48 protein-coding genes and 1 pseudogene are annotated in these 46,230 nt (G+C 50.3%); 31 read left to right on the top strand and 18 right to left on the bottom strand.

Annotated features, from left to right (window positions below; all coding sequences use genetic code 11):
* Window positions 1–485: 485 nt before the first annotated feature.
* The 10 genes from DZK30_RS10110 to DZK30_RS10065 all read left to right on the top strand — a co-directional run bounded on the left by DZK30_RS10110 (window position 486) and on the right by DZK30_RS10065 (window position 7,343).
* Window positions 486–992 carry a DinB family protein gene (locus tag DZK30_RS10110; RefSeq protein WP_118974005.1) on the top strand — a complete coding sequence of 169 codons (507 nt, stop codon included), beginning with the start codon at window positions 486–488 and terminating at the stop codon, window positions 990–992.
* A gap of 60 nt (window positions 993–1,052) precedes the next feature.
* Window positions 1,053–1,880, top strand: a complete 828-nt coding sequence (locus tag DZK30_RS10105; protein WP_118974004.1) for a hypothetical protein — start codon at window positions 1,053–1,055, stop codon at window positions 1,878–1,880.
* A 54-nt stretch (window positions 1,881–1,934) separates the two neighbouring features.
* Entirely contained in the window at window positions 1,935–2,999 is a 1,065-nt protein-coding gene (locus tag DZK30_RS10100) for a winged helix DNA-binding domain-containing protein (RefSeq protein WP_118974003.1), read from the top strand.
* An 18-nt stretch (window positions 3,000–3,017) separates the two neighbouring features.
* Complete coding sequence (locus tag DZK30_RS10095; RefSeq protein WP_118974002.1) at window positions 3,018–3,617, top strand: macro domain-containing protein; 600 nt, start codon at window positions 3,018–3,020, stop codon at window positions 3,615–3,617.
* Between the two features lie 415 nt (window positions 3,618–4,032).
* Entirely contained in the window at window positions 4,033–4,620 is a 588-nt protein-coding gene (locus DZK30_RS10090) for a TetR/AcrR family transcriptional regulator (protein ID WP_118974001.1), read from the top strand.
* Between the two features lie 172 nt (window positions 4,621–4,792).
* Window positions 4,793–5,152, top strand: a complete 360-nt coding sequence (locus DZK30_RS10085) for a VOC family protein (protein WP_118974000.1) — start codon at window positions 4,793–4,795, stop codon at window positions 5,150–5,152.
* 5 nt (window positions 5,153–5,157) lie between these two features.
* On the top strand, window positions 5,158–5,634 hold the full coding sequence (locus DZK30_RS10080; protein WP_118973999.1) for a CYTH domain-containing protein: 477 nt from the start codon (window positions 5,158–5,160) through the stop codon (window positions 5,632–5,634).
* Between the two features lie 3 nt (window positions 5,635–5,637).
* Window positions 5,638–6,207 (top strand): Crp/Fnr family transcriptional regulator, encoded by a 570-nt coding sequence (locus tag DZK30_RS10075; protein WP_118973998.1) that lies wholly within the window; start codon window positions 5,638–5,640, stop codon window positions 6,205–6,207.
* A gap of 77 nt (window positions 6,208–6,284) precedes the next feature.
* Window positions 6,285–6,737, top strand: a complete 453-nt coding sequence (locus tag DZK30_RS10070; RefSeq protein ID WP_118973997.1) for a carboxymuconolactone decarboxylase family protein — start codon at window positions 6,285–6,287, stop codon at window positions 6,735–6,737.
* Between the two features lie 75 nt (window positions 6,738–6,812).
* A complete protein-coding gene (locus DZK30_RS10065; protein ID WP_118973996.1) occupies window positions 6,813–7,343 on the top strand; it encodes a GNAT family N-acetyltransferase in 531 nt (176 codons plus the stop codon).
* Here DZK30_RS10065 and DZK30_RS10060 read toward each other — a convergent pair.
* On the bottom strand, window positions 7,333–7,977 hold the full coding sequence (locus DZK30_RS10060; RefSeq protein ID WP_118973995.1) for a response regulator transcription factor: 645 nt from the start codon (window positions 7,975–7,977) through the stop codon (window positions 7,333–7,335). The genes DZK30_RS10065 and DZK30_RS10060 overlap by 11 nt on opposite strands.
* On the bottom strand, window positions 7,970–8,746 hold the full coding sequence (locus DZK30_RS10055) for a sensor histidine kinase (RefSeq protein WP_162903001.1): 777 nt from the start codon (window positions 8,744–8,746) through the stop codon (window positions 7,970–7,972). Before DZK30_RS10055 ends, DZK30_RS10060 begins: the two co-directional genes overlap by 8 nt.
* A 442-nt stretch (window positions 8,747–9,188) precedes the next feature.
* On the opposite strand from DZK30_RS10055, the gene DZK30_RS10050 reads away from it, so the two are divergent.
* Complete coding sequence (locus DZK30_RS10050) at window positions 9,189–9,977, top strand: HEAT repeat domain-containing protein (RefSeq protein ID WP_118973993.1); 789 nt, start codon at window positions 9,189–9,191, stop codon at window positions 9,975–9,977.
* Here the strand turns inward: DZK30_RS10050 and DZK30_RS10045 are convergent.
* Entirely contained in the window at window positions 9,953–10,588 is a 636-nt protein-coding gene (locus DZK30_RS10045) for a LuxR C-terminal-related transcriptional regulator (RefSeq protein ID WP_118973992.1), read from the bottom strand. The genes DZK30_RS10050 and DZK30_RS10045 overlap by 25 nt on opposite strands.
* A 268-nt stretch (window positions 10,589–10,856) precedes the next feature.
* Window positions 10,857–11,525, bottom strand: a complete 669-nt coding sequence (locus DZK30_RS10040) for a response regulator transcription factor (RefSeq protein WP_118973991.1) — start codon at window positions 11,523–11,525, stop codon at window positions 10,857–10,859.
* A 442-nt stretch (window positions 11,526–11,967) separates the two neighbouring features.
* Between DZK30_RS10040 and DZK30_RS10035 the strand changes: the two are divergent.
* Window positions 11,968–13,386: pseudogene (locus DZK30_RS10035) on the top strand (immunoglobulin domain-containing protein); the annotation flags it as partial.
* A 951-nt stretch (window positions 13,387–14,337) separates the two neighbouring features.
* Window positions 14,338–15,465, top strand: coding sequence for a T9SS type A sorting domain-containing protein (locus DZK30_RS10030; protein ID WP_162903000.1), 1,128 nt, complete (start codon window positions 14,338–14,340; stop codon window positions 15,463–15,465).
* 78 nt (window positions 15,466–15,543) lie between these two features.
* On the opposite strand, the gene DZK30_RS10025 is transcribed toward DZK30_RS10030, so the two are convergent.
* Window positions 15,544–16,875: a DEAD/DEAH box helicase gene (locus DZK30_RS10025; protein ID WP_118973988.1), complete on the bottom strand. Its 1,332-nt coding sequence runs from the start codon at window positions 16,873–16,875 to the stop codon at window positions 15,544–15,546.
* Window positions 16,876–16,978: 103 nt separating this feature from the next.
* Between DZK30_RS10025 and DZK30_RS10020 the strand changes: the two genes are divergently transcribed.
* The 12 genes from DZK30_RS10020 (at window position 16,979) to DZK30_RS09965 (ending at window position 28,632) form a co-directional block, all read left to right on the top strand.
* Entirely contained in the window at window positions 16,979–17,728 is a 750-nt protein-coding gene (locus DZK30_RS10020) for an NYN domain-containing protein (protein WP_118973987.1), read from the top strand.
* Between the two features lie 17 nt (window positions 17,729–17,745).
* On the top strand, window positions 17,746–18,459 hold the full coding sequence (locus DZK30_RS10015) for a helix-turn-helix transcriptional regulator (RefSeq protein ID WP_118973986.1): 714 nt from the start codon (window positions 17,746–17,748) through the stop codon (window positions 18,457–18,459).
* Between the two features lie 47 nt (window positions 18,460–18,506).
* Entirely contained in the window at window positions 18,507–18,965 is a 459-nt protein-coding gene (locus tag DZK30_RS10010; protein ID WP_118973985.1) for a GyrI-like domain-containing protein, read from the top strand.
* 14 nt (window positions 18,966–18,979) lie between these two features.
* Window positions 18,980–19,336: a DUF1801 domain-containing protein gene (locus tag DZK30_RS10005; protein WP_118973984.1), complete on the top strand. Its 357-nt coding sequence runs from the start codon at window positions 18,980–18,982 to the stop codon at window positions 19,334–19,336.
* 122 nt (window positions 19,337–19,458) lie between these two features.
* On the top strand, window positions 19,459–19,782 hold the full coding sequence (locus tag DZK30_RS10000; RefSeq protein ID WP_118973983.1) for a hypothetical protein: 324 nt from the start codon (window positions 19,459–19,461) through the stop codon (window positions 19,780–19,782).
* Window positions 19,783–19,850: 68 nt separating this feature from the next.
* Complete coding sequence (gene pheS / locus DZK30_RS09995; protein WP_205529406.1) at window positions 19,851–20,879, top strand: phenylalanine--tRNA ligase subunit alpha; 1,029 nt, start codon at window positions 19,851–19,853, stop codon at window positions 20,877–20,879.
* Between the two features lie 97 nt (window positions 20,880–20,976).
* Entirely contained in the window at window positions 20,977–21,954 is a 978-nt protein-coding gene (locus tag DZK30_RS09990) for an NAD-dependent epimerase/dehydratase family protein (RefSeq protein WP_118973982.1), read from the top strand.
* A gap of 218 nt (window positions 21,955–22,172) precedes the next feature.
* On the top strand, window positions 22,173–25,040 hold the full coding sequence (locus DZK30_RS09985; protein WP_162902999.1) for a M16 family metallopeptidase: 2,868 nt from the start codon (window positions 22,173–22,175) through the stop codon (window positions 25,038–25,040).
* Window positions 25,041–25,159: 119 nt separating this feature from the next.
* Complete coding sequence (locus DZK30_RS09980) at window positions 25,160–26,326, top strand: proline dehydrogenase family protein (protein WP_118973980.1); 1,167 nt, start codon at window positions 25,160–25,162, stop codon at window positions 26,324–26,326.
* Between the two features lie 503 nt (window positions 26,327–26,829).
* Window positions 26,830–27,342: a hypothetical protein gene (locus DZK30_RS09975; RefSeq protein WP_118973979.1), complete on the top strand. Its 513-nt coding sequence runs from the start codon at window positions 26,830–26,832 to the stop codon at window positions 27,340–27,342.
* A 21-nt stretch (window positions 27,343–27,363) separates the two neighbouring features.
* A complete protein-coding gene (locus DZK30_RS09970) occupies window positions 27,364–28,191 on the top strand; it encodes a hypothetical protein (RefSeq protein WP_118973978.1) in 828 nt (275 codons plus the stop codon).
* Between the two features lie 147 nt (window positions 28,192–28,338).
* Window positions 28,339–28,632: an HU family DNA-binding protein gene (locus DZK30_RS09965; RefSeq protein WP_118973977.1), complete on the top strand. Its 294-nt coding sequence runs from the start codon at window positions 28,339–28,341 to the stop codon at window positions 28,630–28,632.
* Between the two features lie 125 nt (window positions 28,633–28,757).
* Here DZK30_RS09965 and DZK30_RS09960 read toward each other — a convergent pair whose 3' ends face one another.
* The 4 genes from DZK30_RS09960 to xth all read right to left on the bottom strand — a co-directional run bounded on the left by DZK30_RS09960 (window position 28,758) and on the right by xth (window position 31,423).
* Window positions 28,758–29,216 carry an HAD family hydrolase gene (locus DZK30_RS09960; RefSeq protein ID WP_118973976.1) on the bottom strand — a complete coding sequence of 153 codons (459 nt, stop codon included), beginning with the start codon at window positions 29,214–29,216 and terminating at the stop codon, window positions 28,758–28,760.
* 136 nt (window positions 29,217–29,352) lie between these two features.
* Window positions 29,353–29,808 carry a hypothetical protein gene (locus DZK30_RS09955; protein WP_162902998.1) on the bottom strand — a complete coding sequence of 152 codons (456 nt, stop codon included), beginning with the start codon at window positions 29,806–29,808 and terminating at the stop codon, window positions 29,353–29,355.
* Between the two features lie 6 nt (window positions 29,809–29,814).
* A complete protein-coding gene (locus tag DZK30_RS09950) occupies window positions 29,815–30,384 on the bottom strand; it encodes a hypothetical protein (RefSeq protein ID WP_118973974.1) in 570 nt (189 codons plus the stop codon).
* A gap of 268 nt (window positions 30,385–30,652) precedes the next feature.
* The gene (xth, locus tag DZK30_RS09945; RefSeq protein WP_118973973.1) at window positions 30,653–31,423 is read right to left on the bottom strand and encodes an exodeoxyribonuclease III; all 771 of its coding nucleotides are present in this window, start codon (window positions 31,421–31,423) and stop codon (window positions 30,653–30,655) included.
* Window positions 31,424–31,606: 183 nt separating this feature from the next.
* Here xth and DZK30_RS09940 point away from each other — a divergent pair, with 183 nt between their 5' ends.
* Window positions 31,607–32,362 carry a DUF2314 domain-containing protein gene (locus DZK30_RS09940; protein ID WP_118973972.1) on the top strand — a complete coding sequence of 252 codons (756 nt, stop codon included), beginning with the start codon at window positions 31,607–31,609 and terminating at the stop codon, window positions 32,360–32,362.
* A 239-nt stretch (window positions 32,363–32,601) separates the two neighbouring features.
* Here the strand turns inward: DZK30_RS09940 and DZK30_RS09935 are convergent, their stop codons facing one another.
* A complete protein-coding gene (locus DZK30_RS09935) occupies window positions 32,602–33,651 on the bottom strand; it encodes a gliding motility-associated C-terminal domain-containing protein (RefSeq protein WP_162902997.1) in 1,050 nt (349 codons plus the stop codon).
* A gap of 119 nt (window positions 33,652–33,770) precedes the next feature.
* Entirely contained in the window at window positions 33,771–35,849 is a 2,079-nt protein-coding gene (locus DZK30_RS09930; protein ID WP_118973970.1) for a T9SS type A sorting domain-containing protein, read from the bottom strand.
* Between the two features lie 255 nt (window positions 35,850–36,104).
* On the opposite strand from DZK30_RS09930, the gene DZK30_RS09925 reads away from it, so the two are divergent.
* Window positions 36,105–38,021, top strand: coding sequence for a sensor histidine kinase (locus tag DZK30_RS09925; RefSeq protein ID WP_118973969.1), 1,917 nt, complete (start codon window positions 36,105–36,107; stop codon window positions 38,019–38,021).
* Window positions 38,022–38,054: 33 nt separating this feature from the next.
* Complete coding sequence (locus tag DZK30_RS09920; protein WP_118973968.1) at window positions 38,055–38,696, top strand: response regulator; 642 nt, start codon at window positions 38,055–38,057, stop codon at window positions 38,694–38,696.
* A gap of 144 nt (window positions 38,697–38,840) precedes the next feature.
* On the opposite strand, the gene DZK30_RS09915 is transcribed toward DZK30_RS09920, so the two are convergent.
* The 5 genes from DZK30_RS09915 to DZK30_RS09895 form a co-directional block, all read right to left on the bottom strand.
* The gene (locus DZK30_RS09915) at window positions 38,841–39,380 is read right to left on the bottom strand and encodes a KilA-N domain-containing protein (protein ID WP_205529405.1); all 540 of its coding nucleotides are present in this window, start codon (window positions 39,378–39,380) and stop codon (window positions 38,841–38,843) included.
* A 165-nt stretch (window positions 39,381–39,545) separates the two neighbouring features.
* Window positions 39,546–40,211 carry an alpha-ketoglutarate-dependent dioxygenase AlkB family protein gene (locus DZK30_RS09910; RefSeq protein ID WP_205529404.1) on the bottom strand — a complete coding sequence of 222 codons (666 nt, stop codon included), beginning with the start codon at window positions 40,209–40,211 and terminating at the stop codon, window positions 39,546–39,548.
* A gap of 11 nt (window positions 40,212–40,222) precedes the next feature.
* Window positions 40,223–41,041: an XRE family transcriptional regulator gene (locus tag DZK30_RS09905; RefSeq protein WP_118973967.1), complete on the bottom strand. Its 819-nt coding sequence runs from the start codon at window positions 41,039–41,041 to the stop codon at window positions 40,223–40,225.
* Between the two features lie 136 nt (window positions 41,042–41,177).
* The gene (locus tag DZK30_RS09900) at window positions 41,178–41,375 is read right to left on the bottom strand and encodes a hypothetical protein (protein WP_118973966.1); all 198 of its coding nucleotides are present in this window, start codon (window positions 41,373–41,375) and stop codon (window positions 41,178–41,180) included.
* 62 nt (window positions 41,376–41,437) lie between these two features.
* The gene (locus DZK30_RS09895) at window positions 41,438–41,989 is read right to left on the bottom strand and encodes a J domain-containing protein (RefSeq protein WP_118973965.1); all 552 of its coding nucleotides are present in this window, start codon (window positions 41,987–41,989) and stop codon (window positions 41,438–41,440) included.
* Between the two features lie 225 nt (window positions 41,990–42,214).
* On the opposite strand from DZK30_RS09895, the gene trxA reads away from it, so the two are divergent.
* Complete coding sequence (gene trxA / locus DZK30_RS09890) at window positions 42,215–42,535, top strand: thioredoxin (protein WP_118973964.1); 321 nt, start codon at window positions 42,215–42,217, stop codon at window positions 42,533–42,535.
* Between the two features lie 76 nt (window positions 42,536–42,611).
* Here trxA and DZK30_RS09885 read toward each other — a convergent pair whose 3' ends face one another.
* The gene (locus tag DZK30_RS09885; protein ID WP_118973963.1) at window positions 42,612–43,376 is read right to left on the bottom strand and encodes an exodeoxyribonuclease III; all 765 of its coding nucleotides are present in this window, start codon (window positions 43,374–43,376) and stop codon (window positions 42,612–42,614) included.
* Between the two features lie 24 nt (window positions 43,377–43,400).
* Window positions 43,401–44,144 (bottom strand): 2-phosphosulfolactate phosphatase, encoded by a 744-nt coding sequence (locus DZK30_RS09880; protein WP_118973962.1) that lies wholly within the window; start codon window positions 44,142–44,144, stop codon window positions 43,401–43,403.
* Window positions 44,145–44,289: 145 nt separating this feature from the next.
* Between DZK30_RS09880 and DZK30_RS09875 the strand changes: the two genes are divergently transcribed.
* A complete protein-coding gene (locus DZK30_RS09875; RefSeq protein ID WP_118973961.1) occupies window positions 44,290–44,658 on the top strand; it encodes a BlaI/MecI/CopY family transcriptional regulator in 369 nt (122 codons plus the stop codon).
* A gap of 20 nt (window positions 44,659–44,678) precedes the next feature.
* Window positions 44,679–46,148 (top strand): TonB family protein, encoded by a 1,470-nt coding sequence (locus DZK30_RS09870; RefSeq protein WP_118973960.1) that lies wholly within the window; start codon window positions 44,679–44,681, stop codon window positions 46,146–46,148.
* Window positions 46,149–46,230 lie beyond the last annotated feature (82 nt).

Raw genomic sequence — 46,230 nt, 5'->3', positions numbered from 1 at the left:
AAAATGTCTGTAGACAAAGAAACAAGCAACCCTGCCATTGCTCCGTAGGAGCAAAATGTCTGTAGACAAAGAAACAAGCAACCCTGCCATTGCTCCGTAGGAGCAAAATGTCTGTAGACAAAGAAACAAGCAACCCTAATTTTGCTCCTACGGAGCAAAATGTCTGTAGTAATAGATAGAGACATTTATAAACCAGTAGCTAGGCCGGCTGGCTTGCCGGACAGGCCGGTCTGTAACCCCTCCAGAGATAACGTAAAGGTTTGAATAAAAGTAGCCATGGGAAAAGGGCTTTTGACACAAAAATTTCAAAAGAACGAATGTTCGTTTATTACAGAATCGACTATTTGCAATCTTAGCCCATTTCTATAGATAATTTCCAGATTGAGGATTTAGGAAAAAATTTCTCCGGGCGCCCGAAAGGGACTGCCATAGGGTTGTCAGTACCACGCCCTTACTTTGTACTATCAAAATAAAAAAGACACAACATGGAAAACAACACAGCAACCGCAACTACGATGCCGACGATTATGATAACACCCGAGGAAATGCTCCAGCATTGGCAAGGCCACCGCGGCCTTACCCGCAAGACAATCGAAGCCTTCCCCGAAGACCAGCTCTTTACGTTTTCGATAGGCGGTATGCGCACTTTCGCAGCCATGCTGCATGAGCTCATCGATATCGCTGCAGGCGGTGTAAGGGGTATCGCCACCGGCGAATGGAAAACACTGATGCACGGCGATGATGATGCTTTTCCCAAAGACAAAGCCGGTATCATAAAGCTCTGGGATGAAGTAACCGAGATCATTAATACCTATTGGCCGCAGATAAAGCCAGGACGTTTTCACGAAGTGGAGAAGGCTTTTGGCCAGTATGAAAATAAGGTATATGCTTCGCTGCTTTACTTCATCGATAATGAAATCCATCACCGCGGCGAAGCCTATGTATACCTGCGCGCATTGGGTATCCAGCCACCTTTTTTCTGGGAGCGATAATAAATAGGCAATACATTGACTGTGATTTCGTTTTTATGGATACAAATAACATCACTATCCATGAAAACGAAACATGTCATTGTGCTTCTGTTGTCCGGCCTGTTTTTTGCTGGTTGTAGCAAAAAACAAGCCGATATCCTTCCTCCGGAACCGGTAGATTCGACTGTTGGCGATGTACCTATTCCCTTTGACTATGACGGTCTCATGGGTACAAAACCAAACCTTCCTTATCCAACCTATATCAGCCCGGTAACGGGCGTGTTTATTGCTGACCGCGAGCGGAGAATATTACGGGACAGCACATCGATGGTCGTAATCGAAGATAAAATGTGGAATACCGCTACTTTTCGTGGCACCAACGGACGTATCGGAACCTATGCCGGTGATGTGCAGTTGAATGGCGTTTCCCTCTTATACGACCCGCCGCATGCTTTCTATATGAATACAGATCCTCTGCTGTGGCATGCTGCCGGAAGCAATACCTGGTCGGCTGCCGGAAATGCGCCTATATCGGCCATCAGCCAGTTAGTCGACACTACCTTTCCGCAATTTACGGGTACCCTTCCCGATACGATCCCGGCCAGTAGCAACTTTAGCTTTACCTTCGACAACAGCAATCTGCGACATGCTAATTCGGCTTATCTCACTGTCTATGACAGCAACATGAGATTGGTATATACCAATATTGTCGGGCCCTCCGGGGGAACAGTTGCTTGTAATGTCGGCGCCCCGCCTCTTACCAATTCCTGGCTTTGGATCGGAAACAGGCGTTATTATGGTGTGTGGATCCAAGTTGTTTGCTATAATTACGAAATTCATCAATTTGGCGGAAGATCATTTGCCTTTGTCCGGCAAAGCCGGCTGTTGAAAAATGTGGTGGTCCGGTAAGTAAGCCAATGCCGGCGAGTTCCTTATCTTAGTACTCCGGGAGGGCCATTGCCTATGAACCAAAAAGAACTTTTACGATACCGCCTGCAATCCCAGCGCCTGCTGCAACCAGCGGTTGGATCGGCTCAGGAACTGGTATCCTGGATGGGTGCTGTACAGGCGCAGGACTATGCCATGTGCAAATGGGCCTTGGGCGTAAGGTTGCCATCGGCAGATGATGCACTTATAGAAGCGGCGCTCGAATCCGGCGAGTTGATACGCACGCATGTGCTGCGGCCTACCTGGCACCTGGTCGCTCCCGCCGATGTCCGCTGGATGCTGCAACTCACGGCGCCCCGTATCCATGCCTATGCCCAGACCTATTATCGCAAAGCGGAACTGGATCAGAAGATCTTTACCAAAGCGCATAAAGTGCTGGAGCGTATATTGCACGGCAAACATCTCGATAGAACAGGTATCAAAACGGTATTTACCAAAGCCGGCATCAATACCGACGATCTGCGGCTGACGCATATACTGCTGCATGCCGAGCTGGAGGGCCTTATCTGCAATGGTCCCCGCATCGGAAAGCAGATTGGTTATGCCCTGCTGGAAGAGCGCGTCCCTGCTGTTGCGACTATAGACAATGACGAAGCGCTGGCGATGCTCGCCCGGCGCTACTTTCAGAGCCATGGCCCGGCTACGGAAAAGGATTTTTCCTGGTGGAGCGGGCTCAGTCTGACGCAGGCCCGGAAAGGTATCGGGCAGATCGTAAAGGAGATGGAAAAGGTAAGCTTTGGCGGACAGGATTTTTGGTTTATTCCTCCTGCTCTTGATCCGGTTGCCAAAACCACAGTCTACCTATTGCCCAATTATGACGAGTATACCGTAGCTTATGCCGACCGTGCCTTGCTGATGAGCCAGGAGAAAGACCATACTATATCGCGGGACAATCCTTTATTCAGCAATACGATTATTGTGGATGGTAAAGTACGGGGAACCTGGAAGCGCAGCATTAAAAAAGATTCAGTCGCGGTAGCCACAGAGTCCTTCGAACAGTTACCTGCAACGCGTCGTAAGCAGCTGGACAGCGCCATAGAGCAATACAACCGATTCCTCTTTCCCTCCCAAAAACGGTGATCCCATAATTACGCGCGTATGAATATCCTGTTATGTGCCATCGCGGCTAATCTTGCAGAAGCCTGGAATATGTTTTTCAAAGAAGCGGAAAACGTCCGTATCCTGGAAACAGATATTACACAGCTCTCCTGCGATGCCATTGTGAGCCCTGCCAATTCTTTCGGCTTCATGGATGGCGGTCTTGATTATGCCTTGTCTGAACGCTTTGGCTGGCATATCGAAAAAGAGTTGCAGGCCCGCATTAAAGCCTTGCCCGAAGGAGAGTTGCTGGTGGGGCAAAGCCTCTTGCTGGAAACCGGCGATGCCAAAGTACCCCTTATCATTTCAGCACCGACGATGCGTATACCCACCAATTTCAATATCGACACCTCGGTAAATGCTTACCTGGCTATGAAGGCGGCCCTTATTGCCGCGGTAAAGGAACCCCGTATAGCATCGGTTGCTATACCCGGCATGTGTACGGGTGTGGGTGGCATGCAGCCGGTGATCTCGGCAAGACAAATGTACCAGGCTTATAAAGAGATCATACTGGGCGAGCGAATGGATTTTGGCAATTTCGGAGATGCGCAGAAATATCATCGCAATATCAATCCGCAAGGTATGATATGGACCAACTGATCCACGTGTTAGCGTTTGTAATTAACCGCCAGGTATAGACGAACGAAATTGGATTTACAACTACCAATTATGGTTAAGGCTTATCATTAACCGCAAAGGTCGCTAAGCAATACGCCAAGGGCGCAAAGGATGAGCACGGTATTCCAAGGTATATTTTCCCCACAAACGAAAATTGGATCCGCGGCAACATCGGGATCCGGAATTTGCCAACTGCCAAGTACTAATTACACATTAAGGCTTATCATTACGGCCAAGGTCCAAAAGATTCGTAGGATGTTCCTGGTAGAAAGATGATCAGGGAACTGCCGGCTGTTGGCTATGCTTCACAACATCTTTTAGCAAAGTATCTTTCACTGGAAAAAGAGGCTGCAAATAAAAAATTTTAAAAGAACGAACATTCGTTTATCTTTGCATCGTGAGAGCAAAAGATTACAATAAAGAAACGGCCATCAGGGAACAGGCTATCGCCATGATCGTGGCCGAAGGTTTTCATGGGCTCAGCATGCAAAAGCTGGCCAAAGCGGCGGAGATATCTCCGTCCACCATCTATATCTATTTCGATAGCCGGGAAGACCTGTTGAACAAGTTGTTCTATTATGTTGAGGATATCTTCAACAGGGAAACCCTGAAGGGCTTCGATCCGGGGATGGGTTTTGAGGAGGGCTTGTGGCTGCAATGGAAGAACCGATACCGTTATGCGCGGGAGTATCCGCTCCATTTCTTTTTCTCGGAGCAGTTCCGGAACTCGCCTTTGATCCGTCATAAGGATATTCGCGAAAACCAGTTCCGTAGCGCCATGCAGGAGTTTGTGCAGCGCTCGGAGCAGCGGGGCGAGATTGCCGAGCTGCCGCCGGAAGTGTTCTGGTCGCTGGCTTACGGGCCTTTTTATACCCTGCTTAAGTTCCATATGGGGCAAAGCAACATGGCCGGTAAATCTTTTGCGCTCACAGATCATAAACTGAAGCATGCCTTCCGTCTGGTGCTGAAGGCGCTGATGCGGTAAAAATTCGGTAACTATCCCGATGCTTGTCTCTGTTACCGTTGCCGTGCTTGTCGTAGCCTTGCGTTATAAATAGCTCCTTCGAATAAGCCCGGGGACCGGATTGCTTTATTTTATGCCGGGGTAGCCAAAAAAAATTTTTCAAACAAAAAAGAACGAACGTTCGTTTATTATTATGATATTGAATCATCTTAGCCTGTCTGTTGCCCATGTAGCAGAGACAGCAACTTTTATTACCCGTTATTTCGATTTCACGCTTCTGCAAATGAAGGGTGACAAGATCGCCGTGCTGGAGGGCGCCGGTAACTTTATCCTGGTGCTGACCACGTCAAGACCCGGAGAAGACCCCTACCCTGCCGATTTCCATTTCGGTTTTATCCTGGACGATACCCAGGCGGTTACAGCGCTCTACGACCGTCTGCTCGGCGATGGTGTGGCAATAAGCAGGGTGCCGGCCCATATCCGCAGCAGCTTCGCTTTTTATTTTCACATGCCGGGCGGCATTATGGTGGAGATTAGTTGTAATTTGCCTTGAATTGTATGGCGATCGAAATCGAAAGAAAATTCCTGGTTGACGCGGACCGCTGGCAGGCCTTGTCCAAGCCGCAGGCAGCAATGCTGGAGCAAGGCTATATTACTACCGATCCGGAAAGAACGGTAAGAATAAGGATCGCCGGCGAAACTGCATGGCTCACCGTCAAAGGCCTTACCAACGGCGCATCCCGTACGGAGATTGAATGTGGCATCCCGGTGGCAACTGCGGGAGAGCTGCTACAGGCATTTGCGCTGAACAGTATTCGTAAGAGAAGATATACAATCGACCACGAGGACCATACCTGGGAGGTCGATGAATTTCTTGGTGATAACGAGGGCCTGATTGTAGCCGAGCTGGAGCTGGAAACAGAGGATGCATTGTTTACCAAACCGGAATGGGTAACCGATGAAGTGACCCACGATGCCCGCTATTTTAATGCTGTGCTTGCCCGGCATCCTTTTAAGACCTGGACTATACCATAATCGATGGAAGCGCTTTTTCAACATATGGAGCGGTACATCAAGCTGCGGGAGGAGGACAAAGTTCTGCTCTCCGGCGCGCTGTCCCTTCGTGAGGTGAAGAAAAAAGAGCATTTACTGGAAGAAGGCCGTCTGTGTCCGTATAACTATTTTGTCAGCAAAGGATGCTGCCGCCTGTACTATGTTAACGACAAAGGCATAGAGCACACGGTGCAGTTTGGTATTGATGGCTGGTGGATCACCGATCTCATGGCCTACGTAGGCGGGCAACCTTCCGGGTATTACCTGCAGGCTGTAGAAACCGGAGCAGTTGTGCTATGGGACAGGCGTACGGAAGATGCTTTACTGCAGCAAATCCCGGCCCTTGAACGTTATTTCCGTTTGGTGCTCCTGCGTTCTGCCGCGGCGGAACAGCAACGGAACCGGTATCTATCCGATTTTTCGGGAGAAGAACGCTACCATCATTTTAATAATTCCTTTCCCGAATTCGTACAGCGCGTGCCGCAATATATGCTGGCTTCTTACCTGGGCTTTACACCCGAATTTCTCAGCAAGATCAGGGCCCGTAAGGCCTGAGCACCATTTCTTGGAATAGATTAAGTTTTTTGAAACAGGACGATACGACCTTTGTCCTGTAAAAAATTCGAGTCTATATGAAAGAAAGGATCAAGATTCCCACTGTACTTCCCGAAGGCTATAAAGCGATGGCCGGTTTTGCGCGCTACCTGGAGCAAACCAGCCTCAAGCCGCAGCACAAAGAGCTGATCAAGATAAGGGCTTCACAGATCAATGGCTGCGCCTATTGCGTGGATATGCATAGCCGCGATGCCCGCCGGCTGGGCGAAACGGAGCAGCGTTTATATGTCCTGAGCATATGGCGCGATACGTCCTTTTTTACCGAAGAAGAAAAGGCGGTACTCGCGCTCACTGAAGAAGTAACGCTCATCCATCAACGGGTATCCGACGCAACCTATGAGCATGCCATTGCTGTATTGGGTGAACAATATGTGGCAGAAGTGATCATGGCTGCCATCATCATTAATGGCTGGAACAGGATCGGTGTCGCTACCGAAATGATGCCGGCACCGGAAACAGTAACGCAATAGACAGCTGTTTGCGGCGATAACACGAAAAAGGGTCTGCTCTTTTCATGTTATTTTCGTGCGGGTAAAACAGCAGCTATGGAATATCATCTGGAAACCGAAAGATTAGGATTGCGTAGCCTGAACGGAAACGATGCGGCACATATCCTGAAGCTGGATACGGCAGCAGATGTGCTACGTTACCTGCCCGGCACATCAATAAACAGCCTTGAGGAAGCGGCGGCTGTGATCGCCTACATACAGCAACAATACACTGCTAACGGGATTGGGCGTTGGGCGATGATACGTAAGGCAGACGGCGCCTTTCTTGGTTGGTGCGGTATCAAATGGGTGAATGATAAGGAAACCAACGGCAGGACCGGCTACCATGATATCGGCTATCGCTTGTTGCCTGCCTTCTGGCAGCAGGGCTATGCCTTCGAAGCGGCAAAAGCCTGCTGTGACTACGGTTTCGCCACAATGGGCCTGCAGGAGTTGCATGCTACGGTGATGGAGGGCAATGTGGCTTCTGCCCGTATCATAGAGAAGCTGGGCATGCAACTGGTTTCCCGGTTTGAAGAAAATGGCAACCTGTGGCGCTGGTATACCCTGAAGGATGTTAATCGGTAACGACGCCGGTACGCAGTGCGTAGATGGCCAATGCCGTTCTGCTTTTCAGCCGCAGCTTTAAGAAGAGCGCGTCGCGGTAACCATGAACGGTATGGAGACTCACCTTCATGAGGTCGGCGATCTCTTTGTACGATAGATCGGAGCAGCAGTATCTCAGGAATTCGGTTTCCCGGTCGGTAATATTGATCGTCTGCCAGTTGTTTGATTTCCTCAGGGAGTTGATCAGCATCAGTTCGGTATGGAAATAACCTTCAGTATGCAGGGTTTGCAACGCATTGGACAACTCGTCGGGGTCGGCTCCTTTATGCAGGAAGCCTTTGGCGCCGGAGCGCAGCATGCGTACGATGCTGAATTCATTGTCGAACATAGAAAGGGCCATGACCTTTATGGAAGGATAGTGTTGCTTCAGCTGAGCGGTGGTTTCGTAGCCATTCAGCTCGGGCATATTAATATCGAGAATACAGATGTCGGGGACAATTGTGGTGGTTTGCAGCAGCTCAAGCAGCTCACGGCCGTTGTGGGCCTGGAGCACTACCTCGTAGGCGCCCATTGTTTTGATGAGTTCGGCGAGACCATTGCGCATGATCGTATGGTCGTCGGCAATGGCGATGGTGATCTTTGGTTGTTTACTCATGTTTCAGTTTACAGGTGAGTACCAGGGTAGTACCTTCACCAGGTTGGCTAATGATATCGAAGCTGCCGTCGAGCAATCTTATCCGTTCTTGTATATGCCGCAGTCCCGAACCCCTGCCAAAGCTGGTTTCATAGTCCATCCCGCGGCCATTGTCGGCGATCAGCAGGCTCAGTATTCCTCCGGCGTAGCTGATGTGGATATTGACCGCCGTCGCTGCGGCATGCTTATGTACATTAATGACGGACTCCTGCAGGATGCGGAACAGCAGCAGATCCTGCTCTACGTTTAGCCCCGGTAAATGCTCGCTATAGGTAAAGGTACATTGAAGGTTGTAAATTAAAGAAACAAAAGCCAGTTCTTTTTCTATAGCATCAAGCAGGCCTATTTTCTCGATGGTAGGCGGATCGAGCAGGGTTCCCAGCTTACGCAGGTCGCTGATGGACTTTCCCATACCTGAAACAACCTCCGAGAAAGTATCTGCTTCTTGGTTTACGCCCATCCTTTCGGAAAGCGCGGCGAGCTTCATCTGGACACCGCTGAGCACTTGCCCTATATTATCCTTGATCTCGTTGTTGACATGATGCAGCGCCTGCTCCTGCACTTCGAGCCGGCTGCGTAGCAGTACCTGCTCATAATGCTGCTCACTTTTCCATGGCGCCTCCAATTTCCTGTCTCTTAATTCTTTCTGCCGGCGTCGCCAGGAGGCCAGCAGCAGCAGTATCAGCATCAGCAAGCATCCCGACAACAGCAGGACGATTATATCGTTCATCTTCCCAAAACGCATTTTTACGGCCGCAAAGTAGCTTGGTCCGATGGATTTTCAAACCCCACGTTGGTACCCCGTGTAAAATGGGGATTGTTGGTTTGGCGCGGATTTCGGACATTTGACTTCCTGTTTTGATCGGATGATCTGGTTAAAATGGATTGGTTCAAAAAAGTAAGTACGCCGCTGATCCTGTTATTGCATCAGCAGTTAGCGACAAGAAAGAGCCCGGGCCTTTGGGCCTGGCGTCGCAAACCCTATCAGCGGTGAAAAAGAACGCCGGTTCGCCCCGAACCGGCGTTTACTTTTGCAAAGCGATGACCATAGACCGGCCCCCATGCAGGAGGGGAGTTACCGGTTATCGTCTTGTGCTGACATCGCGCTGCTCAGGCTGGTCCGGATCCGCGAATTCCTTTAATCCATTTATTTTTGCCGCGTATTACACCCTATGGCTTTCTACGACCTTGAGAAGAAGGAACGCGCCGCACTGGCCGCCGATATCGGCCGGCAGATGCGAGAGGCTTTCCTGCAGCACGATATGGTGCTGCTTGTACTTTATTTTTCCGATAACGACACTTACATACGGAAGACTGCCTACACAGCGACCGGCCGCATTTATGCCGCCGTACCCGATCAGCAGGACACTATTACCAGTCTTCTGCAGCGGCTGGCGGGGCATCCGTACGATAAAGTACGGCAAACAGCAGTCAACGCGGCCGGAGAAATAGGAAAAACAGAATTTGAGCGCATGCGCTCTCTCTTCGACCAGGGACTATTTGACCCTGCGCACGTCGTACGCAATGCCGTTATCGGATCGATAAAAAAAATGGGAGCGGTGAATCCCGGGCCTGTGCTGGCCTGGGCCCGCGAATACCTGCACCATCCCGATAAGGAGATCCGCCGGGAGATCTGTCACGGCATCGAGCTGAGAGGAAGAACGCATCCCGGCGACATACTACCCCTGCTACAGGCGCTTCAATGGGACGAGACCGCAAGGGTGCGGAATACACTGGTCCATGTGATAGGGCAGATTGCCTATAAAAAAGGTTGTCTGGAACAAGTAGCGAGCGCCTTGCTGGAATGGGACAACAACCAGGTGGTGCAAAAAGCGCTTGCCGAGATCGTATCTGTACATCATCGTTACCGCAATTTTGCCGCGCTGCGGCCAGAAGAGGCCCGGGCCTACCTGGCTGTCCGCTTTGATGGCATAGCTCAACTGCCCGAAGACCCGGAATAGATACCGTTTCTTACGGCATAGACAATGAGATCGGCGGTGCGGCTCAGGTTAAGCTTACGCAGGATATTGCGCTGGTGATATTGTATGGTATGCGTGCTGACACCCATTTCCCGGGCTATGTCCTTAATGGTATGACCTGCGCAAAGCTCCCGCACGATATTCTTTTCCTTGTTGGTCAGCGATAATTCGTGGTGCTCCTCCTTATAGGCGGCATTGAGGAAATGCATCCGTAAGCTCTGGCTGATAAACCGTTTGCCCGATCTTATGGTATAAATGGCCTCGATCAGTTCCTTCGTATCTGCATTTTTGGAAATAAAGGCGTCGGCGCCCGCTGTCAGCGCCTGCTTTATGGTGGGCAGATTGCTGATGCCGGAAATTACTGCGATGCGCGCCTGGTGCAGCTTCCGGCGTAACGTATCAATTACCTGCAAGCCACTCATCCTGGGCTCGTTCATATCGCAGACCACAATGTCGATACCGGAGAGATAAGGTTCAAGGGAAAAGCAAAGCTCATCGCTGATATACACTTTCCCGATATCGGGCTGGGCAAGCAACCGGTACCTGAGCGCATCAGAGAACAAGCGATGCCCGTCGATCAGCAAAATATTCATGAATAAAAATTATAGAACAACAGCACCACCCTGGAGAAGCGCCTAATCTCAATTGAAAAAGAAAAGGGCAAAATTCCGTAAAGGCTTCGGTTAGACTAATATTTTATGCTGATAATCAACAAAGGTCAGGTTTAATTTATCCGGGGCCCGGATAAAGCCGTTGCCTTATGTTTTATACTGGTAGAATTACGGTGAAAACACAAATAATCCCGGGGACACTCGTAACGTAGCCCCGGGAATAGTAAAATTATAGTAAGGCGGTGTAAAACTACTGTGTAAGCTCTAAATCGTTGATGTTGACCAATCCGTTTTTAATAGCATAGAGTACCAGGCCGATGATATTTTTTACAGACATTTTCTCAATGATCTTTTGCCTGTGAAAGTCTACGGTCTTTTCGCTGATAAATAAAAGATGACCTATTTCTTTGGCTGTCTTTTGAAGGCAAACCAGTTTAATGATATCCATTTCACGGTCGGAAAAGCCCGGTATCTTCAGTAAGGTTTTTACTTCCGGATTGCCACGGGCAAAACGGTTGATGATGACCTCTACGGCCTCTTTGGAATAGAACTCTTCATTCGCTGCTACTTTTTCGACTGCCTGGATCACCTCTTCAATGTCGCCCGATTTGAAAATCAGTCCTTTAGAACCGGCCTTCAACATTTCCATCACCTCACTATCGTCGTCGAAATGAGAGAGGGCAATGACCCTGACCGCCGGATTTTGTTTTAAGATCTGATTGGTTGCATCGATCCCGTTGGTTTTTGGGATATCTGTATCCATAATCACTATATGTGGGTTCAGCTCGCGGGCCAATGCTATGGCATCTTCCCCGGTACCGGCTTCACCCACAATTTTGAATTGACTTTTCTGACTTAAAAATTCTTTTAATCCGAGCCGGAAGATCGGATGATCGTCGACAATAAGAATCTCAATCATTATATTATTTTTTAGTGCTATGGATATGATTTATACTAGTGGCTATACTTTATGCTTCTCCCGCATCCTGATAATCACCAGGTTGATCCCGGAAAAGGATAAAAAATGCACCAGGGTTTGTAATATGATAATTGGATACTTTGTAAAACATAATGCCTGAAAATGAAACTCAATTATGTTATAATTATTGCAATATAAAGCAAAATATTTGAATTGTAGCTAGTATATTTACTAGTACTTGTATAGTAATTCTATGAGATTGTCGTTAAAATTAGTGGTAAGCTCTAATTTAATTTAGTATAACTAATAATCCTCATTTAAGGAAAGGCGCTGAACTTTGCTATGTATACCGACAGGATGTAATGTTTTAGGCATAAGCCAAAACCCTATATAAATATTACCGCGTATCCATTTTAACCAAAGTAAAAAACGCTAACTGGCAATGAAAAAGAAAACTCTACACTTATGGGATAGACTACTGTTCGCGTCAGTACTGCTCGCCCTTCTATCAAGCCCATTCTTTGCAAATGCGCAACTCACCCGAAACTATGCAACGAACGCCATCGCGCATAGTAATGGCGGTGGCCTTATTCCCACAACCTTCGATGTTCCCGACTTTGCAAATGCTTCCGACGGCATACTCGCCACCTCCGCTACACTGCAAGCCCAAACAGTGTTGCTAGGCCTGCTCTCACAAAAGAGCAGCTTTGCGGAAGTTGGTTTTTCCGCCGATGTGCCGGATGGCGCTACCATTTACGTACCCGTACAGGACGATACGGCACAAGGCCTGCTTTCGGTGCTCGCAGGCGGCACACTGGGTAACCTGGTAACCGGCCTGCTGGGTAACCAGCGTATAGAAGTAGCTATCAAAAACAATGCCGGGACTGTGGTGGTCAACTATAATTCTGGCGGCGTAGGCACCCGGGTGTTTTCTCAGGGTCGCTTCAATTTCGTAAAAGACGCCAGCGGCCAATCTTACATTACTTTCAGGGCAAGCGCAGGTATTTCCTATAGTAGGATACGTGTAAGCGTCTTTACCGGAGGCCTGGTTGCTTCCAGCTATACGCTTAAGATGCAGGATGCCTTCTATCTGAGCGGCGCCTACGACCCCTGCAATCCTTTTGTCACTACTTCTTACGATGCAACCGGCGCTACGCTGGGCGTGCTGACCGGTACCGATGGTCTGCCGGTGAAGAACACGCAGCTCGCGATTGACAATGATACCGCTACCGCTTCTACTTTCGGATATGGCGTAGCCACTGTCGCTTTAGGTTCTACATTTAGCCAGAGCATCCATTATTCCAACTTATCCAAGCCGGGCGACCAGGTAAAGCTGAGGCTGAGATTCCCGCAAAGCCTGCTTTCGGCCAATGTGCTCAATACTATGACTATTGACGCTTACCGCCACGATACCCTCGTTAGCAGCTCCAGCTTCAGCGGTCTGTTGAATGCCCAGTTGCTTGCGCTCATTACGCTGAACCTCGGCAACAATATACCAGCCGTATTCCAATTGAAAGTGGATACTTCTGCTGCACAGAATATGCAGTACGATGAGATCCGCGTTACCTACCAGCAACTGGCCAATATTTCGGTGTCCCAGTTCATAGAGCTGTATGGTGTTGAGCGGGTACCCCCGGCGCCTATAGTACCGGTACCTCCGGTGACCAGCTGCCCTGGTACTGCTATGCATCTCGCGGTCGCTAACGTGAAGGCCGGTACCAATTACAAATGGTATAACGACGCCGGTACGGTAGTAAGCACCGATACGGCCTATAATATGACCGTTCCGGCCAACAATGTTACCGTCAACTTCTATGTTACCACCTCTACCTGCCCCGGTGTTGAGTCAGCCCGCATACCGGTAGCCGTTACCGGTACCAATGGCAATTGTGTCTCCTTCAGCCCGATCGCCTACCTGCAGGGTACCTTCGACGGCAACCGCAACAGAGACGTAACCGCTACATGGGCTGCAATACTCGCGGCCAATGCTACCAGCCAACCTTATAATGTTCCGCCATTCAACTACCCCGGTACCGAAACAGTATCCCCGGCAATATTCACTTCAACTTTGGCCAATAACGATATCGTGGATTGGATGCTTCTCGAGTTGAAAGATGCTGCCGGTAACCTGGTAGACCGTAAAGCAGTATTTGTGCTGGAAAATGGTAACCTGGCCAACCTGGACAAAACACAACCCGTGGTAATGAAAGCGCTATCGGGCTCTTATTTCCTTACGATCAGACACCGGAATCACCTGGCCTTGAGCAGCAATCTTACGCCATATGTTGCCGGTGACAATTTATTCGATTTCACTAGCGCAACCGATGCTACCTTATTTGGCGATGCCAATGCCTTTATAACACTCAACGGACATACGGCTATGCGTGGTGGCAACGCCAACAGCAACAGTAACACCCGGTTCAACGGTGCTACCAACGACCGCGACGTGATACTCCAGTACCTTGGAGGTAACGAGGCATCGACCATATTCAATGTGTACACGCCTGTTGATGTGAACCTGGACGGCAATGTACGTTTCAATGGTAGCGGCAACGATCGCGATGCGCTGCTGCTCAACCTGGGCGGAAGCGAATTCATTACCATATTTGAGCAAAAGAAATAAGGTCTTGCAAAGCAAAAGACAGAGCAATAACTGTTTCATATGCTATCGATACTACAGCAATAAATAGGGTAACAAGACCTTCCACCGCTTAAGGGTGGGAAGGTCTTGTTACCCTATTCAAAAAGAGAGTATACCCAAAATTTACTTTTACCACCAATCATAATGCTTAACCATTTAATGTCTCCTTGTATGAAAAGAATATCTCTATTTTTATCTACCCTTGCCTTAACCCCGCTTTTTGCCGACGCTCAGGGCATACAGGGTACACTGATCAACGGCGCTACACCCAATTCCGTGATTGTAAGAATCAAGAATAATACAGCTGCTGCCATCTCCGGCAACCTTGTCAGCATGCGCTTCGGTATCCGGATACCCGATCAGGGCGCAGGTAATCCTACGCTGACTGCCACCAGCCTGATGGCAACTCCCGGCAGCATTACCTATCCGGCTCCCTATACCGAAAATACCTTCCATTACTATGACGTTTCTGCCGTGATTAACGGAGGCAATCCCGTAGCTATCCCCGTCGGTGGCGAGCTGAATGCCTTCAATGTAACTTTTGCCAACGGCGTGGGCACATCCAATGTCGAACTCGTGGGCAGGTTCTTTGACGGCACACCTGGTTCGGCCGGGGCCAATGATGCGACCGAATTCTATGTATCTATTGATGGCGCCAACTCTACCGATCAGACTACCCGTTTCTACGGCAACGGGACTAACTCTGTTGGTCTGTCCAATACCCCTACGATCAGTACAGTAGGTCTTGGCGGCGTAGTGTTGCCGGTAACCTTTACCCATATCGAGGCCAACAGGGACGGCGCCAACGCACTGGTAACCTGGGGTACCGCTTCGGAAACGAATAACCAGGGTTTCGATATCGAGCGTAGCGCCGATGGTAAAGCATTTGCCAAGATCGGCTACCAGCGCAGCCTGGCGATCGGCGGCAACAGCGACGAAAAGCTCGAATACAGCTTTACCGACAGCAAACCATTGCCCGGCTTGAACCAGTATCGCCTGAAGCAGTTGGATAAGGACGGCAAGGCCACTTACAGCAAGGTTGCCCAGGTGATCTTCGGTGGCGCCGGCGCTGTAAAAGTATTCCCCAATCCCGCCAACAACGGTAAAGTGAATGTGGATGCCTCAGGTGTGCAAAGCATCGAAGTATTTACACTCACCGGTCAGAAACTGAATGTGCCCGTAACTTACGGTACTAACAGCCATGAGTTGAATATTTCTTCCCTGGCCAGCGGAAGCTATACTGTGCGCATCAATACTGCCACAGGCGCCACCACTGAAAAACTGGTCGTACGCCATTAATACACCAGCCGCGTTACACATAAGAAGGGCTGTCCACAATTCGGACAGCCCTTTGTTTCTTATTAAGAAAGGCGCTCTTTATTTGGCTACCTCTACCTTTGCTTTCTTTCCTTTGATCCGCTCATCCTTCAGCAGGTGCAGCACGTGGCTGGCCTTTACTTTGCGAACGGCAACAAAGGTGCTGAAATCTTTGACATCTATGAGGCCGATATCTTCTTTTTTCAACTCCCCTTTTTGCGAGAGGAAGCCCACGATATCTATTTTATTTACTTTGTTCTTTTTGCCCAACGGAACATATAAGGTCGTCCACTTCGGCTTTTCCGGCAACTCGTAAGGACCCTGCAGTCCGATCTCCTCCGTTTCCTCAGCCGGAATATAGGCCGGCAGCTTTTCTTCGGGAGAAAGGATCAGTATGGCGGTGCCGCTGGCGTCCATCCTGGCTGTACGACCGTTGCGGTGTGTGTATACCTCTTCTGTAAGTGGCAGATGGTAGTGGACAATGTAGCGTATATTGGGAATATCGAGTCCCCTGGCGGCCAGGTCGGTAGTGACCAGGATATTGGCCGAACCGTTGCGGAACTTGCACAGCGCCGTATCGCGGTCGCGCTGCTCCATGGCGCCATGGTAATATTCATTGGTAATGCCTTTGTTCCATAGCAACTCGCTGGTACGTTCGACAGATTCCCTGTGGTTGCAGAAGATAATGGTAGAACGGTTGCCCAGGTAACAGACCAGATCAAATAAAGTGTCCAGCTTGTCTTTATCCCTCGAATGCACCACCTTTATGGCCAGCGCATTATCCCGGTCTTCCTGGTCTGCGAGGAAGTTGAGCTCCTGCGCGGCATCGAGCCCTACAAAACCGGGAATATCGACGGCATCTGTAGCTGAGGTGAGGATACGTTTTTCCAGCTGTGGCAGAGCGCTTATAATTTCCGACATTTCTTCCTGGAAGCCCAGCTCCAGCGATTTATCAAATTCGTCGAGCACCAGCGTCCGTATAGCGCCGGTCTTGATATTTTCCCTTCGTATATGATCGGCGATACGGCCCGGAGTGCCTACAATCACCGCAGGCGGCTGTATCAGGTTATTCTCTTCAATCTCCCTTTTATGACCGCCATAGCAGCAAGTGATCTTATAGCCGGTACCCATTTGCTTGAATACTTTCTCGATCTGCATGGCCAGCTCCCGGGAGGGAGCAATGATCATGGCCTGCGTATGCTTCTCTGCAGGATCCAGGCGGCTCAGCACCGGCAGCAGGAAAGCCAGTGTTTTTCCCGAACCCGTTGCTGAAAGGAGGATCACATCACGGTGTTGCGTGTTGGCATCGATCGACGCCAACTGCATCTCGTTCAGGGCTTCTATATTGAGGTTGGCCAGGATCTGGTCCTGATCATAGTTGTTATGCGACATTGCTGCAAAAGTACGAAAGAATGAGGGCCTTTGCCCTGCCTTATTTTTACCTACATTTGTTTATGACAGCTTTGTCTACACTGCTGTTCAAAAAATAAACCATATGGACAACGAGCTGAAACTCGCCGTACTCATCGACGCCGACAATGTGCCTTATTCCAATATCAAAGGGATGCTGGAAGAGATCGCCAAGTACGGCACACCCACCTTCAAGCGTATCTATGGCGACTGGACCAAACCCACGCTCAGCGGCTGGAAGTCGGTGCTGCTGGAAAATGCAGTTACGCCCATACAGCAATATGCCTATACCTCCGGCAAAAATGCGACCGACGCCGCTTTGATCATCGACGCCATGGATATCCTGTATACCGGCAATGTCGATGGCTTTTGCATTATCTCCAGCGACAGCGACTTTACCCGGCTGGCTACCCGCCTGCGTGAAGCCGGCAAGCAGGTGTTTGGTATGGGTGAAAAGAAAACGCCAAAGCCTTTTATAGCATCCTGCAACAAATTTATCTATATCGAAATCCTGCCCAAAGAGATAGCAGAGTCGGAAGTTGCCCAACCTGCGAAGACCGCAAAAAAGGGAAAGGAAAGAGCGCCGGCAGCCAAAGGCAACAAGGCATTGAACAAGCTCATCATAGGCAGCATACAAGACCTGGCCGAAGAAGACGGCTGGGTGTTTCTGGGTGTGCTGGGCAACCTTATCCTGAAGAAACAGCCCGACTTTGATTCCCGCAACTTTGGTCATAAGAAGCTACTGGACCTCATCAAGAGCATTCCGGGTGTCGAAGTAGAAGAGCGGTTAACGGGTAAGAGCCATACCCCTCATTTTTATGTAAGGGCCCACTAGCCCGGTAAATATTGACCATGCCGGCCGAAGAGAAGACCCGACTTGCCCGACTCACTGCTATCCTGCTGTTGCTTCAGTCGGGCAGGCTGGTAACGGCAGCATATGTTGCTCAGCGGTTCGAAATCAGTATCCGAACGGTATACCGCGATATCAGGGCGCTGGAAGCAGCCGGAGTACCGGTGCTTGCAGAAGAAGGTAAAGGCTACCGGCTGATGGAAGGCTATACTTTGCCGCCCGTTATGTTTACCGAGACGGAGGCCAATGCCCTGATCACCGCAGAACAGCTTATCCGCACCAACAGGGATGCCTCCCTGGTAAGAGATTATACAGAGGCGGTGACCCGCGTTAAAGCGGTACTTCGGCAACAGGTCAGGTCCCGTTCGGCATTGCTGGCCGAGCGTACCGTATTCCGGCAAAACCCGGCGGCGGAGCGCACCAGCAGCCATTTATCGGCCCTGCAGCTGGCGCTTACACATTTCCAGGTAGTAGGGTTGCGCTACAAAGCAGAAGGGCCTGATGCGCCGGAAGAACGGATAGTAGAGCCTTTTGCACTGTACAGCACACAGGAGAACTGGATATTGGTGGCCTGGTGCCGGTTAAGAAATGCTTTCCGCTCCTTTCGTCTCGACCGTATACACACCTTGCATCCCCTGCAGGAACATTTTGCACCGCATGCGCTCACCCTCGCACAATATTTTGACATTTGCCGGGAAAATGCGCAGCACCCCTGACATATGGTTGACGCAGACGCCCTGTAGCTTTGTAAAAAAGCAAAACCATGACGTACGCAAAAGAATCTTTCCACGTAACGGGATTATCGATCAGGACCAGCAACGATCCAGGTAAAGCAGAGCGGGATATCCCCGCACTCTGGGCCCGTTTTTTGTCTTCCGCTGCTGCTACCGATATTCCCGGTATTACGGGTAGCGACATCTATTGTGTCTATACGGCGTATGAGGACGACCATACAAAACCTTATACCGTAGTGCTCGGCTACCGTACAGATGCTCCGGAAGCAATACCCGCTCCCTACAGGAGCATTACAGTACCGGGCGGCGCTTACCGGAAAGTAAGCGTTGCCGGCCGGTTGGCAGACGGCATTGTTGTCGAAGCCTGGATGCAGATATGGCAATCGGGTTGGGATAGGGCCTATACAGCCGACTATGAAGTGTATGGTGCCGCGGCGCAGGACCAGGAAGCGGCTGAGGTCGATATTTTTATAGCGGTAAAAGATTAAAGCCAATCCCGGTTATGCTACGTCCCATAGACCAGTATTTTGAGCGCATGGAAGAGCCGGCGAGAAGCTGTATGCAAGCGCTCCGTTCGGCCTTGTTGCGGTTTGATCCCCATATCGCCGAGGCCTGGAAATACCGTATGCCTTTTTATACGTACAAAGGAAAGATGTTTTGTTATCTCTGGACGCGGAAAGGGTCGGGACAGCCGTACCTGGGCCTTGTGCAGGGAAAAATGCTTACACACCCGGATCTGCTGAGCGAAGGGCGGAAAAAAATGAAGATCCTGCTGGTGGACCCGCAGCAGGATCTTCCACTGGAGCAATTGTATGGGATACTGGAAATGGCCAGGACCTTTACTGAACGAATCCCTTAGATTTGCAGGTTTACTGATTTGCTGCTTGTATATAGATTTATATTTTTAAAATTTAAACAAAAGCACCACGCAAATCATTATTCTTTCAGGTCGCCGCTTGGGCGACTGCAAATACAGAGTTCATGCTGTCCCGCGAAGAGAAATATATTTACGATTGGGAAACAAGACGTGGCAGAGGGAAATGGCGTTATGTAACCCTTACGGCTCTTGTATGGGGTACTATTGTTCCTGTGCTTGTGGCTGCATTCAAGCTGGCCTTTAAAGGGCTGCTTTCTTTCGGAATGCTCTTCGATATAATCAATTGTAATGCTTTTCTGTATACCTGGCTCAAGTTTGCTGCCGGCTTTTTCGCTTTTGCCCTGTTGATGTGGCACCTGGCCAAAAAAAAATACCAGGAGCTGAAGCGTAAGCAAATGGCCCGGCAAGAGCTGCAGCTACCCCGGTAAACTACTTCCCTTTCTATTTTGCCATCCGCCTTCCCCGTATCCCGGCGGAAGCTTATCTTTGTCGCCTTATGGAATCGTTGAAAACGCGAATTGAAGCGTTAACCCAGGAGATCAAAGCCACCGTACCGGCAACCAAAGAAGAGCTGGAGGCCTACAGGATCAAATTTCTCGGCACCAAGGGCCTTGTAAAAGAGGTGCTGGCCGGGATGAAAGAGGTGCCCGCCGATCAGAAAAAAGAAGCGGGTCAGCTGTTGAATGCCTTTAAGCTGCTGGCTGAAGGTCATTATGAAAGCTTTAGCCACCTGCAGGAAAACAGCACAGCCGGTATGCAACTGGCCGATCTGTCGCTACCCGGCGCCGATCGCCCCCCGGGCACCCGCCACCCGCTCAGGATCGTAGAGAATAAAATCGTCGAGATCTTTGAGAAGCTGGGTTTTGGTGTTGCCGAGGGTCCGGAGATCGAGGACGACTGGCACAATTTTACATCGCTCAATATGCCCGCCGATCATACGGCAAGGGATATGCAGGATACCTTTTACGTAGCCCAAAATCCCGACTGGCTGCTCCGTACCCATACCTCCTCTGTTCAGGCCAGGGTACTGGAAGAAGGCAAGCTGCCGGTAAGGGTGATTTGCCCAGGCCGTGTATACCGGAACGAGACCATCAGCGCCAGGGCGCATTGCTTTTTCCACCAGTGTGAAGGATTGTATATAGACGAGAACGTTTCTTTTGCCGATCTGAAGCAAACGCTGTACGCCTTTGTTACCGAAATGTTTGGCGAGCATACGCGTGTGCGGTTCCGTCCTTCTTATTTCCCGTTTACAGAACCCAGCGCCGAAATGGACATCAGCTGCACCGTATGTGGCGGCAGTGGCTGCAGCCTGTGCAAGCATACCGGATGGGTTGAGATACTGGGCTGCGGCATGGTGCATCCTGATCTGCTGCGCAATTTCGATATTGATCCCGAAAAATATAGCGGCTTTGCTTTTGGTATGGGTGTGGAACGCATTACGCAGATCCGTTACCAGGTCAATGATCTGAGGCTGTACTCCCAGAACGATGTACGCTTTCTGAAGCAATTCCGGGCCAATGCATAAAATGGAGACGGGTCGCCGGTAACCAACCGGTGACCCGCTTTTTTATTGATACAAATACACTTACCGGGCTGCCGGTGTAAAGCAAACAGCGTTCTCCTTGATACTTGTTACAGGCGCCAGCGGGTTTTTAGGCCAGCATTTACTCGAAGTATTGGCACAACGGCCGATGCCGGTGAGGGGCTTGTATCATAGCCGTAAACCGGATATCGATCATCCCAATCTCAGCTGGATGCCCTGCGACCTGCTCGATGTATTTGCCGTGGCAGAAGCCATGGAGCGTGTAACACAAGTATATCACTGCGCCGCCATAGTATCGTTTGATCCTGCCAAGAGCGACCGCATGATCCGGGAAAATGTGGCAGGAACAGCCCATCTCGTGAACGCTGCCCTGGAGGCCGGTGTACAACGGCTGGTCCACGTGAGCTCCGTAGCGGCCCTGGGCCGTGCCGCTGCCGCCAATGGCGCACCGGGCCTCATTACCGAAGAAACCCACTGGGAAGAGCATAAAAGTAATTCCCCTTATGCCGAAAGCAAATACCTCGCCGAAATGGAAGTATGGCGCGCCATGGCCGAAGGGCTGAACGCTGTGATCCTCAACCCCGGTATTATCCTGGGCGAAGGCGACTGGTCCAAAGGATCGGCGCGCCTGGCGCAAATCGTATACGACGAATTCCCCTGGTTCACAAGAGGCGTTAATTCCTGGGTCGACGTGAAAGACGTAGCCACCGCTATGGTGCGGCTGATGGACAGCAGTATATGTGAGGAGCGGTTCATTATCAGCGCCGGCAATTTCTCCTACAAGGAAATCTTTACCACTCTGGCCAAAGCCATGGGCCGCAAACCGCCTTTTAAAGAAGCCAGCCCCTGGATGTCGGAGATCGTGTGGCGCGCCGAAGTCTTAAAGAGCAGGCTGGCCGGTAAGGAGATCACCATCAGCAAAGCCTCGGCCCGTACGGCACAGAGCCAATACCTTTACAACAACCAAAAATTCCTGCAACAGTTTCCCGATTTCCACTACCATAGCCCCGAAGACACCTGCCGGAGAATAGCCGCAGCCTTCAGGAAACATCATTGATCCCGGCCAGTCAGGCCTTAAGGGAAAACCGGTATTTCCTAAAAATGACCCTGAAAGGGTTATAGCAGCAATAGCCATTGGTTATACCTTTACGGGGCAATGCAGGTGGCATGTCTTCCGCTGATTGTTGATCCCCGGGATTAACATTAATTAGCAGAAGAATGATTGCTGGCGATCCCTGTATTTTATTTTTGCATTTATTCATCAACTCCCTTTTTATGTTTAAAAAAACCTTTTCCAGTGTGGCTTTGGCCTGCTTTATGGCAGGTGCTACCCTTAGCCCCCTGGTAACCCTGGCCCAAACGAAAACAGATGCCAAGCTGCCTGTAGACCCAAAAGTGAAGATGGGCAAGCTGCCCAACGGCCTTACCTATTATATACGCCCCAATAGCAAACCTGAGAAGAAGGTAGAGCTTCGCCTGATCGTTGATGCCGGTTCTATACTGGAAAATGACGATCAGCAAGGTCTCGCACACTTCATGGAGCACATGAACTTCAACGGAACGAAAAACTATCCCAAAAATAAGCTGGTCGATTTCCTGCAGTCGATCGGTGTGGAATTCGGCGCAGATCTGAATGCCGAAACCGGATTTGACCACACGGTATACATCCTGCCTATCCCCACCGACAAGCCGGGCAACCTGGAAAGTGGCTTCCAGGTGATCGAAGACTGGGCACATAACGCCAATCTTACCGAGCAGGACATTAACGAAGAGCGTGGCGTCGTGCTGGAGGAAAGCCGTTCGGGTAAAGGCGCCGAGGATCGCATGTCAAAGAAATTCCTGCCCAAGCTTTTCGCCGGCTCACAGTACGCCGAGCGTCTGCCCATCGGTAAAGATGATATCCTTAAAACCTTCAAACCTGAGGCCATCCGTTCTTTCTACCGCGACTGGTACCGGCCCAACCTGATGGCCGTTGCCGTGGTGGGCGATATTACAATAGATCAGGCCGAGGCGCTGATCAAAAAACACTTTGCCGGACTGAAGAACCCCGCGCAGCCCAGGCCGCGCAAAGACTTTGGGCTGCCTGCCTATACACAGTCCGCCGCCTTGGTGATCACCGACAAAGAGGCCACCAACTATCGTTTTCAGCTGGTATTCTCTTCGCATAAAGCCAGGAAGCAAGTGACCATCGGCGATTATCGCGAAGACATCGTAAAGAGCCTGTTTACTTCTATGCTGAATCGCAGGTACCAGGAACTGACACAAAGCGCCAACCCTCCTTTTGCCATTGCCGCTGCCGATATGGAAAGCTTTATCCGTAACGAAGAAAGCTTCGGTATGATTGCGATTCCGACCGGCAGTATGGAGACAGCAGTGAATACTTCAATTGCCGAGCTGGTTAAAGCAAGGGATTTTGGCTTTACCGCCTCCGAACTGGAGATCGTAAAAAAGCAAGTGCTTAGCGGTGTGGAAAAGCAATACAACGAAAGGAACACGACCGAATCGGGACGTCTGATAGATGAGTATGTACGCAATTTTACCGACCAGGAACCTATACCCGGTATTGAAAATGAATACCGCTACTACCAGGACCTGATACCCGGCATCACGATAGATGAGGTGAATGCATTGTCTAAAAAATGGCTGTCCAAAGAAAATACCGGCGAGTACTTTACTTTCATTACAGGTCCCGACAGCAAGCAAATGAAGCTGCCTACCGATATGGAGCTGAAAGACATGGTAGATGCGGCGCTGTCGCAGAAAGTAACTGCTAATGCCGAAAAAACGGTGGCCAAGCAATTGCTGGACAAAGAGCCCGTTGCCGGAAAGATCACAGGCGAAGTTGTCGATAAAGAGCTGGGTGCAACCACCTTTACCCTGAGCAATGGCGTAAAGGTAACGGTGAAAAAGACCGATTTCAAAAGTGATGAGATCATAATGACTGCCGTGAAAAAAGGTGGTAGCAGCAATTATGGCCCCGAGGATAAATCCAATACCAAGTTCCTGTCCCAGGTGATCGAGTCAATGGGCTATGGATCATTTACGCCTACGGCCCTTACTGACTTCCTCTCGGGAAAGACCCTGGAACTGACGCCTGCTATGGGTGACGTTTCTTCTGAGCTGAAGGGCAAATCTTCTGTAAAAGACCTGGAATCACTGATGCAGCTGACGTATTTGCAGCTGACCGAACCCCGCAAAGATGATGGTCTGCTTTCCGGTTTCCTCAGCACCATGAAGATGCAGGTACAATTCCTGGGCAGCAATCCGCAGGTCGCCTTTATCGACAGCGTTGTTAAATTCGTATACCATAACGATCCCCGTCGTCCCATAGCCGTACCTACTGCTGCCGACCTGGAAAAGATCAATGTAGATCGTTGTCTTGATATCTACAAAAGCGAATTCGGCAATGCCGATGGCTTCCATTTCTTCATCGTGGGTAACGTGGATGAAAATACGCTGAAGCCCCTGTTGGAAAAATACATAGCCAGCCTGCCAACTAAAGGCACCAAGCCTGCTTTCAAGGATAACGGCCTTCGTCCGATAGCCGGCAGCAACCGCCTGGACTTCAAAAAAGGCCAGGAGCAGAAAAGCCTTGTTATGACTATGTACAACGCCGAGGTTCCTTATACCGAAAGCCTCGATCTGCAAGCCGATATGGTGGGCCAGATACTGACGATCAAAGTACTGGAGCAGATCAGGGAACAGATGGGCGCTATGTACAGCGGCGGCATGAGTGGCGATATGACGAAGTTCCCTTATCCTCACTTTACCATACAGGGCGGATTCCCCTGCGGCCCCGAAAACGTAGAGCCCATTGTAAAGAAAGCGGATGAAGAAATAGCGGATATCCGTACCAAAGGACCTGAGCAGAAAGACCTGGATAAAGTAAAGCTGGCCATTACTGAGAAGCGTAAAGAAAGCCTGAAGACTAACGGCTACTGGAGCGATCAGTTGGAAAGGGTCCTTTTCTGGGATTTCAGCAAGGATTTCTTCCTGAATTACGATAAAGAGATGGCCAAAGTGACTGCTGCCGATATCAAAGGCACGGCCGGTAAGATGTTCAGCGGAAGTAGCCTTGTGGGTGTGCTGAATCCCGAGAAGATCGAACCCGTTAAAGACACCAAAGCGAAGAGCGGTAAATAAATACCTCCTGTCGAAGTCAAAAAAGAAGTTCCGTAGCCGCCCGGTTGCGGAACTTCTTTTTTGAGCAAAACCAACGCAATCCATCCTATCTTTGCCAACAATTTTTTCTCATTCTGTCTATGCCTTTATCTTTCGATAATACAGAGATCGCTTTCCGTTACCGGAACAACAAGGAGCTGAAACGGGCTCATTTTCTTTTCTCCTCTATGAGCTCTCCCTTTCTCTCCAAAACGGGCATGCGGCTCACACAGCTGGCCATGAGCTGGAACCTGCCGGTGAAAAGCATGGTCAAGAAGACCATATTCCAGCAGTTCTGCGGCGGCGAAACGATCGAGGAGGCAGCACAGACGGCGGCTACGCTGGGTCGCTATGGCGTAGGTGTTGCTCTGGATTACAGCGTGGAAGGCAAAGAAGAAGAGGCAGAGTTTGATCATGCCGTTCCCGAATTCATTAAGGCTATCGAATATGCCGCCACTCAGAACAATATACCCTTCATTCCTATAAAAATTACCGGCTTTGCCCGCTTTGCATTGCTGGAAAAAGTAGACGCCGGCAATACCCTGTCGGTGGCCGAACAGGAAGAATGGAAACGGGTGCAGGACCGTATCGACCGCATCTGCGCTGCGGCAGCCCGCTGCAGGAATATGATCCTCATCGATGCCGAAGAAAGCTGGATACAGCAACCTGTCGATGACCTGGCCGATGCTATGATGGAAAAGTACAACAAAGGCGCCATCGTGATCTTTAACACCTTCCAGATGTACCGGCACGACCGGCTGACCTTCCTCAAAGCCTCGCATCAAAAGGCGATGGAGAAGGGCTATACCCTGGGCGGCAAGCTGGTGCGCGGCGCTTACATGGAAAAAGAGCGTCGAAGAGCGGAAGAAATGAGCTACCCCTCCCCCATCCAGCCCGATAAAGCCAGCACCGACAGGGATTACGATCTTGGTGTGGCTTATTGCCTGGATCATCTCGACAGCCTGGCCCTGTTCATAGGTACGCATAACGAGAACAGCTGCTACAAAGCGGCGGAGATCATGACGGGCAAAGGGCTCGCGCCTGGCAATAAGCACGTATACCTGTCACAGCTGTACGGTATGAGCGATAACATTACCTTCAACCTGGCCGACGCCGGTTATAATGTATCCAAATACCTGCCTTACGGACCGGTTAAAGATGTGGTGCCTTACCTTATGCGCCGCGCTCAGGAGAATACCTCGGTAGCCGGCCAGACCGGGCGGGAGCTCGGCCTTATCAAAAAAGAAATGAACAGAAGAGGATTATGATCTTTATTATAAGCAAAAGTGGCAGGTCGTATACGACTTGCCGCTTTTTTATGTCCATGAACAGTTACCTGTATGCTGCCATAACGGGATTAAATTCCAAACTCCAAAATCAATGTCGTTTCGTTAAGAAACAAGGTATCCATAGCATATCAAAATTTCGTCCCGAGAGGGCAATCTTTTAAATTAAGGGATAGCTTTATTTTAACGTATGCCAATATCTTTTTCAACAGGAAGAGATACTTCTTTGCTTAACCAAACGACATTGAGTTGCAAAATTCGAATTCCGGAACACCAATCGAAGGTCAAGCGCCGGCTCCCGGCCCTCCTACTACCCGGCTCTCAAATATTTACGCACCAACTAACACCCTCTATCTAGTACTAGTACCTAATACTTAATACCTACTACCTGGTTCAAAAAAATAGCCTCCCGGAAATACTTAATACGGGAAAAGTTAAAGAATATTGAAAAAAATAATTATTTTGGCGGCGTAAATTATTTAAATATGAAACTTTCGTTAATCACAACTATAGGAGTCGCCGCCTTGCTGGGCTTGGCTTCCTGCAACAAGCAATACGATGTTAAGGTGGAAGAAAGCCAGACCAACGGAACAGCCGGTAGTGGCGGTGGCGCCGGTATTGGCTTCAACTGGAAGGGCACGGCGCCTATGTCGGCCAAGCTCAATGGCCAGCCCTGGCTGGCCACGCAGATGACCGTATCCAACGCTGCAGGCCTTTACTATAATGTGCTCGGTCAAACGGATGATGTGATCCTTTCGGTTTCCATTCCCGCCAATGCCAAGGCCGGACAGGTATTTGCCATGCCTGCTCCCTCCGGTACAAGCCTTGTACTGCCGGTTGCGGTTACCATGGGCACCTCAGGCAGTTTGAAAGTTACCGTGAACAATGCATCGACACTGGAAGGTTATTTCTTTTCTACAGTAAAAACGGTAGCTGGTACCGGAACCGTCGATACTACGATCAGGATTTCAGAAGGTTACTTTAAAGTCAATAAATAATCGCAAAATACAATGGCTATAATGAACAAGTTTTTTACCAGGCTCCTGTATACGGCATTGCCGGCTGCTTTGATTACGGCCTTGTCTGTCAATACGCAGGCGCAATCGATAAGGCCCCGCGATGTGCAAAACTATCTGAACCGTAGGGCCGACGGACGGAATGTCTCGTTATTTCATCGCTTTGAAATATGCTACAGCACGACCTTTGGCGGTGGCGGTCTTAATATTAACGATCGCTTCCGGGATCCTTCCAACCCCGAGATCATCGGTGGCAACAGCCGGGCCATGACCTTCAATTACCGGTCCGGAAGCGGTTATGCCGGCTTTTATTTCCCCCTTTCCTATTTTAGCCAGAACAGCATGCTGGCTTTAAGTACCGGTGTATATGGTGCGGGTAGCGTATGGAATCTGGGCAATACGTCGCTTGACCCCGCGGTAAGCACTACCTACGATGCCAAAGAGGTCCTTATTGGCGTACCCATAGGCGTAGACTTTATTTACGGCGGTGAGGCGAGCCTTAACAAAAGTGATAGGGTAACCATCCGCGGCGGTATCGGCGTTATGCCTTACTTTGCCACAGGTCAGCTGGCCGATGGTTCACAGAACTACGGGAAGCTGGGTTTGAGGCCTTATGTAAAGGCCGAGCTGGGTTTCTTTGCCGGCGTAGAGTGGAAGGTGAAAGGCATGATCATAGCGGGTTCCAGGACGATCTACGACTATAGTGTGGGCGATGAATACCTGCGCGATTCCGACTATTATTACAAGCTTAACTTCAAGATAAGGCCTACCTATACTGTAGGTATAGCGGTGTTTCCGTTCTCCTTTGGATGGGACAGCGACAAGTGGTAAAGGGCCTTTCGGTCGACCGGAAGTCTAAAAGCCGCTACAGGATTGGCTTGGAGACAACATAATTTTCCACATTTTTCAAAAAGTCCATTGTTGTTTCAATGAACTTTTGTAACATCGCTTTTCAATATTAAAAACTTAATCAGAATTATGAACAAAGCTGAATTAATCGAGCAAATTGCTAAAGATGCCGGCCTTACTAAAGTTCAGGCCAATGAAGTATTGAACTCTTTTACCAACGCGGTGGTGGCTTCCCTGAAAAAAGGAGAAAACGTTACGCTGGTTGGCTTCGGTACTTTCTCTGTATCTCAGCGTTCTGCCCGTAACGGTCGCAATCCTCAGACTGGTGAGGTGATCAAGATCAAAGCGCGCAAGCTGCCTAAGTTTAAAGCAGGTAAGGACTTCGCTACTAAGATCGCTGCCGCTAAAACGCCCAAAAAATAATTCCTTCGTACAACGGAGCGAAAGCGGGAACAGGCGTTCCCGCTTTTTTATTGCAGCATATTGTTGTAGCCGCAAAGATGTATATGGATTTGCACGGCAAGCGGAAGGTTATCCCTATTGCTGTTTTAATCCTTCTGTGGCAGTGCTTTCAGGGCATCCAAAATATAACCCTGCCAGTCCTTTTCCCGCTCCTCTATTACAATGACGGCAAATCCATGTCGCTGGCCTTCCATGGCTACACCCTCCGAATCATCGATATGAACATCGATGCTGAATGCCGGCGGATACTTGGAATAAAGGGAACTATCCTTACCCAATCTCCGCCCATGTGTTTTTTGATTAATGATCTGGCGCAGCAGGATGCCGTGTACAAAGAAAGTCCACCATATTTTGCGCCGGCTGCGCAGGGAGGTAGTATAAATGACGATGTGGTGCCCCTGCTCCTGCAATGCCCGCCAAAGCACAGCAGTGCCCCGGCGCAAAGGTTCGGCGCGGCTAAGCCGCCGCCATAACGTCCGGCTTTCGGTAGGAAATCTTTTTACGCCCGGGATCAGCGTATCGTCGAGGTCAAAGGAAATGGTCATTTTCGTAAACTGGCAGAAACAATAAAACTGCTTTTTGCCGGAATTATTGTGGACAACTGTCAGCCCCTTTTCGCCATAACGAACCGGAACCTGGAGGCAAATGCCGGAACAAACATGTGAAGCCGTATTGCCGGCATCATAGGCAGGCGGTTGTCCGGCTGTTTTGGCAAGAGCCGGGATCTTTTTCCCACTGCCTGAATAATTCAAGATCCTTTGTACATCGCTCCACGTTTTTCGCATCGCTGCAGCAATACATATAGCACAGCTCAACATAAGCATTTGCCTTGATGAAATGTTGTCCGGCGCCGCTTTCGATCGTTGTGATATTACCGATGATCTTTCCTTTGGAAAAGGAAAACGACGTTTTCGTTGTCAGAAGCAGTCCGGACTTGTTCGTGTCGGCACTCATTACAGATTCCTTGCTAGTGAAATTAAAAGACTTGAGTTGCTCCGGCGAAGTAATAGACTCCAGTTTTAACCGTACATCTTCCGGAATCCTCTTGTCCGATATGTCTGTTATCTTATCGGCTTCCTGGCCCCTGGCCGCAATAGTATAACAAAAGGCTGCGATCAATATCATTATTGGCTTCATAAGCTGTTATTGTTTAAAAAAGGTTGGAAAAAGAGCACTCATTTTCTCGAAAAATTTGCGGGCATATAAGCCGGAGAATAGGGCAAAGAACATAAGGGTTATCGGTCGTATCGTGTCCGACTCAGATACCAGCAACGTAGGCAGCACATATGATATGCCCAGCACGCACAGACCGGTGAACAACCCTAGTATGGGCTCACTCACATACTTGACTTCTGTTCCACTGGTATATTCATTACCGACGATCCTGACCAGGATATTGACCACGGCACCAATCATGCCAAAAAACATTGCCGTAAAGACAAGCCCCAGGAAACCAGGAATGATATAGACCAAAGGAAATATTTTCTGGTAGTTGGCAATTAGCATGTAATACTGATAGTCATACTGGTTCTTTAAGGATGGTCTGCCATCTATCGAGCGATCGATTTCCACCTTTTGCAATATTTCCTTTTTGGCATCCAACGCCTTGACTTGTTCTTCTATATAGAGCTTGCAAAGTCCGCTCAAGCCGAAATAAAGGCTGATGGCTATCCAGATGAACAAGAGCAGGACGCCCGTTTTGGGAACTTTCATAGTATCGGTTTTTGAAAGGATGAGATAAAAGTTTCAGATCGTCAATAAACCAGCAGTTGCGGACCTTAGTGTTTTCATATCAAAGATATTTTCCTTCCAACCCGTCCGCATCAGTATTTATACCGGAAGTAGAAAGGTATTTACACGCAATTTTTAAATAAAACAGGCAAAGCGAATCTTATCGCTTTGCCTGTTCCTTACATAATACTGTTATGTGCTATTTGCGGTAACCCTATTTAAGGTCTGGCCGCTATCAGTATACCCTATCTTATTCCACCTCTATCCATACCGGGCCATGGTCGCTACTCTTTTCCCAGCCCCGCACATGCCTGTCCACGCCCGCTGTCTTAAGCTTGCCGGCGATCGACGGGCTCAATAAAAAATGATCGATGCGCAATCCGGCATTCCTGCCATAGGCATCACGGAAGTAATCCCAGAAGGTATAGACCACTTCGCCCGGGTTAAGGGTTCTCAGGGCATCGATCCATCCCTTTGCCGCCAGGGCTTTGAAGGCATCACGTACCTCGGGCTGGAACAAGGCATCATTCACCCAGCGTTCGGGTTTATAGACATCGATATCTTCGGGAATAATATTGAAGTCGCCAATGAGCATCACCGGTTCGCCGGAGGTCATCAGTTCATCAGCACGCGACATAAGTCTTTTGATCCAGGAGAGCTTGTAGTCGTATTTGGGTCCCGGAAAAGGATTACCGTTAGGCAGGTACAGGCAGCAGACCCTGATACCGGCAACGATAGCTTCGATATAGCGGCTGTGCACATCTTCGGGATCGCCGGGCAGACCGCGTTGCGTCTCGGTCATTGCATGGCCCCTCGACAGTATGGCTACACCGTTCCAGCTTTTCTGGCCATGCCAGATCGCCTGGTAACCTGCGGCTACAATCGCTTCTTCCGGGAACTTTTCCTGTGGCGCCTTAAGCTCTTGCAGGCATACGATATCGGGTTGCGTTTCTTCAAGCCAGCGCAGCAATACGGGCAGGCGGCCGTTCACGCCATTCACATTATAGGTTGCGATTCTCATAAGTCTTTTTGGTTTTGACCGGGAAAGATCCGAAGTTTAAAGGTACATAATTTGCCAGCGGCCAGCTACCGTTTCCACACCCGCCTTTGTGATAACATAATGCTAAACCAAAACAGGCTTTACATTAAATGGGTATCTTGGCCGCATCATCAGAGAACCTTAATTACCCTTAAATAGTGACCGATGGATAAACCCATTATTTTTTTTGCCAAGGGCGATAGCCCTGAAATGATCGCCGCCTTTGAGCAGGCCCAGGATACCTTTAAATATTTTTGGCGGGAGCTATCCTGGGAATACCGCCGCATCGTTCCCGGCCTGGATCTTGCCTGTGTTAAAGTTGCCTTTAGCCAGCAGGTTGAAGACAAGGCCGAGCCTGCTGTCGAACATATGTGGATCAACGAGATCGACTATGACGGAGAAACAATCAGCGGGATACTCCTCAATGATCCCAATGAATTGACGAATGTCGAAAAAGGAGAGGCTGTCGCTGTTCCCTTGGAACAAGTCAGCGACTGGCTTTTTGCGTCACAGGGCAAAACCTATGGCGGCTTCACTATACAGGCCATGCGGAGCGGTATGGACAAGGTCGCGCGCAAGGAGCATGACGCGGCCTGGGGCCTGGATTTTGGCGACTATAATGATATCTCTATCGTTTACCAGCAAAAGGAAAAACCCGAAAACCTGGTCGAACACCCGATGAGCCGCAACATGGGCAATAGCCTGGCCGATTTTTTAAAGCAGCATCCCGGAGAGCTGAACGCCACGGATGAAGCGGGCTACAGCATGCTGCACCGGGAGACCATCGCAGGAAACCTTACCTCCGTGGAAATCCTGCTGTCGCATGGCGCTGACAGAAATATACGTACACACAGTGGCAAAACGGCCTTTGACTTTGCCCGGCAGCTCAACTGGCAACATATCATACCGGTGCTGGAATAATAAAAGACTTATTGCAGCGCTAACTAAAATGTATGACAGGTATTATTCGGTTGATAGAGACATATCTTTATTTTCGAAGCGTTCTGTGTCTTTATTTACACTGGTCTCGTCTTAACCGGGTAATGCGGCAGCGTTATCCTGGATTATGCGGCTCATTGTAAGGCCTTTGCAAATGAATCATCCATCGTACAGACGTTGCACTGCAACGTCTGTACGATGGATGACGGTAGCCCGTAACATCAACGCACCAGGACCACATCGCCTTTGAGCTGCATTACTTCATCGCCGGGCATCCGTACACGGATCATATAAAAATAAGTGCCCGGATCGGCGTAACCGCCGTTATAGCTTCCATCCCAGCCCTTGGTCCCATCCTGTGTGGCATACACCTGTTGCCCCCAGCGATTAAAGACGCGGAACTCTTCTACACGCTGGTAACCGAAGTTCTCGATCCGGAACACATCGTTTTGCCCGTCACCATTGGGGCTGAAAGCATTGGGCACAAACAGCCGGTCGGCGATGAGGATCACGACACGAGCCGTATCAGAACAACCATATTCGTTCCATCCCACCACCATATAAGTTACCGGCGCCTGAGGCTTCGCTATGGGATCGGAAATACGGTCGTCGCTGAGCCAGGCAGCGCCGGGCCAGGAATAATGACCGGCGCCGGATGCCCGCAGCTGTACCGCCTGCCGGGAGACAATGGTCTTCTCCTGGGGCGCGACCAAAACATCGGGCGAAGGCCGCTTTGAAACCGTGACTGTGTCACTGCCGCTACAATTGCCTACCTGGTCCGTCGCCATGATCACAAAAGTTTCTGTGTGTTCAATGTGGCCGGCCGTTACGCTGGTGTCGGGCTGTTCCAGGTGAACCGCCGGCTCCCAACGGTAATGATAAGCGCCGGCATATAGCATTTTCGCTTCCAGCAGGAAATTCCCATCGCAGGTAGTAATATCCTGCAGCGGCGGATCGATCTTCACCGGCTTCTGCACCAGTATGGACCGGGTTACCGATTGCCCGTTAACCGTATAGCTAAGATTGCATTGGTAGGGAAAAACGCTGATGCCGGCAGTGGCTGTCAGTGGGTTGAAATACCAACGACCGGCATGTTGGGTTACACCGCAGCCACTGAACGTGCCACCAGCAGGCAGTCCGGCAATCTCGAAGTCGCCGTCCGCATAGCAATACTGCCGTGTCAGCGGTGTCCCATCGCCATTGGTGATATTTTGAGCGGAGGCTATTGCGGCCGGTAGCAGCAAACACGCCAGGAGAAAAGATAACTTCATCGTTTTGTACATTAACAGGTTTCGCAAAGGAATAAAAGGCAATCCGCAGGATAACCCGGGATTGCCTTTCATGATGATAGCAGATCTGTCTTATCATAAGCGATCGTGCAACAAAGACCTTACCGGGCCTGCTTATCCACGATCAGCTTCTGTACCTTGACCAGCCTTCCTCCAGCATCATAAATATTCAGGAAGTACAGACCATTGGCCAACCGGTCTATTGAGAACGCTTTTGCAGCAGAGGACAACAACATCTTTCCATCAATGCTGCACACACGTATGCTTACTGTCCCGGGAGACTTGATATAGACCATCTGTGCGGCCGGATTGGGATATACCTCGATGGCAGCGGCTAGCCGGCTCAGCTCATCAATACTGGTGCCGTTACCATGATTGGTTACTTTGTATACTGCCGAAGTATCGGCGCAGCCCGATTCTTCGGTCACGATCACCTGGTAGTCTGCATTTTCTGTAACGGTATATTTTCTTTGTGTAGCGCCGGGTATAACCACACCATTCTTCATCCATTGATACGTAACATAGCTTTGTGTGGTGCTCAGCGTATCGACATCTACGGTGATCACGGGCTGTGGTAGTTCTATGGTCAGATCAAGCGTGATCACACTGTCGCAGCCCTTACGGTTATGCAGGATACCGGTATGAATACCGGTAGTGGTATAGGTCACATCGCCGATAGTATACCCCAGGCAATTGGCCATTGCCGTTACCGTTGTGGAATCCGAAGGGCAGGCGAACTTCATCACGAACATACCCCAGTCGCCACCGCTGCTCAGGAAAGCAGTATCGGCTGGCAATGACGAAGGGTCAAAGTCGACCTGGTCGCCATTGAATACGCCGGTAGCGTAGATACTTCCGGAAGGACCAACAACAATACCATAAGCAGCTTCGTCGGTGCCTACGCCCGGTCCCGGAGCACCTATATTGGTCACCCACATAAAATGCCCCGAAGCATCCAGTTTGGCCAGCAGGATATCGTAGCCGCCATGAGTGGATACATTAGGAATGGTGTCGCGGCTGGCGTTATAAGTGATCACGGTATCCCTTATACGGCTAGCCAGGAATACGTTGCCATAAGGATCGACATCGATACCCCAGCCGCCGCCTTCCGATTGCCTGCCGCCGATACGATTGACCCAAACGAAATTACCGTCGGTATCGAGCTTTGATATATAGATATCGGAGCCCGATCCTTGTGCCGTCAGGGTCTCTACGCCGGGGCCCGGATCGAAGTCGGCGGCGCCCGTGTAGTAGTAGCCGGTACTATAGATATTGCCTGCTGCATCGACCACCAGCTTGTTGCCGAAGTCCAGGCTGGTGCCGCCCATATTTTTGGCCCAGATAAAATTGCCGTTCGTATTCAACTTGGTCACAAATATGTCTACACTGCCCGTGCTGGTGAGCGACAGGCTGCCCAGGCCGATTGTGCCGGCAAAGCCGCCGGTGACATATACATTAGATGCTCCGTCGACGCCTATACCCCAGGCCCTGTTATTGGCAATGTCTGGTCCGCCGATCACTTTGGCCCAGGCAAAATGCCCGCCGGTATCCAGCTTGGCTACGAAAGCATCCAGGTTACCCCCGGCTACGCTCAGGTTAATGGTATCGAAATCCGCTGTGCCGGCAAAGAAGCCGCAGATATAGGCATTACGGGCGGTGTCCAGAGCGATGCCCAGTCCAAACTCCTCGTAGGGACTGGAACCGCCGGCCCTGTTGGCCCACATAAAGTTGCCATCAGTATCCAGCTTTAAAGCGAAGATATCGTCGGCGCCGGCCGAGTTAAGATAATGTGTGCCGGGACCCGGATCGAAATCGACGGTACCCTGGAAGAAACCGGTGATGTAGACATTGCCGTCGCGATCGACCTTAATATCGCGGCCTCTTTCATTGACGCTATTGCCCAGGGTCTTTGCCCAGACATAATTTCCGCCGGCATCAAATTTCGTAACGAACATACCCGGGCCGGGGAAGGCCGGACTGCTGCCGAAAGTGCTCGGACCGTTGTACCACCCGGTAGTGTAGACATTGCCGTCGTGATCGACGGCGAGGGAATGGGCTTCTTCCATGCAAGGGCCGCCCATGGCTCTGGCCCAGGCAAGATGGGGATCCTGCGCTTGTGCTGCTATGCTCCAAAAGCACAACAGCGCTGCCAGCATCGGATGTAATATTGCTTTCTTCATACGCTGTGTTTTCAATTGTTCATTGGTTGGTATACTTGATAACGAAACGCTGTGTTATCCTGCCGTACCGCATTTCCGGACAATGCGGCCGGTATAGCATTTCGTTCGGTCGCAAAACTAGTGCGCCGTTGCTTGCGCCAACAGGGTAGTTTCTACCTAATTTTAAAATATGACACTGCACTTACAATAGAACACGTACACAGCAATCGTAATCCTTCTATATTTGCCCCGATTGATCAAGAACAGAGGAGGGCATTGAAAAAGTTATTGTACATACTGTGGCTGCTTGGTGCTCCGGTCACTACTTTCGCGCAAGTAGCGCTGAGACCGCATGAGCAAGTATCGGTCCGGTTAAAACCATCCGATTCGCTTCGTATCCATGCCTTGATACGCTGCGGTATAGACCTGGTCAACGACAAGACCGATAGCGCTGTGCTGTTGTTGTCCGAAGCCGGTGCAGCCAGCCGGCGGGCAGAATATGCTGAAGGTATAGCGTTATCGCTCATGGCCCTTTCTTCGTGCTACGCCGTGAAGAACGATATTCCTATGGCTACGCGATGCCTGGAGCAAGCCTATCCTTACTGCACGGCACCTTCAGCAAACAGCAAGCTGCTGATCAAATGGTACCGCAACCGCTTCCTTGTCTACAAGTATGCCGGCCAGGTAGACTCGGCCATGGGCGTGATCCGCAAAGCGCTGCCATTGGTTGAACAACTGCAGGATACCAGCTATGCTGTAAATACCTACAATCACATAGGGGCGATACTGATCGACAACCAGGATTATGAAAAGGCCTATACCTACACCTGCAAGGCTTTACAACTCAACAACGGACTGAACAACGACAAGCTCGTCTCCTGGATCAACCTGGGCTATATCTATGCCAATCGTGGCGATAGGGACAGCCTCTTTATCTGGGCGACCAAAGCCAGTGAAGGCGCGCAGCAATTGCAACTGCCACGCTACGAACGGTCGGCTGCGCTATTGCTGGTCCGTTATTATCTCTCCAAAGGAATAGAGACGATGGCTGACCGCTATGCCAGGCGGGCCATACAGCTGATCGACACACAAGCCTCCGACAACAGGCTTTATATCTATCGCATACTGTGTAAAGAATACCTCGATAAAGAGCGCTATACACAGGCGCTGACTTACGGAAACATGGCGCTGGAGCAGGTAAAGGCCACACAACGGCAACGGCGGGACGTGATCTATATTTATGCCCTGTTGGCCGAAACATACCACCAGCTGGGCAACGGCGATATGGCGTACCGCTTCCTCTTGCAATACAATGCGCTGTCCGACAGCCTGAACCTGCTCGAAAGAGATAAAGCGGTCGACCGGCTCGAGCAGCAGTTCCGGCTCGCCGAAAAAGAAAAACAGATCGCAAAACAACAGCGCGAAGCCCTGCTGCAGCAACAGGGCATCCGCAACCGCAACATCGGTATCATCATCGCCTTGTCGGGACTAGTCGTGCTGGTCGTTTTGCTGATCGTGCTGCAGAAGAGCGCCCGGCGCAGGATGCAGCTGCTACGCCATCAAAAGGAGATCCATGAGCTGAAGGCTATGATCAGCGGGGAAGAGCGGGAGCGCAACCGCCTTGCTATAGAACTGCACGACAATGTGGGCGCTTTGCTATCCGCAGCGTCCTATAGTCTCGACTCTGCCAAAGAAAGGGAGCATGGCTTTCAGCAGCAGGAAGACCTGGGGAAGATCGGCGCCATTATCGTAGGTATCCGCAGCGAGATCCGGCGCACGGCTCATACCCTCATGCCCGATGTCCTGCTCCGGCACAGCCTGCCCGAAGCTGTGCGACAATACTGCGCCTTTATCGAAAGAGATACGGGATTGCAGGTAAGCATGCAGCAGCAGGGCAGCTTCGAACACCTGTCGCAGGAAGCGCAATTGTCCGTTTACCGTATTGTACAGGAATTGCTGCAAAATATCCAGAAGCATGCCGGCGCGACCAGCGCCTTGGTACAGTTGCATTCGGGCAATGGCATCGTGAGCCTTACTGTTGAAGATAACGGCCGGGGTATGCCGGAGCAGCCGGAACGTACTGGTATGGGATTGCAAAATATTGCGCGGCGGCTCAAGGTAATGGAGGGCAGCATCTCCTTCGATTCCGAAGCCGGCAAAGGGACTTCTGTGTATGTAGAATTGAATATTTGAGCAGCCGCTCTTCCACCATAAACCGTAAGCGATATGCCGATCAGGATTGCCATTGCAGACGATCACCACCTTATCAGCGAGGGCATTGCCAACATGCTTCGCTACAGTGCCGATATTGAATTGGTGGGCGCCTTTCCCGATGGCCCGGCCTTGTTCGAAGGATTGGAACTGGTACAACCCGATGTGTTGCTGCTCGATATCCAGATGCCCGGCATGCAGGGCGATGAGATCGCCGCCGTACTGAAGCGATGCTTTCCCCGCTTAAAGATCATTGCTCTTACCAGCTTCGATACGCTCTTCCATATCAGGCGTATGATGCAGCAAGGAATAGAAGGCTATCTGCTGAAGCATATCCGGCGGGAAAGTCTGGTCGAAGCCATTACATTAGTTTTCGGGGGCGGTACTTACCTGGATGAGGCCGTGAGCAAACTGATCGATGAAGACGACCAGCTGCAAAGACGCCAGAAGGCGATGGGCACCTTGCTCACCAAGCGGGAAAAAGAAATACTGGTATTGATCGCCGCCAATCATACCTCCTCAGAAATTGCGGTGCAGCTTTTTATCAGCAAGCGTACGGTGGAGCATCATCGCGAGAGTATTTTTGCCAAGCTGGAAGTGAAGAAAGTTTCTGCACTGGTGCAAAAGGCTGTACAGCTGGGGTTGATAGAGGGGTAGATGGGGTATTGGGTATGTGTTGTTTTCTTTAATGTCTATTTCATAGGTGCCACCTTTTCTCGTTTTCCGGCCAACAGGCGTTCAAACAAAGCCATCGTCTTACCAGGGATTGAAAGGTATGTCCACCTTCAGAAACGCTTGTTTTTACTTCAGTCTTTTTATGGCTTTACTTTCAATCAGTGACTTCATTTGTGTTATAGCCACCTGGTTGAGTCGAAGCAACCTTTCGCCTTGTGGCAATCCCCGTTCTATAAGCAGGGCATTAATACTTTCCATGTTGCTCAAAACAACAAGCTGTTCCAAAGTTGCGTAGTCCCTTATGTTTCCTGTTTTGCCGGAATGGCCGTCGCGCCATTCTTTAGCTGTAATTCCGAAAAGAGTGACATTCAATAAATCGGCTTCGTTGGCATAAACATAACTGGTCTGTTGCCTGGTAATTTCTTTGGCTATCAGGTTTTCCTTAATGGGGTCTGTATGAATTTGATAATTGATTTTGGAAATAGTTCTTTGCATATCCCATTCCAATTGATTACGACTGCTTTCATCGTCCTTCAGGCGTTGAAATTCTTTTATGAGGTAGAATTTAAATTCTGCACTCAGCCAGGAAGCAAATTCAAAAGCAATATCCTTATGAGCAAAAAGCGCCGCCATATCTTCCCGGTTTTTAAAAAATACTGATGGCATTCGTACTTTCTATCCAACGCTTGGGCGTCATTACAAAACTATTGAGCCCTGCCTGTTTTTTAAACCCCCTCGAATTCGAGGGAATTAAAACCGGGATTATGAAATGGCGACATTTGCCCGGCCATACCGGTCGGAACGCGATAGCAGTCTGAATGGTGACCGTATCTAAACACCAATCTTCCGGAACGTCAGATTGATACGCCCGGCCATGGGCAGTGCCGATTTAGCGATGCGATGTTCCCAGTACCGCTGCAGATCGCCTTTCATCAGTAGCAGGGAGCCGTGCTCGAGAGCGATAGTATGGCGCAGGCTATGGTCGGCTTTGCTGCGGAAGTCGAAGTGGCGCACCTGGCCCAGGCTCACTGAAGCGATCTCGGTCTTCAATCCGGGCAGGGTATCCTTATCGCTATGCCAGGCCACGGAATCGTTGCCGTCGCGGTAATAATTGAGCAATACGCCATTGAAGGTGATACCGGTATAGGTCTCGATCTTATGCTTCATCTGCAGCAGCTCCGGCGTCCAGGGTAAGGGGCTGCGCTTATCGTCATAGCGCAATGGCCGGTCGCCATAGAAGGCCGAAAGCCGCGGCGTCGCTACCTCTTTTTCATACATCAAGACCTTGGGCTGCTGCCAGGGTACTTCCTGTATCAACCGGTCAAAGTAATGACGCGCTTCTTCCCGGCCGAAGAAAGCCGGTGTATATTCGATCAGGTGGGCCGGCAACGATAGCTGATCGCGATCGTCAAAAAGCTTGGCTTGCTCCACCTGTGGAAAGCCCGTGCGTTGCATCTTTTCCCTCGATATTCTTTTAGCAACCGGTTGTACCCGCATAAGTGATAAGTTTAGCGATGATGGCTATTTTTTTTGGATTTGATAATGCTGAGATCGCCCTGTATCTCCCGTAACGCCTTGGCGATGCTTTGCAGGTCGGGCGCCACATCGGGTATGTTGGCCGACAGGAACCGCTGGAATTCCCACAGCTCCAGCACTTCCGATACCGGTACGGTATAGGGTTGATAGATGGTATTGAACGATTCCAGCAGCAAGCCATCTGCCTGCAGGGTCACCTGCTTGAACACAAAGTCCTGCTCGCCTTTCAGGATCACGATACAAACGGTGCGGGGCTTTACGGTCGACCAGTCCTGGATAAAGCGGCAGATCACATCGCTGCCTTCAGGTATCGGCAGCATGGAGTCGCCTGTAGTGGGGAACATGCGGTAAGTGCCGCCACGGCCCAGGTTGGGTAAGGTAAATTTGGGCAGGGTAGCAATATACTCCGGATCGTTGTGACCGGCGCGATAGCCCGCTTTGGCCTTCACCGGTACGTATTCTGCATTTTCCTGGTTGTCCTTGTCGACTGTAATCGCCAGCACACGCAACTTGCTTCCTGTAACATATACATCGTTGCCGGCTTCCAGCTCTCTCAGCTTCAGCTCTCCCAGCCGGGCCAGGGCCACTTTCAGCAAGGTATCGATGCTCATCCGGAAATAGTCGGACAGGTTGACGAGGTCCTCGGTTGTCGGCGATTTGGTCTGCCCGCTCTCCAACGCAGCCAGCTTGGAACGTTTGATGCCCAGGATGCCGGCCAGCTCTTCCTGGCTCAGCTTTCTGCGCTCGCGCAGGAACTTGAGATTAACCGGGAAAAAAATAGGAGTGCTCATTTGCTTTGTCTTTATTGGTGTCAACAATATGACATCATTAATGACAAAAATAGTATTTTATTTTAAAAATACAAATTGGAACAGAAGCGAAATACTTCTTAGAATAAGCAAAAGGACAGTTTTGAGGAGGGGAGTATTAATTCAAAGCGAAAATAGTAGAGACCACATTCATATAAGGCTCCAACTTGAAGAAGCCGGCAAAAGTGATCTTGGGATTGACGTGTACCACGGCGCCCAGGGTGAGCATTGCTACGCCTGTTGCGAAAAAGCAAATACATGCCAGCAGCAGGTAGAATGCTTTTCTTTTGCGTTGACGAGTGGCTTCAGAGGGCATGGTTGGATGATTGGATGCCGTGAAGTTAAGCGATAAATCTTAAATTTCCTCATGATTAACATTTAACGCAGCGGTTTTGCTACAGGCGCAGTGCCGGGAAGCGTCACATCGCTGTCTCCTCCCGGATGTGCATTCATTTGCCTGATGATCTGCTGCAGTTGTTCGGGAGAGGTGCCTGCAGCCCCTTTGCTATCAGGAAACACCGGGCTGGCCTGCGTGAGCAGACGCAATACCTGGAACAGCAGCACAATGCCCATGCCGATGGGTACTATAGAAAAACGCCGCCGGTTCCTGGTCGTATATTTATGCTTGTATTCGCGGGTATCGGGTGGCGCTGTGTCTTCCTGGTAAAGAACCATGTATTGCGGCCCTTCGCCGAGGATGGTCTCGCGGTATTGCATATCATACCGCGCTTTCTTTCCGGGGTCGGAAAGCACATTATATGCTTCTGTGATCTCCTGGAACCGGCGGGTGTAGTGTTCGGTATCTTCGGGATGCCGGTCAGGGTGCTGCTCCAGTGCCAGCTTGCGGTAGGCAGTCTTTATTTCTGCGGCCTCTGCGCCGAAAGGTATCTGCAACGTCTCGTAATAATCCGTGAATGTGGTGGCGTACATAAGGATAAATAAGGTGACAAATCTACCGGAATATAGCATTGCCCGCTATTAATTATAACGAAGGGCTTATAAACGCTGCAGAAATACAGGAAAGCTTTAATTATCAATAACTTATCTACATATTAATCATCTATTGTTATATCTGTATTCGTAGCGGCTATTGTTGCTCTATCGGTTTCCCCTTACCTTTGTCTTTTCATCGTAAAAAATTAAATTAAAAATAAAATGGCAGCAGTATTCACCGATGCAAATTTCGAGAACGAAGTTCTGCAATCTGCAAATTTATCTGTGGTAGATTTCTGGGCTCCCTGGTGTGGACCCTGTATCGCTTTGGGGCCAACCATCGATGCACTTTCAAAAGAATATGAAGGCAAAGTGAATGTAGGCAAAGTGAACGTAGATGAGAATCCCAACTTGTCTGTAGATTACGGTGTCACCAGCATCCCCTGCGTCCTGTTCATCAAGAACGGCCAGGTAGTAGACAAACAGGTAGGCGCCGCGCCTAAATCTGCTTTCGAAAAGAAGATCCAGCAACACCTGGCTTAAGCCAATCATAACGAAATACGACAAAGCAGCCATCCGCCAGGGATGGCTGCTTTGTTTTTACAGAAAATCGTACACCTTAAAGATCGAGCGCAGCGTATACCGGGCAATGATCGGAGTGTTTGACATCGGGATAAATAGCCGCATCCTTCAGCAGGACTTCAAGGCTTTTGCTCACGCTGATATAATCGATGCGCCAGCCCTTATTATTGGCCCTCGAATTGGCCCTGTAGCTCCACCAGCTGTATTGGTGCGGATGAGGATTAAAATAACGGAAAGTATCCACGAAGCCGCTGTCAAACCATTTATCCATCCAGGCCCTTTCTTCGGGCAGGAAGCCGCTGCTGTCCTTATTGCTCACCGGGTTGTGGATATCGATAGGCCGGTGACAGATGTTGTAATCGCCGGTAACAATAAGGTTGGGCCGCGCCTGGTGCAGCGTATAGATATATTCAAAAAATTCGTCGAGCCACTGGTACTTGTAAGCCTGGCGTATCTCGCCGCTGGAGCCGCTGGGAAAGTAAGCATTGACCAGGGTTATATCGCCAAAATCGAGGCGGATGACCCGGCCCTCGGCATCGCTTTGCATAATGCCATTGCCGTAAAATACAGCATCGGGCTTAATACGGGTAAATACGGCCACGCCACTGTAGCCTTTCTTCTCGGCAGGATACCAGTAGGTCTCATAACCCAGGGCTTCGATACGCGCAAAATCTACATTCTCTTTATGGGCCTTTACCTCCTGCAGGCATACAACATCGGCCGGGTCGGTGGCCAGCCAGTCGGCAAAGCCCTTGCTGATGGCGCTTCTCAGCCCATTTACATTATAGGATATCACTCTCATACAGGTTCCGGAAAAATAATCGTTTTATAAAGTGCCCATGATGTTTTCGACTTCCAGCTCCCTGCCGTTATACACCGGCACTACGGGATGCTGATTGGGCGTAACGCAGTACGCCATATCCTTTTCCAGGCCAAAGGCGGCAAGACGACGGAAATGCGAGCTGTCCCTCAGGAAGTCGAGCAAGCCGGAACTACGCTGCGATTGCAGGTACAGGCTCTCGGCAATGCGGGCGCTATCGCAATGAACGGTAAAGTGTTCCCTTATGGAGGCCGTAACGGCGCCGGCAAACAGGGTATCTTCCAGGTTGACGCGATCCTTCCAGGCCGAACAAGCCAGCAATACCTTTTTACCACGTTTAACCAGGTACTGGCACACGGCGTCGAGGTTGAGGAAAGAGCCGGTGATAATCGTATCGGCATCCTTTACCATATGCAGCAGCCGGGTACCGTTGGTCGTTGTCAATGCCAACGTTTTGCCTTTGATAAAATCGGCGGGATATTCCAGCGGTGAGTTGCCATATTGTAATCCCGGCGCTACCTGGCCATCCCGCTCTCCGGCGGTAATGCAATTGTCTACCGTCTCTTTCATCTGGATGCATTCGGCTACCGAGGCCACGGGGATCACGGCACGGGCGCCATTGTGGAGGGCGGCGGCAATGGTAGAAGTGGCGCGAAAGACATCAATAATAACGACTATGGTATCCCGGGTATCATAAAGCGAAAGCAGCGCGGGGGAAAGGCATACTTCCAGCTGAGGCTTCTCAATCATCCTGCAAAAGTAATGGAATACAGGGCATTTTGCCTCCCCCGATATCGGGAAAATGACTGTGAACTAAAATTTTAGTTGGAAAACTAATTTTTTAGTTTTATCTTCGTTCGACACAACTAAGAAATTAGTTTAAAACCATTGGTTCATGAGCAATTTCAAATCGCTAACCAAAGCCGAAGAGCAGATCATGCAGGCCCTTTGGAAAATAGAGCAGGGTTTTACCAAAGACATTATCGACCAGCTGCCGGAGCCCAGGCCGCATTACAATACCGTAAGCACGATTCTGAAAATACTGCTGGAAAAAGATTTCGTGAAAGTGACGGCAATGGGCAAATCGCACCTGTACAAACCGGTGGTGAAAAAAGAGCAATACAGCAGCCAGTCGGCCAGGCATCTTGTAAAAGGCTATTTCAATGGCTCGTTTGCCAATATGCTGTCTTTCTTCGCCAGGGAAAAGGATATTTCTGTAAAGGAGCTGGAGGAAATACTGAAGGAAATAAAACAAAACAGCTAATTCTTTTAAATGCGATAACCATGATCAGCTATCTTTTTGCCGCAAATTGTTATGGTTTCCTTTTTTTCTGCATTTACCAGCTTCTGCTCCGCGATCGCAACAGCCATGGCTGGAACCGTGCTTACATTCTGGCCAATGCCTTATTGGCTCTGGCATTACCCCTGATGCGGTTCGATATCCCGGGCTGGTATACGCCCGTTGTGGTGCAAACCCTGCAGGCTTACAGCCTTCCCGAATTAACCCTTACGGCAGATCATCCGGCCTCTGTATCCTGGTTTGCATTTCTGCCGCCGGCGCCTGTGATCTATGGTGCGATCATCGCTGCGCTGCTCCTCCGTCTTGGTTATCGTATGCTTAGCCTGCGCCGCTTCCTGCGCCGGCAGCAATGGCAGCACCGTGAAGGCTATCGCCTGGCAATGAATACCGGCCTTGGTCCGGCCAGCTACGGACGCAGCATCCTTTTTCCCGGCGATGAAGCCGATACCGATATCCTGGCGCATGAAAAGGCACATATACATTTTAAGCACCACTACGATAAGCTTTTTCTGCAGTTGCTGCAATGCCTATTCTTCCCGGTACTACCCTTGTTCCTTATTGGCAGGGAACTGGGCCTGGTGCACGAGTTCGAAGCCGACGCCGCGGCCGGCCGCGACAGGGAGCATTACCTGCATACCTTATTGAGCCGGCACCTGGGCTATCGCGGGCCGGTTCTCCTCCAACCTTTTTTCCGGCATCCCCTGCGTCGAAGGGTCAAGATGCTTCAGGCCTGCAACCCTGGGAACAACCGCCGGGCCAAGGGTGTCGCGCTGGCTGGTTCGCTGTTGACACTGGGCGCCATTATTTATGCCCAAAGCATCCAGGCCATTCCGGCGGCCGTGCCACCGGGTGTGATCGACTTCAGCCATTTGGCCGGGATCACCAGGTCGCAGGAACAAGCACCGCCGGCAACACAACCGGAACCGGCTACGGCGGCGGCAACCATACCAGCCACCGTGCACAGCAAACCTGTGGCAGCAACTACCTTGCGACAGGTTGCCCCAACCCAGACCGAGGCGATCGAATCGCCACAAAGCGTTTATGAAAACGCTTCTCCCGATGTACCGATCGCGCAGGCCACAGGTAAGGCCGTTGAAGTAAATCCGGCGGATGACAAACCATTCACTTCGGTAGAAGAAATGCCAAAGCCGCCCTTCGACGTGATGAAATACCTGAGTGAGAACATACGCTACCCACAGGAAGCCAGTAAGCAAAACCTGCAGGGCCGTGTGATACTTCAATTTGTAGTAGACAGGGATGGCAGCGTGAACAATGTGGTCCTCCAGCGCGATATCGGCGGTGGTTGTGGAGAGGAGGCGGTACGTGTGGTGAAAAATATGCCCAAATGGCAACCAGGCCGCCAGGCCGGGCAGCCTGTCAGGACGTACTATACCTTGCCTGTAAGCTTCCGGCTTGCAGATGATGCGGAGCGGCCGGCAGCGATCAATCGTTGATCCGTTAGCGCTACCGCTTATTTATGTAAACGATTACCAGACAAAAAATTACCGGCAGCAGCCGGATGGGCTTTTATTGCCC

The organism is Taibaiella koreensis, from assembly GCF_003545715.1.
GTDB classification, from domain to species: Bacteria; Bacteroidota; Bacteroidia; order Chitinophagales; family Chitinophagaceae; genus Taibaiella; species Taibaiella koreensis.
Note: the sequence above shows the minus strand (reverse complement) of the source record. Positions and strands in the feature narration are given on the sequence as shown.

Excerpts from the sequence above, each read along its gene's own strand:
- DZK30_RS09960 (WP_118973976.1), bottom strand. The coding sequence starts at position 29,216 with ATGACCATTTCCTTTGACCTCGACGATACGCTGATCCCGGGCGTAAAA.
- DZK30_RS10005 (WP_118973984.1), top strand. The coding sequence starts at position 18,980 with ATGCTACGTCCCATAGACCAGTATTTTGAGCGCATGGAAGAGCCGGCG.
- DZK30_RS09895 (WP_118973965.1), bottom strand. The coding sequence starts at position 41,989 with ATGTACGCCACCACATTCACGGATTATTACGAGACGTTGCAGATACCT.
- DZK30_RS09885 (WP_118973963.1), bottom strand. The coding sequence starts at position 43,376 with ATGAGAGTGATATCCTATAATGTAAATGGGCTGAGAAGCGCCATCAGC.
- DZK30_RS09975 (WP_118973979.1), top strand. The coding sequence starts at position 26,830 with ATGAAACTTTCGTTAATCACAACTATAGGAGTCGCCGCCTTGCTGGGC.
- DZK30_RS09880 (WP_118973962.1), bottom strand. The coding sequence starts at position 44,144 with ATGATTGAGAAGCCTCAGCTGGAAGTATGCCTTTCCCCCGCGCTGCTT.
- DZK30_RS09955 (WP_162902998.1), bottom strand. The coding sequence starts at position 29,808 with ATGAAGCCAATAATGATATTGATCGCAGCCTTTTGTTATACTATTGCG.
- DZK30_RS10045 (WP_118973992.1), bottom strand. The coding sequence starts at position 10,588 with ATGAATATTTTGCTGATCGACGGGCATCGCTTGTTCTCTGATGCGCTC.
- DZK30_RS10075 (WP_118973998.1), top strand. The coding sequence starts at position 5,638 with ATGGAAGCGCTTTTTCAACATATGGAGCGGTACATCAAGCTGCGGGAG.
- xth (WP_118973973.1), bottom strand. The coding sequence starts at position 31,423 with ATGAGAATCGCAACCTATAATGTGAATGGCGTGAACGGCCGCCTGCCC.
- DZK30_RS10015 (WP_118973986.1), top strand. The coding sequence starts at position 17,746 with ATGCCGGCCGAAGAGAAGACCCGACTTGCCCGACTCACTGCTATCCTG.
- DZK30_RS09940 (WP_118973972.1), top strand. The coding sequence starts at position 31,607 with ATGGATAAACCCATTATTTTTTTTGCCAAGGGCGATAGCCCTGAAATG.
- DZK30_RS10095 (WP_118974002.1), top strand. The coding sequence starts at position 3,018 with ATGAATATCCTGTTATGTGCCATCGCGGCTAATCTTGCAGAAGCCTGG.
- DZK30_RS10080 (WP_118973999.1), top strand. The coding sequence starts at position 5,158 with ATGGCGATCGAAATCGAAAGAAAATTCCTGGTTGACGCGGACCGCTGG.
- DZK30_RS10010 (WP_118973985.1), top strand. The coding sequence starts at position 18,507 with ATGACGTACGCAAAAGAATCTTTCCACGTAACGGGATTATCGATCAGG.
- DZK30_RS09935 (WP_162902997.1), bottom strand. The coding sequence starts at position 33,651 with ATGAAGTTATCTTTTCTCCTGGCGTGTTTGCTGCTACCGGCCGCAATA.
- DZK30_RS10100 (WP_118974003.1), top strand. The coding sequence starts at position 1,935 with ATGAACCAAAAAGAACTTTTACGATACCGCCTGCAATCCCAGCGCCTG.
- DZK30_RS09985 (WP_162902999.1), top strand. The coding sequence starts at position 22,173 with ATGTTTAAAAAAACCTTTTCCAGTGTGGCTTTGGCCTGCTTTATGGCA.
- DZK30_RS09965 (WP_118973977.1), top strand. The coding sequence starts at position 28,339 with ATGAACAAAGCTGAATTAATCGAGCAAATTGCTAAAGATGCCGGCCTT.
- DZK30_RS10040 (WP_118973991.1), bottom strand. The coding sequence starts at position 11,525 with ATGATTGAGATTCTTATTGTCGACGATCATCCGATCTTCCGGCTCGGA.
- DZK30_RS09980 (WP_118973980.1), top strand. The coding sequence starts at position 25,160 with ATGCCTTTATCTTTCGATAATACAGAGATCGCTTTCCGTTACCGGAAC.
- DZK30_RS10050 (WP_118973993.1), top strand. The coding sequence starts at position 9,189 with ATGGCTTTCTACGACCTTGAGAAGAAGGAACGCGCCGCACTGGCCGCC.
- DZK30_RS10030 (WP_162903000.1), top strand. The coding sequence starts at position 14,338 with ATGAAAAGAATATCTCTATTTTTATCTACCCTTGCCTTAACCCCGCTT.
- DZK30_RS10055 (WP_162903001.1), bottom strand. The coding sequence starts at position 8,746 with ATGAACGATATAATCGTCCTGCTGTTGTCGGGATGCTTGCTGATGCTG.
- DZK30_RS09910 (WP_205529404.1), bottom strand. The coding sequence starts at position 40,211 with ATGCGGGTACAACCGGTTGCTAAAAGAATATCGAGGGAAAAGATGCAA.
- trxA (WP_118973964.1), top strand. The coding sequence starts at position 42,215 with ATGGCAGCAGTATTCACCGATGCAAATTTCGAGAACGAAGTTCTGCAA.
- DZK30_RS10060 (WP_118973995.1), bottom strand. The coding sequence starts at position 7,977 with ATGAGTAAACAACCAAAGATCACCATCGCCATTGCCGACGACCATACG.
- DZK30_RS09915 (WP_205529405.1), bottom strand. The coding sequence starts at position 39,380 with ATGCCATCAGTATTTTTTAAAAACCGGGAAGATATGGCGGCGCTTTTT.
- DZK30_RS10070 (WP_118973997.1), top strand. The coding sequence starts at position 6,285 with ATGAAAGAAAGGATCAAGATTCCCACTGTACTTCCCGAAGGCTATAAA.
- DZK30_RS10020 (WP_118973987.1), top strand. The coding sequence starts at position 16,979 with ATGGACAACGAGCTGAAACTCGCCGTACTCATCGACGCCGACAATGTG.
- DZK30_RS09920 (WP_118973968.1), top strand. The coding sequence starts at position 38,055 with ATGCCGATCAGGATTGCCATTGCAGACGATCACCACCTTATCAGCGAG.
- DZK30_RS10025 (WP_118973988.1), bottom strand. The coding sequence starts at position 16,875 with ATGTCGCATAACAACTATGATCAGGACCAGATCCTGGCCAACCTCAAT.
- DZK30_RS10110 (WP_118974005.1), top strand. The coding sequence starts at position 486 with ATGGAAAACAACACAGCAACCGCAACTACGATGCCGACGATTATGATA.
- DZK30_RS10085 (WP_118974000.1), top strand. The coding sequence starts at position 4,793 with ATGATATTGAATCATCTTAGCCTGTCTGTTGCCCATGTAGCAGAGACA.
- DZK30_RS09900 (WP_118973966.1), bottom strand. The coding sequence starts at position 41,375 with ATGCCCTCTGAAGCCACTCGTCAACGCAAAAGAAAAGCATTCTACCTG.
- DZK30_RS09970 (WP_118973978.1), top strand. The coding sequence starts at position 27,364 with ATGAACAAGTTTTTTACCAGGCTCCTGTATACGGCATTGCCGGCTGCT.
- DZK30_RS10065 (WP_118973996.1), top strand. The coding sequence starts at position 6,813 with ATGGAATATCATCTGGAAACCGAAAGATTAGGATTGCGTAGCCTGAAC.
- DZK30_RS09930 (WP_118973970.1), bottom strand. The coding sequence starts at position 35,849 with ATGAAGAAAGCAATATTACATCCGATGCTGGCAGCGCTGTTGTGCTTT.
- DZK30_RS09905 (WP_118973967.1), bottom strand. The coding sequence starts at position 41,041 with ATGAGCACTCCTATTTTTTTCCCGGTTAATCTCAAGTTCCTGCGCGAG.
- DZK30_RS09870 (WP_118973960.1), top strand. The coding sequence starts at position 44,679 with ATGATCAGCTATCTTTTTGCCGCAAATTGTTATGGTTTCCTTTTTTTC.
- DZK30_RS09950 (WP_118973974.1), bottom strand. The coding sequence starts at position 30,384 with ATGAAAGTTCCCAAAACGGGCGTCCTGCTCTTGTTCATCTGGATAGCC.
- DZK30_RS10105 (WP_118974004.1), top strand. The coding sequence starts at position 1,053 with ATGAAAACGAAACATGTCATTGTGCTTCTGTTGTCCGGCCTGTTTTTT.
- DZK30_RS09875 (WP_118973961.1), top strand. The coding sequence starts at position 44,290 with ATGAGCAATTTCAAATCGCTAACCAAAGCCGAAGAGCAGATCATGCAG.
- DZK30_RS10000 (WP_118973983.1), top strand. The coding sequence starts at position 19,459 with ATGCTGTCCCGCGAAGAGAAATATATTTACGATTGGGAAACAAGACGT.
- pheS (WP_205529406.1), top strand. The coding sequence starts at position 19,851 with ATGGAATCGTTGAAAACGCGAATTGAAGCGTTAACCCAGGAGATCAAA.